This is a genomic window from Arthrobacter sp. PvP103 (assembly GCF_017833075.1).
Taxonomy (GTDB): domain Bacteria; phylum Actinomycetota; class Actinomycetes; order Actinomycetales; family Micrococcaceae; genus Arthrobacter.
This window is the reverse complement of sequence record NZ_JAFIBQ010000001.1, coordinates 1,314,779-1,371,183: the sequence shown is the minus strand read 5'-3', so window position 1 is coordinate 1,371,183 and position 56,405 is coordinate 1,314,779. Positions and strand designations below refer to the sequence as shown.

The following is a 56,405-nucleotide window of genomic DNA, read 5'->3' as shown; positions in this document are numbered from 1 at the left end:
GCCTTCGTGATCGGCGGGGCAACGTACATGGCCCATGTCCTGAAGGATGTCACTGCCTTCGTCAAGACCCATGAAGTCCTCCTGTCGGACAGGCCTGTCTGGCTGTTCAGCAGCGGACCGCTGGGCACGGACCGCGTTGATGCTCAGGGCCACGATGTCCTTGAGTCCACCAGGCCCAAGGAGTTTGAGAAGCTGTCCGGGCTTGTGCACGCCCGCGGGGAGCAAGTGTTTTTCGGAGCCTGGGATCCGGAAGCGCCACCCGTCGGGGTGGCGGAGAAGCTGATGAAGCTCATGCCTGCCGCCAAAGATGCGTTGCCCGCCGGGGATTTCCGGGACTGGGACGCGGTGGACGCCTGGACGGCGGAGATCGCGGCGGCGCTCAAGTCCTGAGGCGGCCCTCACATCCTGACTGGGACGGGAGCCCCCAAGTCCTGAGGCGGCCCTCACATCCTGACTAGGACGGGATGACCGGGGAGTGCTTTGGCGGCCCGCTCGACGCGCGGGGGATAAGCGCCGGCATGGATTTGCGGATCCGTGGTTCTTTGCCTGGATTGACGATGAGGTCGACGGCGGTGCTTGCGATTTGATCCAGGGGCACCCTCACGGATGACAGTGGAGTGGGCAGCCTGGCGGCAAGCGGAGTGTCGTTGTAGCCAACAAGGGCAAGGTCCTCCCCGACAGTGATACGGGCGCGGTGTGCTGCCGCCATGATGCCCATGGCTATGTTGTCGTTTGCGGCGAAGATGGCGGTGGGGCGCTTGGCCTGGTCGACGCCGAGGAGGGATTCTCCCGCTGAGTATCCATTCTCGATGCCGTAGCCTGCGGCAATCAGCCATTCCTTGGGGGTTTGGATGCCGGCCTCCTCCAGCGCCCTGCGAGCGCCGGCAAGGCGGGCGACGGCGCTGGAGGTGAAGGACGGGCCGGTGACGACGGCGATATCCCTGTGGCCCAGATCTATGAGGTGGCGGACGGCCAAATATCCGCCGACTTCGTCGTCGCCGATCGCGGAAGGGCTTTCTCCGTCCGTGCGCAGGACAAGGGCGTGGGCTACACCGCGTTGGCGGAGGAGGCGCGGAAGTTCGTCATCGAGTCGGGCCGTAGCGAGGATGAGGCCGTCAACGTTGCGGTCGAGGAGGGTTTCGGCGGCCCGGCGTTCGTCCTCGGGATCGTCGCCGCTGGTGGCGACCATGGCGAAGTAGCCGCGGCCGGCCGCAGCTCTTTCAAGTTCCTCGAACATGAGTGCCATCACGGTGTCGCTGAGGCGCGGCACCAGAACACCCAGGGTCCGCGTTTCGCCCCGGCGCAGGCTGGAGGCGAAGGAGTTCCTCCGATACCCCAGCTCTTCGGCGATCTTTCGGACGTGCGCTGCCGCGGCTGATTTGGAAGCTGTTCCCCGCTCGTCCAGGGCGCGGCTGGCTGTGGACACGCTGACTCCGCTGGCTGCGGCAACGTCCCTCAGTGTGACGGTAGTGCCTGGGCTGCCCGGTTCCATGCGCGTTCTCCTGTTCAAAATGCTGTTAGAAGACACTCTATTTCCTCCCCGTTCACAATGGGCCCTTGACAGTGAGCTGGCGCACACCGCAGAATGAAAACGTTCCCGCAAACGTTCTCATAATAGCGGGAGAGACCATCGACAAGACAGAGGTAGCTCTAATGACCATCGATCTCCGCGGGCTGGTTCCCGCTCCCGTAACGCCGTTCAACCGGGACGGAAGCGTCGACGTCGACGCCATCCACCGCTTGGGCGGATGGCTGGCTAGCGTTGAGGGCGTCAAAGGGCTGGTCGTCCTCGGCCACGCCGGCGAAGGCACCTTCCTGACCCAGGACGAGCAGGCGCTCGTTATCCGCGCTTTCAAGGAAGCGGTCAACGGCGAAATGCCAATCATCGCCGGCATCACCGGCGAGGGCAACATGGTCGCCGCCCTTGAGGCCAAGCGCGCGGTTGAAGCCGGGGCCGCAGCCGGCCTGGTCTACCCGTCGCACGGCTGGCTTCGCTTCGGGTACCAGAAGGGCGCCCCGCAGACCCGCTACAAGGAAATCTACGAAACCTCCGGTCTGCCGCTGATCCTCTTCCAGTACCCTGACGCCACCAAAGCCACTTACGACCTCGAAACCCAGCTGGAGATCGCGGGCCAGGACGGGGTATTTGCCACCAAGAACGGCGTCCGCAACATGAAGCGCTGGGACACGGAAATCCCGGTCCTGAGGGCCACCTATCCGGACCTGCAAATCCTGACCTGCCACGATGAGTACCTGCTGCACACCATGTTCGATGTCGACGGCGCGCTCGTCGGCTACGGCGGACTCGCCCCCGAGCCGTTGGTGGAGCTCATCGCCGCGGGTAAGGCCAAGGACTACGCTGCGGCCCGCGCCATTCACGACCGACTCCTGCCCGTGACGAAGAACGTCTACCACCGCGGATCTCACATGGAGGGCACTGTGGCCCTCAAGGAAGGCCTGGTGGCCCGCGGCATCCTCGATCACGCAACTGTCCGCCCGCCCCTGCTTCCCCTCGCGGAAGGCGCCGGAGCTGAAATTGCGCTGGCACTAAAGTCCGCGAACCTGGGCAGCGTCACCGTTCCTGCCTGATCTACGGATCCTTACAGGTGGCGGGCGCAGCCCGCCGCCTGTATCCCCATCGAATGCTTTATTCTCCAATTAGGTCAACGACGACCGCAGCAGTGCTGCTGTAGAAGGAGGACTCGCAATGAGCGAGCCGAACAACACCATTACCTCCCCGCACACTCATCGACGACGTACCGTCACCCCCGACGACCACCCGGGTCCGGCCGCACCTGCCAAACGCCGGACGTTCCTGGGCTACCTCGCCCTCATGGGCCCCGCTTTCGTCGTTGGCGCCTGGCAATTCGGGCCCGGGAACCTCACCACCGCCGTGCAGGCCGGCAGCCGGTTCGACTACAGCCTGGTCTGGGTCATTGCCGTCTCCACAGTTCTGATGATCTTCTTCACCGACATGAGCGTCCGCCTCGGTATCACCGCTCCCGGTTCCCTGATCACCGCCATCAAGCAGCACCTCGGAAAGTGGGTCGGCGTGCTGGCCGGTCTCGGCGTCTTTGGAATCACCCTGATGTTCTCGGTCGGAAATGCCGTCGGATCAGGCCTGGGCCTTTCGCTCGTGTTTGGCGGTTCTCCCGTTCTCTGGTCAGTGGTCTGCACGGCAGCGGTCGGCTTCGTCCTGGCTTTCCGCAACGTCTACGGAGTCGTGGAAAAAGCACTGCTCGTCATCGTCGTCCTGATGGGAATTGCGTTCATAGCCAGCACTATCGTCGCGCAGCCCGACTGGTACCGGTCCATGGAGGGCATGGTCCCGAGCCTTCCGGCAGGGAGCGAAATTCTCATCGTGGCCCTGGTCGGCACTAACTTCTCCATTAACGCCGCCTTCTACACCTCATACGGCATCAAGGAAAACGGCCGCACGCGCGCCGATTACCGCGACATCACCCTTGTTGACACGATCCCGGGCATCGTTGCCCCCGGCATCATGACGGCCCTGGTCATCATGGTGGCCGCCGCAGTGCTCGGCAAGACGGGCGCCGAAGCCGGCACCATCAACGCCCTGGCCTCCGTCTTTGCACCACTGGCGGGGCCGGTCGGGTCAATGCTCTTCGCGCTTGGCCTCTCCGGCGCGGCGTTCTCATCCATGATCGCCAATGCCACCGCCGGAGGCACGATGCTCTCGGACGGCCTCGGCCGCGGCGCCCAGGCCGGATCCCCGACGGCGCGCATTTTCACCGGTGTCATCCTGGCTTTCGGCCTGGTCATCACGCTGTCCTTCCAGTCCTCGCCCGTGGGGCTCATCGTGATAGCCCAGTCCCTGACCGTCCTCATCGCACCGCTGCTCGGTGCACTCATCGTCATCATGGCCAACAAGAAGGCCGTCATGGGGAACCTGCGCAACACGTGGTGGCAAAACCTGTTCGGCGCCATCGGCCTGATCGCCATCATCGCTTCGTCGATCCGGCTCATCACCACGCTGGTCGGCTAGAGCGAAAAGCCTCAAATCGTCACGGCGCGAGGATCCCCGGCCCGCAAGGGGTTGGGGATCCTGCCGTGTGCCCCGGCGTCTTATGGGAAAGCATTTTTGGCCGGTCCGGCGGGTGCCGCAGCTGCAGTCGTCAGGGTACGATCAGAGCCGGGGAAACCGACCCACGACAGGGGCCCAATGGATGGAATTTTGGGGCGGGCGGAGACGTACTCCAGTGTGTTGGGTGCGTCCAAATTGCTGGTCGGAACGTTTGTTTTTGATGTTAAAGCCGGGACCATGGAGTGGTCGGATGAGCTCTACGCCATCCACGGCTATCGTCGCGGGGAAGTCGTCCCTACCCAGAAGCTGTTGCTGGCGCACAAACACCCTGAGGACCTTCCGCGGATCCTGCAGATCAGCGCTGAGGTTTATGCGCGCGGCGGCCACGTGGCCATTTATCATCGCGTGATCGATGCCGCGTCGCGCGAGCGCAAGGTGCTGACGGCGGGGGAGGCGGTGCTGGACGGTGCCGGGAACCTGTCGACTGTTTCGGGAGTCATGCTTGATCTGACGTCGACGATCCATCGGGAAACGGAGCTGGCCGCCCGGGAAGCCGTCCGGGGCGCAACGGGTACCCGGAGCACCATCACCAAAGCCGAAGGCATTCTCATGGGGCGGCTGGGCATCGGGTCGGCCGAGGCTTTCCAGATGTTGACCAACTACAGCAACAACAGAAATATCAAGCTCGCCGCCATCGCGTGCGGGCTCGTGGCCCTTGCCGACAACCCTGCGGACACGGGAACGTTGGGGCGCTTCATTCAGGAACTGGGCGAGGCCCGTCACCAGCGCCCGGACCCTCCGTCCCGCTGGGGCCGCCCGCACGGCTGATCGCGGTCCGACGCCCATAAATCATCTGCGAAAAACTTGGACCCATCCTATTCCGCCACCGTTCCGAACCTCTTCCGGGGAAATTTTGAATCTCTGGAACCGGGGAGGTACGGGTATGCAGGAAGACGATCAACAAGCTCTCACTGCCACAGTGATCCGTGAGCTGGCGATCGATCCTTTTACGCTCTGGATGCATTACCTGAGCATTGGCGGGAAACTCGAGTATCAACCGGTCCTGGCTTACGTCCAGGGCCGCGGGCCGCTGCCGACCAAGGAACGGGACATGGTTTCCGTGGCGGTGAACGATTTTGCGCTGGAGCCGCTGTGGCGGCCGCGGGCACCATATTCGGATTCGGAAACCGCCTGACACTCGTAGCCACGCCAGGCCGTCACGTAGCCTGACCCTCGCCGACGGGCTTTCGACGGCGGCGGAGCAGTCCCAGGCAGAGCGCGGCCGCCGCTGCGGCTGCGGCCGCGACGATGCCGAACGGCACGGGATCGCTGGCGCCGCCGATGCCCACCAGGGGAGCGGCCAGGCCCCCGAAAGCGAACCGCGCCAGGCCCAGGAGCGACGAGGCTGTGCCGGCGATGTCCGGGTATCCCTTGAGCGCGAGCGAGGTGGCCGGCGGGCTGGTGACGGCCACGCCGCTGACCATGGTGAACAGGGACAGGATGATAGCGATCAGGGGCAGGTGCAGGAGCGCGGTCGCCAGCAGGCCCAGCGCACCGGCGAGGGTCATGGCCAGGCCGGCGGCAAGGGTTCCCCGCTCGGACCAGTGCTCGGCCAGGCGGCCGGCAATGAACCCGAAGATCACGAAGCCCAGGGAGTTCAGCCCGAACGCGAACGAGTAGCCCTGCGGCGAGAGGCCGTACATGCCTTGCAGGATGTAAGTTGCCCCGCTGAGGTAGGCGAAGATGGCGGAGTAGGTGAAACCGGTGATCAGGACCGCTCCCACGAACATCGGGTCGGCAAGGAGCCGGCGGAAGTCGTTGAACGTGTGGGAGAGGCCTCCCGTGCTGCGCCGGCCTTCCGGCAGCGTCTCGTGGAAGATCATCAGGCACGCCGCAAGGATGGCCACACCCACCGCCGCGAGGAACAGGAAGACTCCGCGCCAGTCCGTGACCGCTGCCAGCTGGCCGCCGATCACGGGGCCGATGATGGCGGCCAGCCCGCCCAGGACGGTGAGGCGGCCGTAGTACCGGATCAGCTTCCCGCCCGAGTACACGTCCCGGCCTGCCGCCTGGGCGATGACGATGCCCACGGCGCCGGCGAGGCCCTGGACGAACCTGGCGGCGATGAGGGTTTCAACGGTGGGACTGAGCGCGCACAGCACCGAGGTGACGGTGTAGGCGATCACACCGATGAGCAGCGGCGGCCGGCGGCCGAACCGGTCAGAGAGCGGGCCGGCAATCAGCTGGCCGATGGCCAAGCCGAGCAGGCAGGCGGAGATGGTCAGCTGCGCCACGGACGTTGTGCTGTTGAGCTCGGAGGTGAGGGCCGGCAGCACGGGAAGATAGAGGTCCATGGAGATCGGGCCGAAAATTGTTAGCAGGCCAAGGACCACCGCCAGCGGCCGGCCGACGGCCTGTTTGGGTGCGGGAGCTGGCCCGGGTGCGGGGGCTGGCCCGGGTGCGGTGGCGTGCGCAGGGGTGCCGGTGGCGGTCATGCTGGCTCCGTTCCAGTGATGATTTCGGGTTGGATTCCAAGTCAACCGGGCTGCGCCGTTCCTAGCGACGGCTCTCCTTATCCGGGTTCTGGCAGTACCTCCCTCGGCCGGCCCGCCCCGGTGTAGCGTGAACGGGTGGATAACAGGATGGCGGTGCGGGAATTCCTCGCCTCAAGACGCGCCAAGATCACCCCGGAAATGGCCGGACTGACGGTTTTTGGCGGACGACGGCGGGTCCCCGGCTTGCGCCGGGAAGAGGTCGCCATGCTGGCGGGGGTCAGTGTGGATTACTACACCAAGCTGGAACGCGGAAACCTGTCCGGCACCTCCGAAAGCGTGCTTGACGCCATCGCCAGGGCACTGAAACTGGACGAGGCCGAACGGGACCACCTGTACAACCTTGCGCGTGCGGCCGGCGCTTCCGGCAGGAGCAGGCAACGCCCAATCCAGAGCGGGAACGTCCGGCCCGCCCTCCAGTTCATGCTGGACGCCATCACCGGGGCGCCGGCCTTCATCGGCAACCAGCACATGGACATTATGGCCGCCAACCAGCTCGGCTACGCCCTGTACTCCGAGATGTACCGCGGGCCCGCCCGGCCGGCCAACCACTCCCGTTTCATCTTCCTCGACCCCAAGGCCCGGGACTTCTACCCCAACTGGGAACTGGCGGCCAACACCAACGTGGCAATCCTGCGCACCAACAGCGGCCAGAACCCCTTCGACAAACGCCTGGCGGACCTCGTCGGTGAACTGTCCACGCGCAGCGAGGAATTCCGGACCCGCTGGGCAGCCCACAACGTGCGCCGCCATTACGCCGGCACCAAGGTGTTCCACCACCCGGTGGTGGGGGAGCTTGAGCTCACGTACGAAGCCATGGATCTCGCCGAGGACCCGGGCTGCCGGCTCACGGTCTATCCGGCCGTGCCCGGATCGCCCTCCGACGAACGCCTGCGGCTGCTCGCCAGCTGGGCCGCCACAGAGCGAACCACCGAACTGGCTCTCGGGGCGGCCCCGCAAGCCTCGTGGAGAAACCCGGCCAACAAGTGAAAGTATGGAGGGACGGAGCACCACCACGTCACTACCTAAGGGCGGACCATGGCCAAGGGGATTTACGTCAGCGCGACCACACCGGGATCCGGTAAGTCGCTCATAGCGCTGGGGCTTGCGGACACGCTGCACCGGCATGCGGACCGTATCGGCTTTTTCAAGCCCGTGGTCCACGGCCCCGATGCCGCGTCGGACCCCATGGTGGCGCTGATGAAGTCCCGCTTCGATCTCGACGACGACCGCTGCCGCGGCGGCCTGACGTATGCCGAGGTCCGCGCCCTGCTGGCCGAGGGAAACCGGGCGGAGATCGACGCCCGCTGCGTGGAGATCTTCGCCGAAATGTCACGGCACTGCGACGTGGTGATCGTGGAGGGCACCGACCTCACCGGCCAGGATGCCGCCGTCGAATTCGACCTCAACGCACGCCTCGCGAACAACCTGGCCGCCTCCATCGTGGCGGTGGTCGGCGCGAAGGGGCGGACGGTCGAGGAGGCGGCTGACGCCGTCGAGGTGGCCCGCAAGGAACTGGCGGCGGAACGCTGCAGCCTGCTGGCCATCATGGTGAACCGCGCGGACCCGGAGGACGTGGACGGGATCGTGGCCGCCGTGAAGCCCGGCGCCTCCGGCCGGCCCGTTTATGTGTTCCCGGAGCTGGAGGACATTGCCCGGCCCACCACCGGAGAGGTGGCCACGGCCCTGGGAGTCGGCCAGGTGGCCGGCCGGCAGGACATGGAACGCGACGTCCACTCCATCAAGGTGGCGGCCATGAGCGTGGCCAACTTCCTGCACGTGCTCGACGACGGCGCGCTGGTGATCGTGCCGGGTGACCGTGCGGACGTGATGGTCGCGTGCCTGGCGTCGTCATTCTCGCCGGAGTTCCCGGTGCCGTCAGCACTGATCCTCACCGGCGGCCTGGCCCCGGAACCGAACATCTACTCGATGCTGGCGCAGGCGCCGTTCCCCGTGTTCGCCAGCCCGGACGACACCTACACCACGGCCAAGCGGGTGTCCGAGGTCCGCAGTGAAATCTGGTCCGGGCACCGACGCAAGGTGGCCTCGGCCCTGGGGCTGTGGGCCAGGCGGGTGGACGAGGCCGAGCTGGTGGAACGCCTGCACCTGCCGCGGCTGGAGCGGATGACGCCGCTGCGGTTCCTGCACGACCTGATTGAGCGGGCCAGGCTGCAGCGCCGGCACATCGTGCTGCCCGAGGGAAACGACGTGCGGATCCTGCGGGCCGCGGAGATCCTGCACCGGCGGGACGTCTGCGACCTCACCATCCTGGGCAACGAGTCGGACGTCCGGGAGCTGGCGTCCACCCAGGGCATTGACCTCTCCGGCATGACCATCGTGGATCCCGCCACGTCCGAACTGCGCCGGCAGTTTGCCGAGAAGTACGCGGAGCTCCGCGCGCACAAGGGCGTGGACCTGGCCCGGGCACTGGAGGTCATGCTGGACGGCAGCTACTTCGGCACCATGATGGTGCAGCTGGGCGTGGTGGACGGCATGGTGTCCGGTGCCGCGCACACCACCGCCCACACCATCCGTCCGGCGCTGGAGTTCGTGAAGACCCGCGACGGCGTGAAGATCGTCTCCTCGGTGTTCCTGATGCTGATGCCGGACCGGGTGCTGGTGTATGGCGACTGCGCGGTCAACCCGGACCCCAACGCGGAGCAGCTGGCAGACATCGCGCTGGCCTCGGCCGAGACGGCCACGCAGTTCGGCGTGGAGCCGCGCGTGGCCATGCTGTCCTACTCCACCGGCGGGTCCGGAACGGGCGAGGCCGTGGACAAAGTCCGGCAGGCCACCGAACTGGTGAAGGGCCGCCGCCCGGACCTCGCCGTCGAAGGCCCCATCCAGTACGACGCCGCCGTGGACGCAGCGATCGCGCAGTCCAAGATGCCCGGATCGTCCGTGGCCGGGCAGGCCACCGTGTTCATCTTCCCGGACCTCAACACCGGCAACAACACCTACAAGGCGGTGCAGCAGTCCTCGGGGGCGGTCGCCGTCGGGCCCGTCCTGCAAGGGCTCCGCAAGCCGGTGAACGACCTCTCCCGCGGCTGCACGGTGGAGGACATCGTGAACACGGTGGCCATCACCGCGGTGCAGGCGCAGTCCGTGGCGCCGGTCGAAGAGCCGGCGGCCGCGGCCGCGCACGCGTAGCCGTGGTGGTGCCGGCCCCGGCGCCGGTCAGCTGGCTCCCACTAGCTGTTTTCCGGCTCGGCGGGACTGTCCGGGTCTTCCTGCTTGGCCGGCTCATCAGCCAGGCCTTCCGGGGTGAGGTCCAGGTCCTCCACGTTCTCGGGCGGCTCGGGGGAGTCGCCCACCTCGGCTGCCTTGACGTTGCCGGTGTCGTCCAGGGCCGGGTTGGCGCCTTCGACGCCGGTGGGATCCGGCTTCTTCGCCCCGGTGTCCGGCGCAGTGTTGTCCGCCGCAGTGGTGTCCGGCTCGCTGGCGTTGTCGGTCATGGAAAGGCCCTCCTTGCGTAGTCCAATTTGTCCGCCGACTCTAAGCGCCCGCAGAACCTTTCGCAATGGCGCTACGATCGAACTTCCACCGACCACCGCAGCAGCCAAGGCTTAGGAGGCCCAGTGCTCGTCCTCGTCATCAACTCCGGTTCGTCCTCGCTCAAGTACCAGGTTCGTGATGTGGCATCGCACAGCGTCCTCACCGAGGGACTGATCGAAAAGATCGGCATGGGCAACGGCGGTGAAGGTGACGGCGAGATCGAGGGCCCGCGGGACCACGCGGAGGCTCTGGAGCAGGTGGACGCAGCCATCCACGAAGTGCTGGGCGACAGGACGCTGGATGCCGTGGGCCACCGCGTGGTGCACGGCGGCGAGCGCTTCGGCGAGCCGGTGCTGATCGACAACGAGATCACCCGCGCCATCGAGCGGCTCAACCCGCTGGCGCCCCTCCACAACCCCGCCAACGTGCTGGGCATCCGCGCCATCGCCAAGAAGTGGCCGGACATGCCGCAGGTTGCCGTGTTCGACACCGCCTTCCACCGCACGCTGCCCGAGCACGCCTGGCGCTACGCGGTGCCGGACTCGCTGTACACCAACCACGGAATCCGCCGTTACGGCTTCCACGGCACCTCGCACGAGTACGTGTCCCACCAGGCGGCGGCGCTGCTGGACCTTCCGGTGGAAGAGTTCGACGGCGTGATCGCCCACCTGGGGAACGGCGCCTCCGTCACGGCCATCCGCGGCGGAAAGTCCGTGGACACCTCCATGGGCTTCACCCCGCTGGAGGGGCTGGTGATGGGCACGCGCTCGGGCGACCTCGACCCCTCCATCCTGGTGTTCCTGGGCCGCGCCGGCTGGTCCACCGAGGACATCGACTCGCTGCTCAACCGCGAATCCGGGCTCAAGGGCCTCGCCGGGAACAACGACATGCGCTCCGTGGTGGAGGCCTCCGAAGCCGGCGACGCCCGCGCGGCCACGGCGCTCGCCGTCGCGTCCTACCGTCTGGCCAAGTACATCGGCGGCTACCACGTGGCCGTGGGCGGAGCCAAGGCCCTGGTGTTCACCGCCGGCATCGGCGAAAACTCGCACCAGTTCCGCGCGCTGGTGGGGGACAAGCTGGGGGCGCTGGGCGTAGAGCTCGACGTCGGGCTGAACAGTCAGCGGTCCAAGGAACCGCGCGTGATTTCCACCGCGGCGTCCCTGATCCCTGTCCTGGTGGTGCCCACCGACGAGGAGCGCGCCATCGCGGAGGCAACCGCCGCCGTCGTGCATTCCGCCTCCTGACCCGGACGCTCTCTCACTTTTGGCCGCTTTTCCCGGGACGCTCTCTCACTTGTGGCAATCGTTCCAGCTCAGGCGCGGCCCTTGAGGATGAGGTTCCAGTAGACCTGCGGGAAGATGTCGCGGTCCACCACCCAGGAAGCCCGGCTTTCTTTCCAGGTGGGGACACGCGGGATGGTGGGCATCGGCCGGTACTGGTCGTCGAACTCCGCGAAGATCACGGTGGACCGGGAGGCGGTGAACGGGCACACCGCGTAGCCGTTGTACTTCTGCTTTAGCGGTTTGCCTTTCCGGGCCGCCACCAGGTTCTTCGCCAGCACTTTGGCCTGCTTGCGCAACGCTCCGCCGCACTTGGAGTTGGTGGTGCCCGCGGCATCGCCCAAGGACCAGACATTCGGGTAGCGGACATGCTGCAGTGTCTCCGGGTCCACCTCCACGAAGCCGCCCGCGTCGCCGGGCGCGGGCAAGTCGCTGCGCTTGAGCCAGTCCGGCGCCGACTGCGGCGGGACCGCATTCAGGACGTCGTATCTCAGTTCCTCGGTGCCGCCGTCGGAGTTGTTCCGGATGTGCGCCGTCCGGGCCGCCGGGTCGACGGAGACCAGTTCGCTGTTGAGTCGCAGCTCGATGCCGTATTCGGCCACTTTCCGGTCCAGCTCCTCGTCTACGCCCGGGACGCCGAACACGGTGGGGTAGGGCTGGACCATCACCACACGGATGTCATCCAGGACCCCTTGTTCCCGCCAGTAGTCGCAGGCCAGGTACATGGGCTTTTGGGCGGCGCCGCCGCATTTGATGGGCCCGGCCGGCATGGTGAACACCGCGGTGCCGGACTTCAAGGTGCTGAGCAGGGTCCAGGCCTTTGGCGCCAGCTCGAACTCGTAATGGGAAGCGCCATGCGGCGAGTGGACTGCCTCGGCCAGGCCGGGAACCTGTTCCCAGTCGAGTTGCAGGCCGGGGCATACCACCAGGTTGCCGTAGGTGATTTTGGCGCCGGAGGCCATCGTGACGGTGTTCGCGGCGGCGTCGACGCCGGCTGCAGCGCCGTGCAGCCACGTCACTCCCCGCGGGGTGACGGAAGCCTGCGGCCGGATGGCCTCGGAGGCGGTGGCCCGGCCGCCGGCAATGTGGGAGAACAGCGGCTGGTAGAGGTGGTGGTCTTTGGGCTCGGCCACGGCCACGTCCTTGACGCCGTACCGGTGCAGGCGCGCCGCCAGGGAGATTCCGGCATTGCCGCCGCCAATGATCAGGACGTCGTGGTGCTCCCGCGCGGGCACGGCCCTAGCCCTTCTCGGTCAGGGCGGATGCCTTGTGGGCTGCGCGTGCACCGGTCTTCGCGGACTCCACCACGTACTGGGGCTTCCTCGCTGGCGCGGTGCTTGTTTCCGTCCAGGTCGAAGTCGCTGGTCTTTTTCTCCACGATCTTGCCGTGGGTGGGTCCCTGGGGCGTGTTCCATTCCACGGATGTTCCCTTGCGTAGCGCCATGACTGCTCCTTCGGTGTGACCCTGACAGCTGAACCGGCCGATTGAACCTCTGTCAATTGAACCGGCTGGAAACGAGGTGCACACAATAGTAAGCATGGTTAGCTTCCTGGCGTCGCCGGCGGCGGTCACGGGCTGGGGCAACCGGGGGATCCCAGGTCTCTGGTCTGAGCAGTTGCGCAGGCGTAAAGTCCGTCCATGGCGAACGATCCTGTTGACACGAATCCGGAGAATTACCGGGTGGCTTTCGAAAACGAGCGGGTCCGCGTGCTCGAGTACACGGACATACCCGGGCATAAGACCACTGAGCACAGCCATCCCGACAGCGTGATGATTACGCTCAGTGATTTCCGCCGTCGTATTACCTCAAACGGGAATTCCGTGGAAGTGGAGCTGCCGGCCGGGGTGGTCCGCTGGCTGCCCGCGCAGGATCATTCCGGAGAAAACATCGGGGAAACCGAAACTCACACGTTCTTTGTTGAGCTCAAGGGTTCTGCCCGGCCCGCGGACAGTCAGGCGCCTCAACCGCTCGGACCCAGCGGCTCATAGGCCTTGCCGGACATCGGACTGGACGTCAGTCCGCCGAAGTGCGCTTCCAGGTGTTCGGCCCCGAAGAGGAGTACCTGCGCCCCTTGGGCGTGCGTGCGGCCGCCTTCATCGTGACCGAGCCGATCCTGAATGCCCGCTACCGGACCATGAAGGCCGCCACCTCGTCCGAGCGGAGACTGTAGAGCCCGACCATGCGGTCGATGCTGTCGGGCCAGTGCAAGTCCGTGGCCGACGTGGAGAGCGGTCAAGGCACTGTTCAGTGCCGAGCCCCTAGGAGCTTCCGGACCGGGACTGCCCGGTTCCCGGGGTTGGGGTAACTGGGTGGCCGCACCCCGCAAGCCAGGCGAATTGCAGGAGGGTACGCTCAATCCATGCCGGACATCAGACTGCCCATCCGCACCGAACGCCTGGTCCTGCGCCGCTTCGAAGCCGCGGACCTCGACGCCTTCCATGCCTACCACTCGTTGCCCGGCACCGCACGGTTCCTGCCTGGGGAGGCCAAGAGCTACACGCAGTGCATGGAACGGGTGGGCAAGTACGCCAATTTTGTGTTCGACCAGGAGGGCGACTGGGTGGCGCTGGCCATCGAGGCCGCGGACTCGCCCGGGCTGATCGGCGAGGTGGTGCTCAAATGGCTGCCGGGCTTCGGGCAGGCCGAGGTGGGCTGGAGCCTGGCCCCAGGAGCGCGCGGCCACGGCTACGCCACCGAAGCGGCCGAGGCGGTGCTTAAGCTCGGCTTTGAGGGCCTGAACTTCCACCGGATCGACGCCAAGCTGGATGCGCTGAACACGGCATCGGCAGCCATCTGCGAGCGGCTGGGCATGCGCCTCGAGGCCAGGCATGTGGACAAGTGGCGGTACAAGGGGGAGTGGGCCACGGAAGTTGTCTACGCCATCCTGCGTGACGAATGGGCTGCACGGACGCGTTGACGGTAACCCGCACGCTCATCGATTTGACGATTTTGGCCGCTATGCACCTCGCATAGCGGCCAAAATCGGCAAATCGCCCGGGGCTTCGGCAGGCTCATCCACCGTCAGGCCCACTCGACGGACAGCCTTACTCGCCGTTCGACGTGGGTCCAGGTGTGGCTGGTGCCGGTTCCGTCGACGTCACGGTCGGCGTGATCGTCGGCTCCGCAGTCGCAGCTGGTGTCTCCGTTGCCGCACCTCCGGTGGCGGGAGCAGCGGGCGCCGGATCCGCCGTCGTCGCTCCTGCGGGGACCGTTGGCGTCGCCGTGGCTCCGGGGGAGGGGGCCTGGCTGGATCCGAGGGTCGCGGTAGCCGTGGAGCTTGGTGTCGCGGACGTCGCGGTGCCCTTGGTGGCGCTGGGGTCGTTCCGGACGATCTCCATGACTTGCTCCTTGAACGCTTCGAGGCGTCCCTGGATCTCGGAGAGCGGAACGTTCTGCAGGTTCCGTCCGAATTCGGCAATCTCAGCCCACAGCGCGTTGAGCCGGGCCATGCCGTCACCGCTGAGCGGTCCGTCCAGCGTGAGCACCAGCTGGTTGGCCAGCGCATACGTGAGGCACCGGACGCAGTTGTAGTTCGCGGCTGCGGAAAGATTCTCCGGAACAATCACATTCGCCTGGCCCACGATCAGCACCACCTGGAAGCCCACTGCCACCGCGGCGCAGTCGGAGCAGCTGGCAAAGGCGTAGGCCTCGTTGGTGGTGTCCACCGGTTCGCCGTCCTCGGCCCAGACGAGCGCGAAGGCGACGTCGTACACCACCGAGCCGTCCTGCGTGTTGACCGCCAGCGCCTGGTTGTCGCCCTCTTCGGGTGCGGCCGGCTGGTTGAACGGGAACACCCACGACGGCGGTGCGGCGGCACCGCTGCCGGCGTCCGGGGTGCCGGCGGCGGCTGGACCCGTGCGGGGCACCATCACCATGCTCAGCTGGGGCTGTTCCCTCGTGGGCTTGGCTGCACCCGCAGGCCACAGTGCCACAGTCTTTCCCGCGCGTCCTTCCCGAAGCGTTGTGGACGACGCCGTGGGGAACACCGCCGTCGTAACGTCAGCCAGGGTGCCGCGTTCGTACGGCTGCACCGGCCGGTACGTGTCCGCTCCGGGCCACCACGCCCAGGCCAGGCCGGCGGTCACAGCAGCGACGGCGGCCATCGCGGCCCCGCGCTGGATTGCCTTGCCGCGGGTCTTCTGCCAGAGCCCCGTGGTCAGCTGACGGACCAGGCGCAGCAGGACGTAGAAGATGCCCACCACGGGCAGCGCGACGGCGGCGATCGCCAGGGCGCGGACGGCGGCGCCGGCGACGTCCCCGGCAGCGAGGCTGTCGGTCAGCTGGGACTGTTGTTTGAGCACGCTGGCCCACACCGTGCCCAGAAGCCGCGGCAGTGAGATCACCATCATTGCCAGGCTGAACAACAGCAGCGGCACGGTGACCAGCACCCAGATGGTCACCACGGCCCGGGCCCAAGGCTTGAGCACCTGGGCCTCCGGGTCCGACCGGCGCCAGGGCAGCAGTCCCAACAGGGTCGGCTTGATGCGCTGGAAGAGGTCCGGGACCCCGGTGGCGTCGGCCAGGATGTGGTAGCCGTCGAATCTGACCAGGGGGAGGAGCTGCCGGACCATCTGCAGGATCTGGGTGACCACCACCAGCAGCAGCGCGTCGAAACCGGTGGCCCACCAGACACCCATGATGGCCACGGCCACGATCGCGTTGAAATACAGTCCGCCCAGGTCCGTGCGGATCCGGCCGCCGCGGCCAAGCCGGTAGGAGTCGGTGACGTCGGTGAAGAAAGCGGGCCAGATCAGGTAGAGGCCGGCGCCCATCGCTCCCGGCGTCGCACCGCCACGTCGTGCGGCGGCGGCATGGCCGAACTCGTGGAAGCCGGCGGACAAAACGGTGACGGCCAGGACCAGCAGCACCAGGACCGGGTTGGCGAAGGCGTCGTGCGTGGCGGAGCCGAGTCCCTTGACCATCAGCACCCACCAGCAGGAAGCGAGGAACGCTGCGCACACCGCCACGATGATGAGCGGATTGAAGAGCACTGCAAACGGGGCGGTCAGTTTCCGCGTGCGGTCCGGATCGGTCACGGTGTAGCGGAAGCGCATCCCCAGCAGCGGGTCGGCTTTCCTGACCTCCGGCTGCGAACCGTCGGCCAGCCGGAGCAGTCCCAGGGGCAGGAGCTGCGAGCTGATCAACGTGCGGACGTTGTCCGGGCTGACCAGCCTGCCGAAGCGTGCGCTGGCATGCTCTGCAACCTCGTCGACGCTGCGGTTGCCGTCGATCGCCTCGAGTACCAAGTACAGCAGGCGGGTGAGCTGGATGGCCTGCCCGTCGGCGCGCCTCACCAGCGAGGGCGGCTCGCGGTAGCCGGATCCCTGTGTTTCGCCGATCAGCTCGATGCCGTCGGCCCGGAAGGGAACGTCGGGCAAATCAACAGCGGGCCCGGAGTCTTCAGGCTGGCGTCCGGCGGTGGTGGGCGCGTAAGAGGCCGGCGGGCCGTCCAACCGGGACGGCCCGCCGTGCACTGTACTCATGAGGACGTGCTCATCATTGACGTCGGATTCCGGGCGTTACTGGCGGAGATCGGACTGCTGGTCGGCGGTAGCGGTGGCTTCGCCGTCGATGTGCTGGCTGATGATGGCGTCCTGCTGGGCCACGGCGAACGCGTCGCTGTCGATGGATCCGATGTTGGCGGCCACGGCCGCGTCGATCGGTGCGGCCACGTTGGCATTGGCCGCAACCGCGCCGTTGATCGGGGCGGCGATGTCCGCATCGGCGGCAAGGTCAACGTTCACGTTCAGGAGGTCACCGTCCAGGGCTGCAGAGGGATCCGCCGGCAAGGCGCCGACGTCGGACGTTGAGCCCTCGGGCAGGGTGCCGTCGGCGGTTCCGTCAGCGGTGGTTCCGTCAGTAGCACCGCCGTCGGTGGAATCGGCGCCCGTGCTGTCGGGCGCCTGGTCAATGGTGCTGTCCTGGGTGGAATCCGCCGTGGCGTCAGCGGTGATCCCCTGATCGATGATCACGCCCTGGTCTGCGAGGGCCTGGGACTCGGAGCCGTAGGAGAGGATGTTTGCGGAGGCTGCCGCGTCGATCGGGGCCGCCACGTTGGCGTTGGCTGCCACGGCAAGGTCGATGGGTGCTGCAGCGTTGATGCCCAGGTCAAGGTCGGCGTTCAGGTCCAGGACGGAGGCCACTTCCTTGTCGGGAAGCGCGGTGCCGCCCTGTGCCATCAGTTCGTCGTCGGAAAGCGGGGTCAAACCCTGTTCAGTGCTCACGAATAACTCCAGTTCCGGCACGGTTTCTGCTGCCCCCAGTGAGCAGTTTCTACACCGATGTGCCTAATGCCAGTCAATAGTAAGCATGATGATCATATTTTGGGTACACACCGGCAGTTCACCGCGCGTTTCAGGGCGCGACGTCTGCCTCTCCTACTGTCTGGGCATAACGGCGGACCGGAACTGCGGCCGCCTCTGTGCAGCATCAGCAACGAGAGGTCTCAATGAACACCAGTATCGACCAGCCCAAACTCAGCAGGAGAGCGGCACTGGCTGCTGCCGGAACGCTTGGAGCCCTGGGAATCACCGTGGCCGCAGCGGCCGGCAGCCAGGCGGCGCCGGGTGCGAAGGCGCCAAAGCCAAGCCTCCTCTTCCGCCCGGACGGCACGTTCAAGATTGTCCAGTTCAACGACACCCAGGACGACGAGCAGACGGACCGTCGCACGATCGAACTGATGAACCGGACCCTGGAAGCCGAGAAGCCGGACTTTGTGGTGATCAACGGAGATGTGATCAACGGTGGGTGCGACTCGGAACTTGAGGTCAAGCAGGCACTCAACCACGTGGTCCAGCCCATGGAAAGCCGGAAGATCCCGTGGGCCGTGACGTTCGGCAACCACGACGAAGATTCAGTGCAGCGAACGGGTATGACCGAAGCCAAAATGCTGCAGTTCCTGCAGAGCTACGAGTTCAATGTGAACGCTGATTCCGCCCCGGAGCTCACCGGCACCTCCAACTCGCAGCTGCTGGTGCAGTCCTCGCGGTCCAAGGCTCCGGCCTTTGGGCTGTGGCTCATCGACACCGGCCGCTACGCTCCGGACACCATCAACGGCCAGGACTTCGAGGGCTACCCGGACTGGGACTGGGTACGCATGGATCAGGTGAGCTGGTATCGGAATCTGTCCATCGCAACCGAGCAGAAATACGGCAAGAAGGTACCGTCTCTCATGTGGGGCCACATCGCGCTTCATGAGCACCGCAACATGTGGTTCTCCAGCCTTGATTCACGAACGGAGGCTGATCACGCCCGGGCACTCACGAAGCACAGCATCGTGGGGGAGCGTAACGAAGATGAATGCCCCGGACCCATCAACTCCGGCCTGTTCAACGCTTTCCTGGAACGCGGGGACGTGCTCGGATACTTTGTGGGGCACGATCACGTCAACACCTACATGGGTAACTACTACGGTGTTCAGCTGGGCTACGCCCCGGGGACGGGATTCGGCGCCTATGGACTGCCCGGCGCCGACCGTAACCGTCTGCGCGGAGCCCGGGTCTTCGAGCTGGACGAGAACCACCCGGGAATCTACAAGGACACCCGGCTCGTTTTCGCGAAGGATTTCGGCATCGACCTCGCGGCCAACGACCAGCCCATCGTTCCGCTCCCGTTGGGGCCGGAGCAGAGGTAACCCGCACACTCATCGATTTGACGATTTTGGCCGCTATGCACCTCGCATAGCGGCCAAAATCGGCCAATCGCCGGGTTTCGGCAGGCCCTCGCACCCGGCCGGGCCGGAACCCCCTACTTAATCCCGGCCCCCGGCAGCAGTTTCGTCGCGCCTACGGAGTCGGCCACGAAGGCGTAGTCCCAGGCCCGTTCGCGCCACTGGACGTACCTGCCGGACGCTCCGCCGTGGCCGCCGTCCATCTCGATCTTCATCACGATCGGCTCCGCCCCGGTGGTTTCGGAGCGCAGGGCCTGCACCCACTTGGCCGGTTCCACGTACAGCACGCGGGTGTCGTTGAACGAGGTCACGGCGGCGATCTTCGGATACGGCAGCGGCCCAACGTTCTCGTAGGGAGTGTAGGACTTCATGTACGCGTAAACCTCGGGGTCCGTGATCGGGTTGCCCCATTCCTCCCATTCCAGGGCGGACAGCGGCAGCTCCGGATCCAGGATGGTGGTAAGCGCGTCCACGAACGGCACGGCCGCCACAATGGCCGCGTACTTTTCCGGCGCCAGGTTGGCCACGGCGCCCATCAGCAGCCCGCCCGCGGAACCGCCCATCGCCGCAATCCGCGCGGGATCAACCCACCCGGACGAGGCCAGCCAGTCCGTGGCCGCGATGAAGTCCGTGAACGTGTTCTTCTTGTGCAGCTTCTTGCCGTCCTCGTACCAGTGCCGGCCCAGCTCGCCGCCGCCGCGGATGTGCGCGATCACGAACACGATCCCGCGGTCCAGCAGGGACAGCCGCGGGATGCCGAAGCCCGGATCCATGCTCAGCTCGTAGGAGCCGTATCCGTACACGAGCCCGGCCGCGGAGGAACCGCGGGAAACCGACGCGTGCCGCAGCACCGAGAGCGGAATGCGGGTGCCGTCGGCCGCCGTCGCCCATTCCCGGGTGGCCACGTAGTCGGACGGGGAGTAGCCGCCCAGCACCGGGCTCTCCTTGCGGAGCAGCAGCTCGCCCGCCGGCTTCTCGGGGGTGGGAAGCACGAAGTCGTACACGCGCGACGGCGTGAAGTAGGAGGTGTAGCCCATCCGGATCACGGGGGCCTCGTAGTCGGAGCCTGCGACGCCGGCCGTGTACAGCTCCTCGTCGAACGCCGGCTCCACCGGATCGCCCTGCGCGGGCGTGCCCAGTCCGGCCAGGGCCAGCACCTGGACGCGCTCGATGGTGTCCTTGCGGACGGACACAATCACGTGCGTGGACGTGACGCCGGCGCCGTTGACGCGCACCTGGTCGGAATGTTCGACGACGGTGGTCCACTGCTGCTCGGCCAGCGGCTTGGCGAGCTCGGCCGCGTCCACAAGCGACACCATGGAGTTGATGGCGTTCCGGTTGTGGGTGACCAGGATCTTCTCTGCGCCATCCAGCAGGAACGGCTCGGCCTCGTAGAGGACGCGTTCGTCGCGGGAGATCACGGTGCTGAGTCCGGCGTCGTAATCGTCAAAGCGGAGCAGCCGCGTCTCGCTGTATTCGGAGCAGCCGATGCTCAGCACGAGGTGCCGCCGGTCGGAGGAGAGGTCGAAGCCCAGCCACATGGCGACGTCGTCCTCCTGGTAAATCACCTCATCGTCGCTGACCGGCGTGCCCAGCACGTGCGACTTCACCTGGTAGGGGCGCCAGGCGTCGTCCACCACGGTGTAGAACAGGCGTGTGCCGTCGGGGGAGAAGGAGACGCCGTAGAAGATGTTCTCGATGACGTCCGGCAGCATCTCGCCGGTGCGCAGGTCCTTGAAGCGCAGCGTGAAGCGTTCGTCGCCGGCGTTGTCCACGGCGTAGGCGTAGAGGTTGCCGTCCACGGTCACGGCGGTGCCGCCGACCGCGAAGAACGGCTTGCCTTCGGCTTCGACGTTGCAGTCCAGCAGGACTTCTTCACCGGAAAGTTCGACGCCGGCCTCCACCGCCGGGGGCGTCCAGTCGGCCACCGGATCCCCGGTATTTTGGGCCTGGACGCGGCACTGGATGCCGTATTCCTTGCCTTCGACGGAACGGGTGTAGTACCACCAGCCGTCCTTGCGGTTCGGAACAGACAAGTCTGTCTCCTGGGTGCGTCCCTTGATTTCCTGGAAGATGGCTTCGCGCAGCGGTTCCTGGTGGGCGGTGACCGCCTCCTGGTAGGCGTTCTCCGCCTTGAGGTGCTCCACCACATCCGCGGAGTCCTTGGCCCGCAGCCATTCGTAGTTGTCCACGAAAGTGTCGCCGTGGTGGGTCCGTTCGAACGGCACCTTCCTGGCTACGGGGGCGGCGGCCGCAGGGGTGTTGTCGGCTGGGTGCTGCACTGGAGTCTGGGTCATTGACTCAATATATAGAGCTATTCCGCCAGAGGCACACGCGTTCGCTACCGGGGGATAGAGTGGTCCGCTTATGCCCTGCGTAGCGCGTTGCACATCGCGTTACTCGAGCAACATAAAGACGAGTAGTGGCCACTCACGCACAGGATGTTGACGGTAAATAGTCTTTAGGAGTCGGTCGGCGGAGGACCTGGTCCCCCTGGGAACTCCCGCCAGTCCGATAACTGGCCCGGACAACGATCCGGATCACGTTGAGCTGGGCCGGCGGTGACAAGCCTTCTGAGACCGAGGCTTCCCCAGGCGCCGCCGGCCCTTAGCTCACGTGAAATGAGCCACCATGCCAGCGGACTCCACCAGGGTCTCTGCGTGACTACCACGCATTACCCCACGGCGCGGCCGGGTTCAACGGTCCGCGCCGTTCATAACGCCGGTCGGTCTGCATATGACGCGCAGTGTTGCGTAGGTCACATTCGCTCCATAGGCTGATGGCGGTCGCAGCGTCGCGGCCATGCAGGAATAGGGGAAACACTTGAACGACAAACTCAAGGTTTTAGTACGGCTCGACCTCGATTGCGGAGAGGCAGAAGTAGCAGCGCAGGGCCATGTGACGGCCAAAAGCATCCAGGCACTGTATGTGGTTGTGAAGAGGGCAAATCATTTGAAGGAAGGACTCCACCTGGTGGTGGATGTGAGCCACGCACGTGTTGAGCCGGCTGCAATGGAGCAGCTGCAGGCATGTTCGGAATCCCATCACCTGCCGGAGTCGATTGATCCGCTGCAGTCGGAATGCAACATCAGCGTTTTGGCTCCGACGGGCTGGGCACCCATGAGCCTCGCCGCCTAAGCGGCAGGCGTTCAACGGCAGAACTAAAACGGCAGAACTAAAACGGCAGAAGTACGACGGCGGCACGTCGCCACCGTTGTCCGGCTCACCAGCATCGTCCCACCCACCAGCCAACTGTGTAGGCACCTAATCGCCTGCAGTTGTACCTGTGCGTGGTGGAGGAGCCCTCAGTTCCCGTTTTGAAAGCCGTTGGCCGCCACGTAGTCGGCCAGGGTACCGCTGGCGAGTGCTGCTGACACGGCACCCACCGCCCCGGGATTCTGGAGAACGATCGACTGCCCGTCGGTGCTGGTGCCGAAACCGCCGTCGGGCAACCGGAAGAAGGCGGCGTCCTCAGGCCCCACATCACGGAGGCTGAAGCCGAGGCGCACCAGCACTTCCGGGGTGAGCCCGGGGTCCACCATCACGTGCGGCAGTACGGCGTTCACCACATTCGCCACCGTGGCCGGATTCGTGAGGGTGCCGGAGCTCATGAACTTGCCGATGAACGCCTTCAGGAACGTCTGCTGGTTGCGGACCCGCTGGAAGTCGCCATCGGCAAAGGCGTAGCGCTCGCGGACGAACTGCAGGGCCTCCGCGCCGGAGATATGGTTGACTCCGGCCGGGAAGTAATGGCGGGAGTCCGTGCTTGAGGTGAACGGAACGGTGACGTTCACGTCCACCCCGCCGAGGGCGTCCGTCGCATCCCAGAGCCCTTTGAAGTCCACCAGCACCGTGTGGTCGATGTGCGTGTTGAACAACGTTTCCACGGTGCGGGTCATCAGGGGGATGCCGCCGAGTTCCAGTCCGGCGTTGATTTTGGCCTGTCCGTAGCCCGGGATATCCGCCCACGTGTCCCGAAGGATCGAAATGCCATATATCTTTTGACGGTCCGCCGGTATATGGACAAGCATCAGGACGTCGGCGCGCTGGTCAGCTGGCGTTCCGGCGGCAGCCTGGGCTTCCTCGGCCCGGAAGTCTCCGCGGCTGTCGCTGCCCATTATCAGGACGTTCATGGCAACCGGCGGCGGTTCAGGGGTGGGCGTCGGCGTCGGAGTCGGTGTGAGGGAGGGAGCTGACGGCGACGGGGTGGCTGTGCCGCCTTCCGCCGTCGTGATTCCGCTGGCGGCGGGACCGGGCTGTCCGCCGCGTCCCAACTGCGAGAAGGCGTAGGCGGTGCTGCCCAGGGCGATCACCAGGACCATCGCCAGGACCGCCTTGAGCCAGGTGGGCTGCCGGCGCAGCCAGGCGGGGAGCCATGCGAAATTTCCCTGCGGCGGCTTGCTTTCAGCCGTTCCTTCCGGATCAGACTGGTTGTCCATAACCGGACGCTACCACCGCTGATGCGGAAAAGGACGACGCCGAAAGTCCTGTTTATGCGGGCGTGTTGAGCCGGGCGTAGCGGAGGATGGTGAGGATGGCGGGGGCCAGCTCGTCTTCCATCTGGCGGTACACCTCGGGGCCACGCTTGTAGGGGTCGATCACTTCGTTGTCCGCGCTGTCCGCTGCCAGGGCGAGGTGCCGGACGGAGGCGAGGCGGGCGGGCAGGCCGCGCCACATCGTGCCGGCGTCGGACGCTTTTTCGGCGGGTGCCGTGCCGGTGGCTTCGCCTGCGGAGTCGCGTTCTTCGAGTGCTTCCAGCATGCGCGCGAATTCACGGATGGTGAAGGTGCGCTTGAGCAGGGAGGCGTCCAGCTGCAGCACCTCGCCGCGGTGCTTGGAGGTCATGGTCAGCACGATGTCCGTGTCCCGGAGGATCTTTTGGGTCAGCTGCCGGGCAGCGAAACCCTTGTCCGTGCCGCCGTACATGTTCACGATGTCGGCGGAGAGCGGCTGGATGGGGTTGCCCACCATGGCGCGGGTGCCGGCGCTGCGGACTTCGAAGCCGCCGGGCAGGACCTGGTCCAGGCCCGCCTGCAGCAGGCGTTCGGCCACGGGGGAGCGGCAGATGTTTCCCGTGCAGACTGTGAGGATCCGTACGGGTTTTGGCGATTCCACGGTGAGGGCTCTTTCCGGAGTTGCTGTCAGATCGGTACGATCCCTGATCTTCAACTTAACATGCAGGGCCCCTCCGCCCCGGGTCGAATCGCCTCCTGTACGTGTTGGCTCTGTCCGCCGTGGCGGTCTGAAGAGGCTTTTCGGCGTGTCCCGGGGCTATATTGCTAATTAGTCCAAATGCGTGATAATGAACTACCGCAATGAGGCGGTCGCGAGGAGGACACCATGGAGCAACACATGAACGGCCGATCGCTTCGAAAAAATGCAGCTGCGTTTGCAGTCACAGCATTGGTTTTAACAGGATGCCAATCCGGTAACCCCAGCACCCAACCAGATCCAACGGGATCGTCCGGCACAGCGTCACCGACAGCACCCGCAACAGAAATCCCCCACCACAAAGACGGTGGTCTGACCATGGCCGATTCCCTGCCCCACGGTAGTGATCATCCGGTGGATATGACTCCGCAGCAGATGTATGCAGTTGGTGAACAGGCAGTCTTCTCGATCCAAGGCCGCCGTCCGGACGACTTCACAGGGTTCGGGACGGGGTTCCTCGTAGATAAAGAGGGAGCCATGGGCGTCACCAATGCGCACGTGGTGGAGGGCCTCGCCGCCATCTCGGGGCGCTTCAACACCGGCGAGAAGGTGGCGCTTCACGTCATAGCCTCAGATCCCTGTACGGACCTCGCCGTAGTCCACTTCTCCACGCCTCTGCCGGAAAATTCCGAGGCGCTCATCGTCGGTAACTCGGCCGACGTCAAGCCTGGCGATACAGTCACCGTTCTCGGCTATCCCGATACACTGACCCAGAGCCCCTCGGAACAGAAACTGCTCATCACCTCGGGTCTCGTCAACGCGACGTCCGTCAAAGCACGTCCTCAAGGTCTGCCGGAGTACAAGGACACCATCCAGCACGGGGCAGCCATCAACTTTGGCAATTCTGGTGGCCCCTTGCTGGACCATCACGGCCGCCTCGTGGGGATCAACACGCTGTCCAACCCCGGATCTGTGGCCGCGCCGGTTCAGGGCCAGCACTACTCCATAGCAATCGACTCAGCCAAACGCGAGATTGTGGACAAGCTGCTGAAAGGTGAGTCCCCGAACAACATGGGCTGGGCTGTTGAGGAGTATTATCCCGGGTACTTCAAGGGGCTGGACCCCGCTAAGGGCCCTGCAATGGATGAACAGCTGGCGAAGGCGGGAGTCCAGGGAGGCTTGTACGTCAAGGCCGTCACACCGGGTTCCGGGGCCAGCAAGGCAGGGATCAAATCGGGGATGCTCCTGACCAAGCTGCAGAACACGTCCACCGCCACCATTTCCCAGATGTGCGATATCTCTGAGTCCATCCTCCCCGGCTCCGCGGCCGAGGTTGAAGGGCTGTTTCTCCTTTCTGACCCATCGAAGTTCAGTACAGCGTTCAAGACGGAGTTCACCGTCCCCGGCAAGCATTGACGAGCAGCGCAGGGGCCACTGAAAGTCCCATAGGAAGACCCGGCCCGAATTCTCTGGGCCGGGCCTTCCTATAGGCGCTTCACGGCGCTGTGGGCTACCACTTCTCTTTCCACCACTGAAGCAGCCTCGGCACGTCCGCGCCCCTGGAACCGGCCCATACTTCCGTCAGTGACGCCTCCTCGTTCCAGACCAGGTAATTTGCTCCGTCTACGGACACACCCAGTATGCGTCCCTTGACGGTTTGGTCTCCCTGGACCCAGTCCTGCCATCCCGGAGGTCTTTCCGGCGGACGTTCGGCTGCACCATATTGGTCGATGATCTTGTCAAAGGCACCCTTCATCGCTCCGACGGACGTGTAGCCGTACACAGAAACTTTGGGCCGTTCAGTTGAGCTAAAGCCGCTGTCGGAGGACGGGTCGCAGATGATGCCGTAACTGGCCATCAAAAGGTCTTTGTTACTTGCGCAGGTGTCCGGCGCCACTAGGTGGTGGGCGGCTGCGGTGGTGAGGAGGTTGCATTCGCCGTCCGAGAAACGGGGGCGTTCCTCGCCCGCGCACTTCCTTCCTTGTTTGGTGGCCGCGGTTCCCGTGGACGTCTGTGTCGGTGACGGGGGTGCCGGAAGGAAAACGGCCGATACGGCAACAGCTGTCCCGAGTAGCACCACAGCCGCACTGACTCCGCCGCCGATCAGCACTCTCTTACTCAGCCGCCGCCTTCTTCTGCCGCCTGAGGTGACAACCTGATCGTCAGCACGCGGCAGCTCCCTGACGGGACCGGGCTTTTCGACCACGGGGGCCGTCAGATCGGCGGCTGCCCTGCTGCTCGGGGCGGGGGCCTGCAAAGCTCCGATGCTGGTGATTTGTTTGGGGTCTCCCATTAGCCCCAGTTTCATCGGCAGGATCTCTCCGAGGGTCGCCTGCAGTACAGGAATGTGGCTGGAGCCGCCCGTGAGGTACACGCGGTGTAGTTGCTGCGCTGAGGGAAGCGCTTCCCGGATGACACGCTGAACCAACTCCACAGCCCGGCGTATCTGATGACTAATAAGCTGCTCGAATTCCCCGCGAGTGACGGTGCAGACCCACTCGTGGTCTCCCGAGCGAACGCCTATGGGCGCAGACCCGTGAAAACTCAAGGCGTGTTTGGCTTCGCGTATCTGATCCCGCAGGACGGCCCTGTCCGCACTGGCGCGCTCGGACTTTAGGCTTTGTAGCAGCGCCGTTTTCCCCTCAGCTGCCAACTGGGCGTAAACCCAGTTTTCCAGCTGAGCGTCGAAGTCATGGCCGCCAAGGGGATCTATTCCCCCGGATGCCACCACGCGAAACGATGGCCCGGCAGGAGTCTGCACGAGCTCAAGGACGGCGGCGTCGCACGTGCCGCCGCCGAAATCCAGCACGGCCACGTGTGCCCCCGGGGCCACGTCGGAACCCGCTGCGTAGTGCCATCCGGCCGCCACGGGTTCAGGAAACAGCAGGATGTTCTGCTCCGGTATGCCCGCTTTGAGCGCAGCCGCCGTCAGCCGCCCCTTCATGTATTCGTCCCACGCCTCCGGGTGGGTCAGGATCACCTGGGCCGGAGCGTCACCGCCCACGAACCGCACCGCCTGACCCACAACAAATCCGATGACCGCAGCGACGAGGTCCACCGGGTCGAACACGCTGCCGCCAAGGACTACGGCGTCCTCGCCCAGCCGTCGCTTCGGTGTCGGTTCGAACGCGGAGGGGTAAATTCCCGCGATTTGAAGCGCCGCATCGCCGGTGAGGATTTCGCCGTTGTACGCGGCTACGCAGGATGGGATCGCATCAGAGCGGGATCCGAGACGGAGGACGCGCACGTCCCCGCTTCCACGGACCACTGCGGCCGCTGTATTTGACGTTCCGAAGTCGATTGCCAAACGCCAGGGGTTTCCCTCCATGATGGCTCCTTCCTTCTTTCGCGTTGAGAATGTTGGCACAAACTGGCTACCTGTTCCCTTTGCCCCACCAGCTAAAGAGCGTTTTGACGTCCGTGATGTTGGATTCAGCCGAAATCCACGTGAGCTCAGTCCAATCAGTCCAGATGAACAGTGCTTCCCCGTCGCGCACCTGGCTCAGCAGTTGGCCCCTGTGCATGTCTGGTGGGTCAGCCGGAAATCCCCAGAAACCGGCCGCAGGCGGATACTGAACGTCGCCTTCCCTGATCCCGCCGCTCCTTGTGTAGGAGGTGAAGCCGTCCTTGAGTGACTGCAGGTTCGCGAAACCGAAGACATACACTTTTGGCTCCTGGCCCTCGGGGAAGATACCCATTCCGCGTCCCCGGCATTCCACTGCTGCGGTAGCGCCACCCTGTGGTGGGTACGTGCCGCAGGTTCCCACATTGAGGAGTCCCAGATTGGCTGAATTGACCAGATCGCATTCCCCTGCCGAGAGCTCTGGCCTCTGGTACCCGCCGCAGATACGCGGAGCCGTCTTCGTGGAGCCGGGCGAGGCCGGCTCCGCCGTCGTCTGGGTCGGTGACGGGGAATCCGTTGTCGGCGGTGCGGGCGCGCCGGGGGCCCGCCCGACGGCCGGCGCGCAACCTGCTAGGGAAACGGCGGCGGCCAGGGCCGCCCAGCGGATCGATGGTCCGGGCATGTTCTACTCCTTGTAAACTTCGACGTCGGCGAGGCGGAGGACCCCGTCGTCGGTACGCCATCCCGGCCTGAGGACCCGGACGATTCGGAGCGCCAGGCTCGGCGAGGGGGCCGTGACTCCGGTGACGCCGTTGTGCAGCCGGATGTCGAAGCTGTCTCCGGGCTGCGGAGTGATGGGAGTGACTCCAACGGCCCGGAGGGATTTCTGAATATGGGCCCGCACCACTTCACTGGCGGAGAGATCGTATGTCCCGATGAATGCCTGCAGCAGGGCCTCGTACGGCGCGGTGGGGCCTCTGGGTTCCAGCCTGAGTCCCGGCACGGCCGTGGCGGTGTGCCCCTCCCGGGCTGCCCTTCGAAGCAGCCCGGCCAGGACCAAGCCCAGTAGTACAACCGTCAGCAGGAGAACGGCGATTGCGACCACCAGCCAAAGCGGCAGATTGGCGAGCTGAAAATCCGTTGCTGGCGCGCCGGGACTTGGGCCGGGAGCACTCGTCGGCGTCGTCGGTGGTTGCTGCTCCACTGGCAGGGTAGGTACCACCGGCTGCCGCTGTTCAACCGGCCCGGAAGGGATGGCCGGTTGGCTGGGCAGGCACAGTTCCCCTCCGTTTGTTGGCAGGTTTCCAGGGCAGGGGCGGGGTGCAACGCCGGTGGCGGTCACGGCCTACCTCACTATGCCGTTCAAAGGGCCTTGAGGGTGGCGGCAGCCAGCGTAATCGGGAGCAGCACCCACGGGTTCTGGATAGCCAGCGACGTGGTGGCTTCCAAGGGCTCCGCGCTGGCGGCCTCGCTCAATCCCGGCGAGCCGGCGAGGAACGCGTCAGGGGTTTCCAACGATCCTGCATCCAGCGGTTCGTCGTTCCGTTCGGAGGCCTGTGGTTCGGCCGTTTGCCCTTCCGCTGAGAGGTCCTGGACGGACTCGCTGCCTGCGGCGTCCGCCGGCGGTTCGTCGCACACAATCATGGCGTTCTGGGAGTCGGCCCATGAGTTGAGGAACAGGCCAATGGGCACTTCCGCGAGGTTGCCGCCCGGACTGCCCGGATCCGACAGAATCACGGTGCCCCGCTCGGTGTTGATGCCTGTGATAACGACGGCGTGGTCCGCAGTGTTATCTTCGGAGGCCTCCCCGGTCCACAGCTCGCCGCTGTCCACCGCCAGGATTATGCTGTTGCCCGCTTCAAGCTCTGCAGCGAGGGTGTCGAGGTCGCCGAAACGCATTTCGGCAGGGACGCCAGCAGCGTTAAGGATCTCCACCCCTTTTTCGAAGGACATGCTCGGAACGCCGTCATGGCCAACACTGAAGGCCCCGATCTCGTTTGCCAAGTCCACAAACTCCATCTCATCGGTGAAGACCACGCCGGTGTATTCGGAGACGATTTGGGCAATGCTCGCGGGAAGGCAGAATCCGTTCTCTGCCTGTTGGAACCAGTACTCGGAATCGCCCACCGGATCGCCAATGAGGACTCCGTCCTCAACGCTCCAGTCTGTGCTGCCCGGATCCGGCTCGATCGGCTGATCGGTGGTTTCATCGCCGCGGGGGTTGGCGGACAGCTGCTGGTCCAGGGCCGTCACGAGTTCGGGAGAGGCTGCCGTGAGGTCCTCCCTCGAGACCCATTGGGGCTCGCTGTTCCCGGAAGCATCGGCAAGGAGATACCCGCCGTCCGACTCGGTGACAAGGACGTCCACCTGTCCATCGCCGTCGAGGTCCAGATAGGCGGTGTCGAGCGCAGTATCTTCGTCCGAATCGAGGGCTACGAAGGAAAACGATTGGTCGATTCTTACGTAGAGCGCATCAATGGAGCCGTCCTCGTTGAGGTCCACTGATTCGTACTCGGTGCCAGCCGTTTCCTCGGCGGCCTCGGGTTCGGGCAATTCTTCGGTCACGGTGTCTGGGGTTGTGTCCATGGTTTCCTCCTGCTGGGAATAGTGACTGTTAGAGGTGCCGCGCAGGCAAAAAGTTCCTCTTAGAGGAGTCGGAGTTTCGTCAGGCTCCCGTCGATGTCCTCCAGTTGCTTGTCGATCGCGGTGATGTCGCGCTTGAGGGCGTCGATCCGCTGCTGTGATGCCTGGGCTGAGAGTTGTTCCTGGGCCTGGCTCTCCCGGATGAGCTGCTGCAAGGTGGCCAGGGAATCCTGTAGCTGGGCCCGGTAGGTGACCACAATCTCCGGTTTCACACGGCGAAGCCGGGCGTCCAAATAGTCCGCAATGACTGCTCGCTCGGCCTGGGCCAGCCGGGGGACTTCCCCCAAGAGCCGGGTCTTCTCGAGCATGTTCTGGCGGTAGTAGCGGTTGATCGCAAACCAGCCCCCGGCGCCGACAACCGTGAAGGGAATGCCGATCGTCGTAGCCACCCCCGTGACGGCGGTGCCGAGGATTGCGCCGGTGGCAACGCCGACGCCGGTGACAATCCCCGCGGCCGAGCCGCCAATACTGGACCCCATGACAAGGGACATCACTTGGGAAGGGTCAAAGCCCCCGGGACGGCGGTCGCTGCTGAGCTGCGGGGTGTCGGCCGGGAGCTCAGCCGCCCGCAATAATTCGTCCAGCACCGCGGGGAGGGGCACATCGCGAAACACTCCGCGGATCAGGGTGCTGAGCTGGTGCTCGGCATCACTGATGATGTCGGCGCGGAGTGCCATAAGCTCGGCAAAGATGTCGCTGGTGAGCTGGCGGGTGGTTTTCTCTTCCCGCAGGGCCTTGGTTGACTGGATGCGGTTCTTCCAGTTCGCGGCCCAGCCGTCAAACGTGCGGCTTGCCTGGCGGAGTATGCCGGCGCGGAGCTCACCCAGGTCACGTTCCAGGTCGAGGGTCCACCGCTGCTGTTCGTCCTTCAGCTCGGATAAGCGCTGACGCTCGGTGACCATTCCGGCCCTGGCTTCGGCCGGATCGTCGGCAATCACCAGCTGAGTGAGCCGAGTTTGGCGGTGCGTGTCCAGCGCGGTGCGAGCCAGTCGGAGGGCATTGGCCGTGGGGGCGGTGCCGGCCCGGGCAAGGTCGCGCTTCAGGGATTGAACAAACTGCGGGAACCCGGACGCGTTGAGAAGCCCGTCGCGGAGGGAGGGATCCGTGATGGAGTTCGCCGCGTTCGCCGCGACGGCCGAAACGCCAATGACGAAGGCGTCGGCCAGCCTGGGGATCCGCGCCCTCATCAAGGCCGCGTTTCCCGCCACCGTGTCATGCCAGGAACCGGGGAAGAGGTCGGTCTTGGTGACCACCACGCTCACCGATTCCACTTGGGCAGAACACTGCTCCAGATACGCAATTTCGGCGCTGGAGAGCAGCGAGCCGGCGTCGGTGACAAAGACGGCTACTGAAGCCGCTTCCAGGATCTTGAGGTTCAGCTGCGACTGGGGTCCTGCCAGGCCCCCGGCGCTGGGTGCGTCCAGCAGGATCACGTTTCCCAGCAATCCCGCGCCGGTCTGCACCTCCTTCCCAACGGCGTCGCCCGGCCCGTCCTCAGAGCGAGTGCCATCTGCGTAGACCCATACGGTGCGGCCGGTGACTGTTTCGTCGCTATCCACCTTGGCCGGAGCCACCAGCCTGTACAGCGCATGTCCAGCCTCCTCGAAGTCACTGGCGCGCAGGTCCGGGGCCATCAGGTTGACCAGGGAGCTCTTTCCCCGGCCGCTTTCCCCGATGAAGACCACCACGGGTGTGCCGGCGGCACCGGTGGCCTGCCGGATGATGCGGTCGGCAGCGCCCGCCTGCCCTACGGCCCGGAGTAGACGCGTGGACGTGCTGAGCACCGCCCTCGCGGAGTTCAAGGTGGACAGCCGCTGCAGGTCAGAACCCTGAGGCATGGCCCTCGCCCAGCGGATCGTCGCCGTCGTCCCAGCCGGCCGCTGCGGACAGGTCTTCCTGCGCGGGGGCGGAGGCGGGACTGCCGTCTGGCGGCAGCATGTCGCCAGCGGAATCGCTGTCGTCGTCGCCGTCGTCGTCAATGCCCGTGTCAGCGTTTGTGTCTGCGGATGCGGTATCTGGGACGGAATCGACTGAATCGTCCTGTTCGGAGTCCGGCTCCGCGGCCGTGAAAGCGGCGTCCAGGGCACGATCCCAGACGGCTTCGGGTGGCCCCTCGGGCACCAGGAGGAACTCTTTGAAGGAGCCCTCAGGAAATTCGTCGCTCATTTCTATAATCCTTGGTTTAAAGGGTGGTCGATCAGATCCGGCGGGTCTATAGTGGCCCTACTACCGGCTAGTGCGGGGGGCACGGCGACCTGAACCCACATGGGGGAACTATGGACGCGACCGTGGCCCAATCGCTGCTTCTGGATGCGGCTATAGGGGGAGATGCTCGTTCCTTCGAGTCCCTTGCCACGCAACACAGGACCATGATTTGGTCCGTCTGCTTGCGCATCACGGGGAACACATATGACGCTGAGGACGCCCTTCAGGACACGCTGCTCGCCGCTTGGCGCGGCATCGGGCGCTTTCGTCGAGACGCCAGTTTTGGTACGTGGATCTATCGGATTGCGGCCAACGCCGCACTGGCGGTCATCCGTTCGAGGCACTCCACCGAGACCGAGATCGCCGATGATTTCGCGCCGGAACGGGATTTTGCGGAGCAGCTCGCCTCTGCCGACCTCGTACAGCAGACGTTGAAGACTTTGCATGAAGATCTGCGCGTAGCACTGGTGCTGAGGGAATTGTGCGACTTCACCTATGCACAAATTGCGGAGTACCAAGGCGTGGGCGTTGCCACTGTCAAGAGCAGAATCAGCCGGGCGCGGCATGCCTTCGAGGCTGCCATTGGGGCTGGCTTCAACTAACTTCCGAGTCTCCTCCGGCAGATACACGTTTCCAGCATTCTGGCCGTTCACGGTGCACTCCTGGCAGTCCCGGCGCGAATGAGCAGGGACCGGGCAATGACCCGTGCGGCGCGGGCCTCCGCTCCGGTTGATGCCGTGCCCACCATCGACTGGTAGTACGAGGCCAGCTGCAGGTACTGCTTTCCGCCGTCCAGTGTTGGGCCCAGGTCCGGCAGCACCGGATCGGGCTTGGTCAGGCCCTCAAGCACTGCTACCAGTTCGTGATTCGGGTCGGCGGCCCGAAGCAAGGCTAGCGCAGCTTCTTCCTGCAGCCGATGGAAGGCGGGCGCGTGCCTTGCTGATTCGATGCGGACCCTTACCGCGCTGGGCCAGGAATGGTCGCGGGCTGCTGCCAGCAACCCGGTCAGCACCGCGTCAACCCGGGCGTTCTCGAGAGGCGCGGTCACCTCTGTGCGCAGAACACGCTCCAGCTGAGCCAGCCCGGATCGCTCGTGAAGCCACGCCATCAATTGCCCTGCCGAACCGCAGTGTTCCCTGCCGAACTTGATCCCGTAGGAGCCGATCAGTCCGGTGAGCCTCTGAAAGTCCTCCTTGCGGACGCCTGGAGGTGGTCCAAGTTGTTCCGCAAATTGCAGATGGATGTCGTCCGCATCCTTTAGTTGGCGCAGGACGCGGACGTCCTGCTCACGCAGGGCGCCTGTCCGAACGGATTCGGCGAGTAAACCTGACACGGGAAGGACCGCTGTCAGCTGAGGCATCCGGGCTGCGAGCCCGGCTGCGGCGGTGCGTGCGGCTTCAATTGGATCGCTCCCTTGCCAGGGACCTGCGCCGAAGTTGTCGGCGTGGGCCACCAGGGCGATCACCGGCGCGCGTCCTTCTGCGCTACCCGTTGCTGCCGCTCCGCCTCCCGATGGACCGTTTCCACGGTGTTCTCTGTAGCTGGAAATGAAGTCCTCATCGTCGGGCCGTAATTCGTCACGGATGAGGAACAGCAGTACGTCCGGATCCACCGCGGTATCTCGGCTTCCAAGCATCCCGGACTCGGTTCTGGCGGAGTGGTCGGTGGCCGCGGAGCCCAGCCCAGGCGTGTCAATGATGGTGTAGCGCTCCAGAGCTCCGGCCTGCAGATAGATGCGGAGGTGGTCAATGGTCGCTGGCGGGATGCCGTCGGTGAGAGGGCCGTTGGCGGCCAGTGGAAGCGGAGCGATTTGCCCCGACGTCAGGACAGCCTCCGCCCGTGCCGGCGCGCCATGCGTGTAGTGGCACAGCAACGCGGTTGTTTCCTGGGCGGCGGTGGGGGCCATCTTGGCGCCGAGGAGGCCGTTAACCAGCGTGGACTTGCCCGTGTTCACGCGGCCTGTCACGGCAACGACGGCCTCTTTTCCGAGCGTGTTCCTGAGTTCATCCACCACGTGTGGTCCGGCGAGGCCAACCAGGGCTTCCACATCGTCCAGCAACTGTTTGGCAGCGGACCGAAGGTCCGGAAAGCCCTCGGATGGTGCACTCACGGCCGACGCTCCTTCCTGCCCAGTAGTTCCTCGATGCCTAGTTTGATGCGGGATTCGTCCCAAAAGTTCCCCGGAAAGAGAACGCATTTTGGGGAACATTCTGTTTCTCGAGCGTCTCTAATCATCACCAAAACAAAAAAGGAAGCAAGCCTTCCGTTTCAGAAGGAGAGCATCATGTCACTCGAAAACTACTCGTTCACCGACAGTAACGGCGACGGTCTGGGCGACGTCGGCGCGGCAGACTTCAACGGCGACGGCGCCGTGGACAGCTACGCACTCGACACCAACTTTGACGGCTACGTGGACAGCTACCAGCTTGATGCCAACGGCGACCAGTACTTCGAGTCGGTCGGCTATGACAACAACCAGGACGGTGTTGCGGAGACCTTGGCGACCGACACGAATGTGGACGGGAGGATAGACGTGACGGTCACCGATAGCGACCAAAACGGTGCGGTGGAAACAATGCTCGTAGACCGGGACGGCGATGGCGTACAGGAAATGGGCCTTTACGACTCCAATCAGGACGGCCGGTTCGACAGCTTCACGACGCCGGAGACGGGAAACGTCGCTATTCAGGATCCCTCCGTCGACCCCGCGCTACAAAGCACCACGATTGGGGGAAACGCGTACAGCGGGACCCCCGGAGGACTGTCCAACAGCCCGGTGCTGGACAGCACCATTGTTGGGGGAGGTGCACACAACGGAACGCTCGATGCCATGGCCACCAGCCCCGTCCTCTTGAACAGCCCTTACGCCACCAGCATGATCAATCAGATGGCGCAGAGCCAGCAGATCGCCGGCCAGACCTGGTTGTTGCCGGACAATTTCGAGATCGTGAAGCGCACCTACTGAAATTGAGAACAAAGTTGGGCCGCGGGCGGCGAAAACGGCGCCTGCGGCCCACCATCATGGATGTCAATTCCCCCCGAATAGTTCGGAGTGGGCCATGGATTTGCCACAGATGCCGGCTGACCTAACGAACACTCTTTACGACGGCGGCGCGTCCGGCGGCGGGGGGACCTTTAGTTTGCCTTGAGGACGCTGTGCCGTTTGGTGGCAGCCAGTGCCTTCCCGGCCGTATGTTTTCCACGCCGCAGCCATCCAGGGAGCATCAGCCAGGGCCCAACCCGCCCGGCCAGCTTCTTCCGCGCCCGCCGGTGACGGCGGAACCCGAACTCCCGTTGCAGGACCTAATGCAGCTGGGTTCATACGATCTGACGGACTGGCTCATACCCTTGTTGCTGGTGTTGACGACGTTGGTGGGTGGCTACGTGATGATCCGCTACCGTTGCATCCGGTTTCTCGCAACCTCTCGGTACAAGCCCCCACTTCCGTGACGCAGGAACGGTTGACGTCCCACGGCGGAAACCTTGACCCAATCTTGCAAAACGATTGCGGGAACCTAGAGTTCCAACCGGCACAGTGGGGTCAACCGGTGAAGAACACGGCCAAAGCAGCTGGGCGGCCCGGCGGGGGAGGCCCAACCGAATGCTACGGGGGGACGAAGATGTCAGAGATCGCCTATCGCACAAAGGAACATGCCGGAGTCAGCCGCCGAACCCGGGCGTGGGGAGGCGCACGGCCCTTACAGGCCCCGGTCCTCCCTGTTCCCGCCGGGCTGATCCCGGCTACGGCCGTTCCGGTCACGCCGGCTTCCGCCGAGCGGATCACGGCCCCGCCGGCTTCCTCGGGGCGGATCCCGGCCACGGAGGCGTCGGCTGTGTTCCATTTGGGTATTCGGCCCCTCCCTTCGACGTCGCATCCTCATGGGACCGCCCATCTCCGCCCTGCCGTCAAAGTGCCCGTCCGGCTCAGCCTGGCTGGACTCGGAGCCGTCTCCGGTTCCCTAAGCGTGCGCACGACCATCAGCCCGGTCACGCGGGCCACCGGTGACGTCTCGGTGGCGTTTTCATATGTGGATGTGGGAACGGTATCCCTTCCGCCGGCGCTGAAGCGCGCGGGTAATACGTTCACCGCTGACTTCACCTGCGTTGTGGCACCCGGTTCAACGCAGCTGGACTTCGACTTCGGCGGCCACAGCTACCGGGGAAGGAACAGCGACCGCGGCGACTTCCTGCTGGCCACCGAGGTGACTTTCCAAGAGCACGGCAAGCAGGAGCCGACGGTTCTGGCTACCAGTGTCCTGTTCCACCTGTAGCCGGGACCTACCGTAAACACCCCACGACGAAGGTCCGGGGTTAGGCGGTAGCCACTCAGGCTTCCTTGAAGGAGCCTGTGCTGAGTCAGCTATTCAGCGCCTGAAGTATCAGCATCTGAAGTAGTTGTTTCGTCTGGGTTGTTGGTGTGGGTCGATGTGGGGTGGCGGGATGAACCAGGGGATCCGGTTTTGACCTGGATGTGCCATTGCTCTTTGTGGATCAGGTGGTGGTGATGGCTGCAGAGCAGTGTGCCGTTGTCTGTGCTGGTGGTTCCGCCGTGTGACCAGTAGGTGGTGTGGTGGGCTTCGCACCAGGGGGCGGGGATGGTGCAGCCCGGGAAGGCGCAGCCTTGGTCGCGGGCGGTGATGGCTTTGCGGATGTGGGGCGGGAAGATCCTCGTGGTGCGGCCGATGTCCAGGATGCGGCCCTGGCTTCCGAGGAGGACGGGGATGATGTCCGCGTCGCAGGCGATCTTCCGGACCGTGGCGGCCGTGACGGGCCCGGTGAACGTGAACGAGCCGGTGCCAGGGATGGTCCCGGTGCCGGGGATGCCTCCGGTGCCGGTTGGCCTGTCGCTGTTGTCGTCGAGGCGGTTCAAGCGGTTCAGGAGGTCGCGGTAGTCGATGGTGACCATGACCTGGGGACGCAGGCCGCCCGCGGCGGGGAGGTTTCCGGTGGCGAGGGCGGTTTTGGCGGCGCTGACGAGGCCGTCCAGGAGTTGCTGGGGCCGGGTCCGCCGGTCCAGGTCGCCCTCGCCACCATGGGTTCCGTCGTTGCCTTCAGCCGCTTCTGGTTGGGTGCGGGGTTGGTGGCGGTGTTCATGACGGTCAGGAGGGGTTCGTACTGGTCCGGGGTGGCGAAGAATTCCACGTGCTGTAGTCCGCGGCGGGGTTTCCGGATGAACACGCCCTGCCGGTGGCGGAGTTCCTCCTCGGAGGGTTCGCTGCCGTCCTGGTCGATCGCCTCTGTCCACTGCCGGGCGATGCGGGTCACGAAATCGGTGTCGTGCTCTGCCGCGGTGCGGGTCAGGGCGTGTTCCATCCGGGCCGTGGTGTCTTCGGTGGCGTGGTGGCGGACCCGGTCCAGGGCGAGGGTGATGATGGTCGCGGACCGGGAGCCCACGGACCCGGATGCGACGGCGGCGGCCAGTTCGGGTCGTTCCGGTTCTTGGGGGTGGCCGGTGATTCCGGTCCGGGGTAGCACGGCTTCGGCGAGGGCGAGTCGGCGGCGGGCTTCGCCGGCACCGATCCGCAGCCTCATACGGAGGAACTCGGTAGTGTTCCGGCACCCGTCATCGGCCGGATCCGGATCGTTGGACCTCGGCGGTTCTGGGTTTGGCACGGAACCCGCGGCGGCCTCTGGGCCTCCATCGCTGTCCCCCGGGCTGCAAGCGGGAGTTCCGGTCGCCCAGCCGATCGGCCCGTGGACAGCCGTCTCGTTGCCCCACCCGGTGGTCCAGCTAACCCCGGCACCCGAGCGCGCAACAGCACTGGCCTCGCGCCGCGTCCGGTCCACCGCCCCGGCAGCAACCACCTGAAGGTATTCCAGCATCCGGGAGGCTTCCTCGACGCTGGCGGCGAAGTCAGCCGCCTCCTGGAAACCCAACACCGCAGCGTCCGCGACCGCCGTCGAACTAATGGCCTCCAGCAGCTCAAGGCACCGGGCCAGACCACCGGAACCACCGCCGTCGAACACTAACGGCTCCGGCCGGCCGACGAGAAGCTCAGCCGGCGGCACCGCCCGTAGGGTCCGTTTCGGCGTCGCCAATTCTAAAGGCGCGTCGGAAATCCGCCCAGGGCGCAGGGCCTGGTTCGGGGCGAATTCTCCAACGGCTTCCATGGGATAACTCTGCCAAAGGGGTCCGACATTTAAGCCCGCTTCGTCGCGGTGCAAACCCCGAAAGCCGTGGACCCTCTTGGCAGCGGCGAAATCTCAACTCCGCCCTAACGCTCAATTCGCCATGTGCAGAAAACCTTGACCGAATCTTTCAAAACGGTTGCGTGAACCTTTGGCGTCGTTGGGGAAAGTGGGTGCAACCGGCGGAAACGCGGTGAAAGCATCTGGCCGGTCCATGAGGGCTGGTCCCAGTCGAAATCTATGTGGGGGCGCAATTGTCTGAGGTTCTGAACGCAGAGGTCACGAGCGGCGAAGAGGGCGGTTTCAGTCGTCGCAGGGTAGTAAAGGGTGTGGCCTGGTCAGTGCCCGTTATTGTCACGGCCATCGCGGCTCCGGCGGCAGCCGCGTCGGGCGGAGCGACAGCAACATTCATTGGAGGGACCGCGAATATTCCCTCGACCACCCAACCGAACGGAAATGGTCACCTCCGCTCTAACGTTGCAGTCCCCGTTACGCTCAGCCTTGCCAGTCTCGCCGGCGTCACAGGCTTGATAAACGTCGTCATGACTATCAGCCCCGCGACGCCAGCTACCGGTGATCCGTCGGTGTCCTTCTCCACGGTTCAGGTTGGGACCGTGTCAGTTTCGCCGGTATTGGTGCTCACGGGGAACGTGTTTACGGCTACATTTGCATACGCTCTCCCCGCAGGGTCAACTCAGGTGAACTTCGCCATCGGAGGGTACACGTACCGGGGCAAAGCGGGAGATCGTCGAGACTTCCAAGTGGCTGCAGCGGTAACGCTTGTACAGAACACCAAGACTGTTTCTCTGTCACCGACCTCGACCATCTCGTTGTAAACCATGATCTACCACCACTCCACCCTCGTCGCCGAAGTCCGCACCGAGTCAACAAACAGGGTTGCCCTGCTCCACTTGGACGCAACCCAGCCGGTGGTCCTCGAAGGTACGGCGGCAACAATTTGGGAACTGATCGACGGCCGTCGCGACCAGGCGGACGTCATCGCCGAATTGGAGGCCGCCTTCGAGGACGCGGCTGGCGAGCTGGCGCCTCAGGTCGAAGCCTTCCTGGCCAGCCTTGAGGCCCAGCGGCTCATCGAGACCGCAGCCACCGCAAACTAACACCGGCAGGACTGATGGGGGAGTCATGAAAGGCGAGGACAAGGAGCGCGGAGCCAATCCGCAGCTCGACTGGGACTTCCCCGGCGAGTGGATCTTTGAGGACCTCAAGGGAGGCGGCGAACTGCTCAGCGTCGACGTCTTCGGCACGCAGTTCGCAGTCCGCTGGGGTCGCTCGGTCACCCTCGAGCAGCAGCACAGCATGCGCTCCGCCTGGTCGCGCTGTGCCAGCACCCGGGACGCCTTGATCCCGCCGCTCGCCAAGGAGCCCACGGAATCCCTTCCGTTCTCCGCCTCCGTTTCGTACTTGTCATTAATGCACGACGGCGGGACGTTCGCGCTGCAGGCAGCCTCCTTTGAGGAGCTGGCTGAGAACCTGACCTCCCGGCTGACGGTCGCGGCCATCCTGGAGAACGCGGGCGAGTTCATGATGCTCCACGCCTGCGGCGTCGCGGACCCGGCCACCGGCGCAGTGGTGGCGCTCGTCGCCAAGTCCGGAACGGGCAAGACCACCGCGGCCTCGGTGCTGGCCGGGACGTACGGGTATGTCACGGACGAAACGGTCGCCATCGGGCCCGACGGTTCGGTGCTGCCCTACCCCAAGCCGCTGTCCGTGAAGCAGGGGCCCGGTTCGCCCAAGCACCAGGTGGGTCCGGATGAGCTTGCGCTCCAGCCGGCACCGCCCAAGCCGTTCATCCAGTCCATCGTCCTGCTCGATCGGATCGAAATCGATCGGATCGACCTCAACCGGGTTGAACCGGACCGGATTGAACCGCACCAAGAAGCACACCAAGAACCAACACTCCGCCAACTCCCACTGGCGGACGCCTTGCTCGCCCTCATCCCGGATTCGTCCTCGCAGGCCGAGATTGACGAGCCGCTGCAGTCCCTGTGCCGGCTGATCGACCGTGTGGGCGGCGTGTGGCAGGTGACATATACCGAGGCCGCGGACCTGCCCCAGGCCCTGGCACCGCTCTTCAAAAAGCAGCGCCGCTCGAAGCCCGCGTGGGAAGCCCGCGCTGCAGCAGCAGCCGAAGCCGAAGTGGGAGAGATCCCGGACGGCTGGATCCGCCGGGTGGAACCACTGGATGCCGTGGCTGTCGACGGCGACCTGCTGGTGATGCTGGAATCCGAGATCGTGCGCCTGAGCGGGATCGGACCGGCCATCTGGGAGGCCACGGCCAGCGCAGTTCCGCTGGACCAATTGGCAGAACAAGTAGGCGAAGTGCACGGCCGCCCGGAGGACTACCGGGCCGCCGTCGCCGCAGCCGCGGGGCAGCTCATCGCCAAATCAGTCTTGGAACAGGGCGGCGACTAGCCGCCACCCGTGTGGGAGACCACTCCGTGGGGGACCACCCGACGCAGTAACCCGGCAACGAAGACCGGGCAAAGAAACATACAAACTTGGAAGGATCCACCATGAGCGTCAACATTGCAGCCGGCGCAGAAGCACCTGCCGGCCTGGACCTGGCCGACTACCTTCGGGTGGTGCGGGTGTACTGGAAGGCAATCGTCGCCTTCACCCTGCTGGCCACATTGACGGCGTTCGGCTGGACCGTCCTTCAGCCCAAGATCTACTCGTCCGATTCCAGCGGCATTGTGGTCACACCGGGCTCGGACAACGTGAGCCTTTCACTGGCCGGGGACAGCCTGGCCAAGGCAAAGGTCAAGAACTACGAGTCCGTGGCCAAGTCCCGCCTCGTGGCTGACCGGGTCATCGCCTCCCTGGAACTTAAAACAACCGCAGACGCGCTACTCGGCACCATCAGCGTCAAGGTTCCGCTGGATACCGCCGAGATCCGGGTGACGGCCCAGTCGCCCGATCCGGCAACCGCCCAGCGCGTCGCGGACGCCTGGGTCAACGGCCTCGCCGCCCAGGTGGAAGCGATCGAAACAGCCACACCCGGAACAGCAACGCCCGACGCCGGGACCTCGCCGGACGCTGCCACCGCACCAGCGGCGACGGCCTCCGCCGTCAGGATCCTCCCGCTGGGCAAAGCAGTCCTTCCCACCAGCCCGGTTTCCCCGAACGTCAAGCTCACCCTGGCGCTCGGTGCACTCATCGGCCTGGCCCTCGGAGTGGCCTATGCACTGGTCCGCCGGCACCTGGACCGTCGCATCCGGAACGCCACAGAAATCGAACGGCTCTTCGACGTCCCGGTGATCGGCACCCTCCCCGTGGACCATCGCCTGGACGAGAAAAGCACGATTCTGGACGCCGGCGCCGCAGCCCAGCTGCACGATGCCGGCGGGGCGATGGCCGAGGCCCTCCGGGAACTGCGCACCAACCTCAGTTTCCTGGACGTGGACCAGCCGCCGCGGATCATCGTGGTCACCAGCTCCATGCAGGCCGAAGGAAAGTCCACCGTCACCGCCAATCTGGCGGTCACGATGGCGGCCGCCGGCGAGAACGTCGTAGTGGTCGACGGCGACCTCCGCCGCCCCACGCTGGTGGACGTTTTCAACCTGGTTCCGGGAGCCGGGGTCACCGATGTGCTCACCGGCACCGCTGAACTGGAGGATGTCCTCCAGCCCTGGGGCGCGCTGCCGAACCTCTCGGTCCTGGGCTCCGGCCGCATTCCGCCGAACCCCAGCGAACTGCTGGGCTCCAAGGCCATGAAGAACATGCTCAACGCCCTGGCAGAGAACGCAATCGTGCTGATCGACGCCCCGCCGCTGCTGCCGGTCACGGATGCTGCGGTACTATCCCGCGTGGCGGACGGCGCCATCGTGGTGATCCGGACGGGCCGGACCACCCAGGAGCAGCTGGGCCAGTCCCTGGGCAACCTGGAAAAGGTGAAGGGCCGCATCTTGGGCGCCGTCCTGAACTACGTGCCCACCAAGGGCACGGACGCCTACTCCTACTACGGGACGTACACCTCGGCTCCTGAAACGCAGGACCTCCCGGAGCTTGCGCAGCCCGATGCCATGGCGCACGAACCGCAGTGGGACACCGAACACGACGACGTCCTGGAACCCGCCGCGGCCGGCCGCCGCGCCCGGGCCTAGGCCCCGCCATGCAGACCCCCGCCATGCAGAACCGGACCATGGGGAACCCGGCCGACGAAACGCGGAACCCCGCCGACGAAACGCAGCTGAGCATTCCCGAAGCCGTGCTCCTGGGCCATGCCCTGGTGCAGCGGGTGGCGGACAGCCTGGGAATCAGGGCCTTCTTCATCAAGGGCCCGGCCAGCGTGGTCCAGGGCCTGCGCCTGCCCAAGATCTCCGTGGACGTGGATGTCTTTGTGCCCCCGGCGGACCTGGAGCGGTTACTGACCGGCATGCGCCAGCGGGGTTGGCGGGACCGCCCGGTGGACCCGGACAGCAGGACCTTTCCGAAGCACTCCGTCACCATCGACCATCCCGAATGGCCCTGCTGCATCGACGTCCACTTCCGGTTCCCCGGCATGGAAGCTTCCCCCGGGGACTGCTTCGAGGCGATGTGGGCGAACACGGAGGCCCTTGAACTTGCAGGGCAGGAGGTGCGGGTTCCGTCAAAGGCGCTGGGCATCCTCATCCTTGCCCTGCATGCCCTTCGCTCGCCCCACCTGCCGGCGTGCCGGCAGGAACTCGATTACCTGGCGGAGCTCACGGAGCGGGAATCACTCGCTGCCGCCATCCTGGAGATCTCCGAGGCTACCGGCTCCCTTGCAGCCATGCGCCCCTTCCTCGAGGAACACCTGCCACAGAAGGAAGCAGCAACGGACTGGCCCCAACCGTCCACGGAATGGCGGAACCGCCTGCTGTCCAAGGAGCCGGGCAGCGCCCGGATCATTGCGATTGCCCAGGCCCCGCTGCGCGAAAAACCAAAGATGCTGTTCCGTGCGGTCTTCCCGGCTCGGGAAGCGTTCGTGGGTAGGAATATCTACGCAGACATGTCGCTCCGGGGCCGCCTCGGGCAGCATCGGGCCCGGTGGGCCAGGTTCCTACGGTCGGCACCAAAGATGGTCAAAGACCTCAGTCAGCTCCGCCGGGTTCGTAGCCGATAAGCCAGTGAAGTCCGTGCCGGTCGATCACCTGGCCATCGGATGCGCCCCACGGCTTGGGGGCAAGGGGATCCACCACCTGGCCGCCGACGGCGAGCTTGTCGAACCACTCGTGGAGGGTCTCGGGTTCGGCGGTCCCCAGCAACGAGAGCATGAGGCCTTCGAACCGGACCGTCTTCCCACCGGCTGGCGCATCCGATCCGGCCAGGGCCACAGTGCCGCTGAGGACTCCGTGGGCGATGTGGTCCGGCGGGCCGTCGCTGCTACCGAAGTCCTCCTTGGTGAACAGCGATAGCTCTCCACCGAAGACGTCACGGTAAAAAGTGAGTGCTTCGCGGGCCGTGCCGGGGAAACTGACATAGATCTGCGGTGCCGTCATGCCCACAGCCTACACACGCGGATTTCGTGGCCGGTGACACGCGCGCGCTCAGTCGACGGTTCCGTTCACGCCCCGAAACTACCCCACCAAACGCCGCATGTGCTTGACGCATCTCACGGCTTCCGCATATCCTGAACGAACGGTCGGTAATTATTTATCGGATATGCATAGGAGCAACCATGGCATCGCAGACCCTGCAGTCAGTGCCCGCTGATCTGACACCTGAACAGCTTGAGGCAGCAGCCCGGCACGAGGCAGAAGGTCAGGCGTACTTTGACCGCGTTATGGCGGAGGATTCGCGCATCGAACCCCGCGACTGGATGCCCGCTGCCTACCGCAAGACCCTCATCCGCCAGATCTCGCAGCACGCGCACTCGGAGATCATCGGCATGCAGCCGGAAGCCAATTGGATTTCCCGTGCACCCAGCCTGAAGCGCAAGGCCATCCTGATGGCCAAGGTGCAGGACGAGGCAGGCCACGGCCTCTACCTGTACTCCGCCGCGGAGACCCTGGGCCAGCCGCGTGACCAGATGATGCAGGACCTGATGGACGGCAAGGCCAAGTACTCCTCCATCTTCAACTACCCGGCACGCACCTGGGCGGACATGGGTGCCATCGGCTGGATGGTGGACGGCGCCGCCATCGCCAACCAGGTCCCGCTGTGCCGCGCGTCCTTCGGCCCCTACGGCCGGGCCATGGTCCGCGTCTGCAAGGAAGAGTCCTTCCACCAGCGCCAGGGCTTCGAGATCCTGCTGGAACTCTCGCACGGCACCCCGGAGCAGAAGCAGATGGCCCAGGAAGCTGTGAACCGCTGGTACGCCCCGGCCCTGATGATGTTCGGCCCGCCGGATGACGATTCACCCAACTCCAAGCAGTCCATGGCCTGGAACATCAAGCGCTTCAGCAACGATGAGCTCCGCAACCGCTTCGTCGGCATGATGATGGAGCAGGTCAAGGTCCTGGAGCTCACCCTCCCGGACAAGGACATCCGTTTCAACGAAGAAACCAAGAAATGGGAGCACGGCCCGCTGGACTGGGACGAGTTCCACGAAGTCCTGAAGGGCCGCGGCCCCTGCAACGCCCAGCGCCTGGAACGGCGCCGCGAAGCACACGAGAACGGTACCTGGGTGCGCGAAGCGGCCGCAGCGTACGCCCGCAAGCAAGCAGAGAAGGAATCCGCAGCATGAGCCCCGAAACCCCCGCCGGCAACGTCTGGCCCATCTGGGAAGTCTTTGTCCGCTCCAGCCGCGGCCTGTCCCACGTGCACGCGGGATCCCTTCACGCGCCGGACGCAGCGATGGCGCTGCGCAACGCCCGCGACCTGTACACCCGCCGCAACGAGGGCGTGTCCATCTGGGTTGTCCCCGCGGAGGCCATCGCGTCCAGCGATCCGGACGCCAAGGGCGCCTTCTTCGAATCGCCCCAGGGCAAGGACTACCGGCACGCGACGTACTACACCAAGAGCGAGGGCGTGAAGCACCTGTGAGCACCTCACCGGAAACCACCACCGAAGAAACAACGCACGACGGCGGCCACGGGGACATCTCCGTGGGCGTCGCCACTGCCGGCACCAGCGGTGACGCCACCGCCAGCGCCACCCGCATCACGCCGGGCAACGCCCTCCGCCCGGAGGACATCGCGCTCGCCGTCAGCCGCGGCACCGCCAAGCCCTCCGAGGACGTGGCCGAGTTCGCACTGCGCCTGGGCGACGACGCCCTGATCCTGGCCCAGCGCCTGGGCCACTGGATCTCCCGCGCACCGGAGCTGGAGGAGGACATCGCCCTGGGCAACATCGCCCTGGACCAGCTGGGCCACGCCCGCTCCTTCCTCAGCTACGCCGGCGGCCTAAACGGCAAGAACGAGGACGATCTTGCCTACTTCCGCTCCGAGGAAGAGTTCCGGTCCATCGAACTCTTCGAGCAGCCCAACGGGGACTTCGCCGTCACCATTGCCCGGCAGTTCGTGGTGAGCTACTACCAGTTCGAGCTCTACAGCCGGCTGACGAAGTCCACGGACCCCACCCTGGCCGGCATCGCCGCCAAGGCCGTCAAGGAAGTGGATTACCACCGTGACCACAGCGCCCAGTGGGTGCTGCGACTGGCCCTCGGCACGGACGAATCGCGCCGCAGGATGATCCACGGCTTCAAGGTCATCTGGCCCTATGTGGACGAACTGTTCCGCGACGACGACCTCACCGCCCGCCTCGCGGCGGCGGGTGCCGCCGTCGAACCTTCCAGCCTGCGGGCGGACTTTGACCGGCTCACCGGCGAGGTCCTGGCCGAGGCGGAACTCGAGTTTCCGCAGGTTCCGGCCGCCCTCGGCGGCGGACGCCAGGGCAAGCACTCCGAGCACCTGGGCTACATGCTGGCAGAGATGCAGGTACTGGCCCGCCAGCACCCCGGAGCGAGCTGGTAGCCATGCCGGACATGTATGTCAGCCACCCCACCGCGGACAACGACACCGCGGGCACTGCGGACACCAGGTCCGCGGAGCAGAAGGCCTGGGACCTCGCCGCCACGGTGTGCGATCCCGAGATTCCTGTTCTCACTATCGCGGACCTGGGCATACTGAGGGACGTCAGGCTGTTCGACGACGGCGGCATGGTGCCCGCCGTGCAGGTCACCATCACCCCCACGTACTCGGGCTGCCCGGCCATGGACGCCATCCGCGATGACCTCAGCGCGGCGTTCGCGAAGGAGGGCTACCCCAACGTGCATGTGGAGCTGGTGCTCTCCCCGGCGTGGACCACGGACTGGATGACCGAGTCCGGCAAGGCCAAGCTCAAGGAATACGGCATCGCGCCGCCCACCGGCCGCTCGAATGCGGCCCGCCACGCAGGCCCGATCCGCCTGCAAATGGCTGTGAAGTGTCCCCAATGCTCCAGCCTGAACACCAAGGAACTCACCCGCTTCGGTTCCACCTCCTGCAAGGCGCTGTACGTCTGCCAGGACTGCAAGGAACCGTTCGACTACTTCAAAGTTTTGTAAGGAACAGGTGCTCCCATGACTGTTGTCCGCCAGACTGCCGCCGAACAGGCAACGGCCACCGGCCGCCGTCGTGCGTCCTTCCACACGCTGACGGTGGCGGAAGTCCGCCGGCTCACGGACGATGCCATCGAGGTGACGTTCGGGGTCCCGGCGGAGCTTGCCGGCCAGTACGACTACCTGCCCGGGCAGTACGTGGCCCTGCGCACCACCATGCCGGATGAGAACGGCCAGCCGCACGAGGTGCGCCGCAGCTACTCCATCTGCGCTGAGCCGCGCAGCTTCGCGGACGGCAGCAGCGAGATCCGCGTGGCCATCAAGAAGGACCTGGGCGGGCTGTTCTCCACGTGGGCCAATGCCGAGCTGAAGCCCGGCGACCAGCTGGACGTGATGAGCCCCATGGGTGCGTTCGTCTCCAAGCACGGCCGCGACGGCAAGGCTGTGGAGCAGAACGTCATGAACTCCATGAACCACCCGGAGGACCTGGTGGGGGAGCCGGGCAGCTTCGTGGCCATCGCCGCCGGTTCCGGCATCACCCCGGTGATCGCGATTGCCCGCACGCTGCTGGCGGCCAACCCGGAGACCCGCTTCGACCTGATCTACGCCAACAAGGCCGCCATGGACGTGATGTTCCTGGAGGAGCTGGCGGACCTGAAGGACAAGTACCCGTCCCGCCTGGCCCTGCACCATGTGCTGTCCCGCGAGCAGCGCATCGCGCCGCTGCTAAGCGGAAGGATCGACGCCGAGAAGCTCCAGGCGCTGCTGGGCACCGCCATCCACGCGGACGATGTGGACGAGTGGTTCCTGTGCGGGCCGTTCGAGCTGGTGCAGCTGTGCCGGGACACCCTGGCAGCCCGCGGCGTGCAGCCCGAGCATGTGCGCTTTGAGCTGTTCACCTCCGGGAAGCCGGACCGCCCTGAAGGCAACATCGGGCGTCCGGTGATCGCGGACGAGTCCAAGGACACGTACAAGATCACGTTCAAGCTGGACGGCCTCGAGGGCAAGGTGGAGAGCCCCACCCATGCCCGCGAATCCTTGCTCAACGCCGCGCTGCGCGTGCGCCCGGACGTGCCGTTCGCGTGCGCCGGGGGAGTGTGCGGCACCTGCCGCGCCAAGGTGGTCACGGGTGCCGTCACGATGGACGAGAACTACGCCCTGGAGCAGGATGAGCTGGACAAGGGCTACGTGCTCACCTGCCAGTCCCACCCCACCACCCCGGAAGTCACCGTCGACTTCGACGTCTAAGCTTTTTCTACCCCGGCTGTCACGGCCACGAACAGGAGCCCCATGATCTCCCTCTCCATCGCCGACGGCATCGCCGAGGTTGTGCTGAACGCGCCGCACAAGCTGAACTCACTGGACGAGCAGGCGCTGAAGGATTTAACCCAGGCGTACGACGACGCCGCTGACGCCGCCTCGCGCGGTGAGGTGCGGGCGCTGCTGCTCAGGGGAGAGGGACGCGCCTTCTGCGCGGGCCGGGACATTGCCGGCGTGACGCCGGAGACCGACGACGTGCAGGGGTACCTGGGCGGGCTGCTGCAGCCTCTGCTGAAGAAGATGACCGCGTTCCCGGCGCCCACATTCGCGGCGGCGCAGGGCGCGTGCCTGGGCGTGGGGCTGGGCCTGCTGCTGGCCACGGACGTGGTGTACGTGGCGGAAGACGCCAAGTTCGGCTCGCCGTTCGCCAAGCTGGGCGCCACGCTGGATTCCGGCGGCCACTGGTACTTCACGGAGCGGCTGGGCATGCACCGGACGCTGGACCTGATCTACACGGCTGAGCTGATGTCCGGCGCCGAGGCCGTGGCGCAGGGGATGTTCAGCCGCGCCATGCCCAAGGGCGAGCTGCTGGAAAACACCCGTGGCATCGTGGCGAAGGTTGCCACGGGCGCCACGGGTGCTTTCAACGCCAGCAAGGACCTGGTGGCCCACATCCGCGACCAGCGCCTAGGCCTCTGGGATGCCATGGAAGAGGAGAATGCGGAGCAGGCCCGGCTGTGCAAGTCGGAGGACTATTCAGAGGGCTTCAAGGCGTTCCAGGAGAAGCGGACCCCGGAGTTCAAGGGCCGCTAGAGGTGGGGGCCCGCCTAAATCAGGCCGCCGGATCGTCAACCATGGTGACGCTGTCCGTCAGCTCAGTCCAGAGCTCTGATTCCGTGGGGAGGTCTGCCGGGCAGGCAAGGATCAGTTCCATCAGGCCGTCGCCGGCCGGCATGGACCGCACAGCGATGCGGTACACCACGTCCACGTCGCTCTTGTTCCTGAACCGAAGCTCGGCTTCCTGCAGTTCAATGACGCGGCCATGGTCATTCCGCAGCTTGGTGTAAAGCGAGTCCGCGTCGGTCACAACCGTGACCGGCTTTCCCACCGTTGACTTGATGCCGTCGATTTCGAGCTGCATCGAGGCTTTGGTGGCTGCTTCGTCGGTGGTTTCATCACGGGGCGGCAGGATGGCCTGGTGCGTGGTGAAGTTGCAGGGGCTCTCTTTGCTGCGGTACTGGATGGTCCCGCCTTTGACCTCTGACATGGTCCAGCCTTCCGGCATGTTGGTGGACCAGACAGGTGCCGAGGTGAAGTCGGCATCCTGGAAGATGTAGAGATCCTCTTCGCCCGAGGCTGCGGCCGAGGACTCGCCAGTTGCACCGTCGGTTGCCCCGGCCGATTCCGAACTGCCGGAGGTCTCTGTGGGGCCAGGAGCCGCTTCTTGTTGTTTGTTTGAACCGAGGCCGCCGAGCACCATCACGCCGGCCACTGCCAGGACTGCCACGGCACCCACGCCGCTGGCCACCCAGCCCCAGACGGGGAAGCCGCCCTTGGGCGGGGCCTGGCCGAACTGTCCCGGTCCCGGCTGACCGTACGGAGGCTGGCCGTACTGGCCTTGCCCGGGCTCGCCATAGGGCGGCTGGTTGACGTTGTACTGGTCCGCGTGCGGGGGATAGGGCGGCTGACCGAACTGCGGCTGCTCGGGCTGTCCTTGGAAGCCGGGCTGACCCTGCTGGTTGGGGTAGCCGGGCTGGCTCTGCTGGCCGGGCGGCTGCCATGCGTTGCGTTCTGGGTGCTGCGGTTCGCCGGGCTGCTGGTCGTTATTCAAGATGTCCCCCAATATTTGTGAAAGTTGCACCAGAAGTATGTCCCAAAAACGAAACCCCTGCGATGGGCAGGGGTCCCCATCAGCCGCGTAATCTTGGCCGTGAATTGCAAGTTTCCGCAAACGATTTGTATGGTTCAGCTATGACTTTGGGGAAATCAGTAAGAAAAGCCGTCATTCCTGCTGCCGGTTTGGGAACTCGCTTCCTGCCCGCCACCAAGGCAATGCCGAAGGAAATGTTGCCGGTCGTGGACCAGCCCGCAATCCAGTACGTGGTGGAAGAAGCCGTCAAGGCGGGGCTGACGGACCTCCTGATGATCACCGGGCGCCAGAAGCGGGCCCTGGAGGACCACTTTGACCGGGCACCTGCCCTGGAGCGCACCTTGGAGCTCAAGGGAGACCTGGACCGACTGGAGGCTGTCCAGCACGCCTCCAGCCTCGCTCCGCTGCATTACCTGCGTCAGGGCGATCCCAAGGGTCTGGGCCACGCCGTGCTGTGCTCACGCCAGCACGTGGGGGACGAGCCGTTCGCTGTCCTGCTCGGTGACGACCTCATCGACGAACGGGATGAGCTGCTGAGCACCATGATCGACGTGCAGGCCAAGACCGGCGGCTCCGTCATCGCCCTGATCGAAGTGGACCCGTCCCAGATCAGCGCCTACGGCTGCGCGGACATCACGCCCGTGGACGGCGAGAACTATTTCCAGGTGAACCGCCTGGTGGAAAAGCCCTCTGTAGACGACGCCCCCTCCAACCTGGCAGTCATCGGCCGTTACGTGCTGCACCCTGCCGTATTTGATGTTCTGGAAAAAACTGAGCCGGGCCGCGGCGGCGAAATCCAGCTGACAGACGCCCTACAGACCCTTGCAACGTCTGATGGCGAAGGCGGGGGTGTTTATGGCGTAGTGTTCCGCGGGCGCCGCTACGACACCGGAGACAAGCTGAGCTATATCAAGGCCGTTATCTCCATTGCCTCGGAGCGCGTCGACTTTGGGGAAGACCTGAAGGCCTGGATGAAGGAATTCGTGAACGACTAAGCCAGTTCACAGGCTGTTCTTTGGCAGGCTCATCGTCAGTTGGCGGTGAGCCTGTCGGCGTTTAAGCTCCCGGACACTAACCCGGGCTGCCAGGGCCCCTATGACACAGCCGGCGGCGTTTGTGACAAGGTCCAGCGGGCTCGCAAAACGATCGTGAAGAAGAAGCTGTTGCCCCAGTTCCATACAACTGGAGACCACCAGGCCAAAGGCGCCGAGCCGCCAAATGCGTTTGCTAGGGAAGGCCTGGGAAACAACGAGGCCTACAGGCACGAAGAGCACGATGTTTGCCGAAGCCTCTATGAGGGAGTAATTGACCCAGCGTGGAATTCCCAAGGCCTGGATAAGGATGAGGAAGCCCGCGAGTTCCCCCTGCACGGGTTGGTCTACAGGGGTGGGCCAGAAAGCCACCATCGCCAGCGGTACCAGCATGGCAGCGAGCACTGTCCGCCAAAACCGCGGCTGCTCCAGGCGCTTCAAACGGGCCTCAGGACGTCCGGAGGAGTGCAAGGGTTGCCACTCCCAGCGCAGCGACGGCTAGGAGCGCCAGGAGGAGGTAGGGGAGTGCCTGTGGCGGGGGAAACGGCACCGTGAAGTCGAACTGCCAGCGTGGTCTGCGCCAATGTCTCCCCATAACTCTTATGAATACCACATTGCGGTGGTTGAGCTTGTCGAATCCTTAAAAGCCGAGGGTGGGTGGTTCTCCGGTTGCCCGGAGAACCACCCACCCTCTTTGGTGCTTGTTGGCTTAGCCTTACGCTGCGGCCTCAGCCTTGGCGCGGCGGCGAACCACAACTACCGAGGTTGCGCCGGCAGCCAGTGCGCCAGCGCCCACCAAGGACCAGAGGACCAGGCTTGCGTCTGCACCGGTGTTGGCCAGGCCAGCGCCGGTGTTCGCCAGCGGGGCACCGCCGGTGTTGGCGAGGCCGGCCGGAGCAACAACTACAACCGTGACGGGACCAACGGTGCGGCCGGAAGTTCCGGTAGCGGTCAGGGTGTACGTGCCGGACTCGCTGATGCTCAGCGGGAAGGCGAAAGCGCCGTTGGCGTCAGCCTTGGCGGAGAAGTTCTGCGGTGCCAGCGGCAGGGTGATCTTGGTCGGAACCGTGCGGCTACCGTTGGAGACGCTGGAGCCGTTTGCTGCGGGCGGGTTGCCCGGAGTCACGGAGATGGTGAGGCCTTCGCCGGCGAGGAACCCCTGGCCGCGGAAGACGAACTGCTCGCCCGGGCCAACGGTACCGTCGGAAACGGCTGCCTGTGGCGGGAGCGGCGGGTAGTTGGCAGCCATGGAAGGAGCTGCGCCGATAAGTGTGATGGAACCTGCAAGTGCGATTGCTGCAAGTGTTTTCTTCATGAGTCCCCCTGAGACCGTTAATACGATGTGTGCCACGTGGTTGGTGGAGATTTCCGATCCCCCGAGTGACCGTAGGTTGAAATCTCATTTGATGTGCCCGAGTAAACGGTAACACCTGGTGACGGGTGTTACCAAAGTGAATCAAGTCGCTTTACATACTGTTAACGCGATGTCTACTTACCCGGAACGCATTCCGCGGTTGTGGTGCTGAGGACTACATCCTTGACGGGTTGGACCGTTGGTGTGACAACCAGCTTAGGTTCCGTGTGTTGAACAATTTTTCCGAATGTCAGGTCCACCGTGCTGGTCTGGCCGGGTGCCAAAGCCACGGTCACGGATCCCACGGGCCGGTTGCTGTGCATATACGAAGCGAAATCGGCCTTCTTGCCGTCAACAACTGCATTCTCTACGTTCGCTTGGATCGGACCGTAAGCTATCACATTAGTTTGCACTGATCCTGCAGGAACGCCATATGCCCCTCCGGCAGTGACGTACTCGGGCAACGACGTGGCGGCATCCGCTGGCGCGGTATTAGTGCTGGTGATGCGCACCTTTACCTGCCCGTATTCGTCGCCGGTGCATTCCTGGACCAATTGGACGGTTCGTTTGACGTAGTAGTCCATTTTTGCGCCCGTACCATCGTTGAAGTACACACCGAACTGAGCCGGAGCTACGCTGGGACCCGCAATTGCGCCACTGACTGGGTACGTTGAGATGACATCTTGTTCAGCCTTATGAACGGACCAAACGAGGAACCGACCCTCCGCCGTACCCCGAGTAATTCCTTCGATCAGGCCCTTAGGATCACCCTGGCCGGCGGAAAGCGAACTGAATATTTCTTGGGCAACGCCGGCAAAGTACACATCCTGCATTTTGGGTTCAGGGATTTTTGCGTACACGTCGGACAAGAGGGTGCGAGTGACGTTTGCCCCATCTAACTTCGTGGGAAGCGATGAGCCAGCAAGGGCGCGAAGCTGTGGATCCGAGAGTTCCACAGGGCCTATTGCGTCCAAGATGTATCCGAGCGAGACCGGATCAATGGAGAGAACTCCGTCCACGTCATCGCCGTACTTAGATTTCCACATCGCCCGAGCGGTGGATGCTGTCGTGGGAAAGTCCGGAGTGAGGTTTGCATCCTGCATGAACTTGCCGAGACGAGTGGAGTAGATACCCACCTGTTCAGGATCCACGGGCAGGGACGGCGTGAACGCACCAAGCGCAGTTGCACTCGTCTGAGAACCCAACGAAAGCTTTCCCTGGTCAACCGTGAGGACCGCCAAAGCGCCCGGAATTCCGCCGGTAGCACGTGCCTCTGCGTTGTTTTGTATCAGTAGGAGATAGCGTCGGGACCCCTGGTCGCCCATCATCTCTGGGGCGATACCCGCAACACTGGCGGCGGTGTCAAGGCCGCCGCGCATGGATTGCAGCTGCTCCCTAGCGAGAATCAGCGGAGAAGCAACCTGCGGCAGCAAGGAACTCGTATCAATGTTATTCAGCCTGTCAGAAGACTGTCTCACCGCGTGCGCTGCAGAACTGAGCTTCGGCGCTGCTCCTGCCAGCGGTTTCAAATCGACCCCGGTGTTGCTAGGAAGAAGGGTCTTCCAATCCAGAGTGTTGAGGACCTGCACCAGAGGGGCGGCCCCAAGCTGGGCCACGTCGTCGGCTGAAGTTGCTACCTCACTTACCGCCCGAAAGTTTCCTCCCAACCACGGCAGCATCCCGGCCATTGTCCACAGCGGATCATTTGCCGCGTTCCGCGCACTCGCAGTGTGTTCCTTCAGGTTTTCCAAAGTTGCCGTGGCCGCTTCAATGTCGTCCCTTAAAACATCGTCTTTCAGCTGGGGGACTGATTGAGCGGCAGACTCTAGGTCGTCCTTTATTGAGCCAGCCTTGGCACCCAGCCAGAGGGCCGAGGCAAGCATGACGACAAGGAGGCAAGCTGAAACGGCCGCGGCGCCTACAAGGCGGCGACGTCGTTGCCCTCTATGGGCGTCGCGTCCCCACGTTGTTCCGTCATTGTCCGAGCGTGGAGCTTCGTATTCTGAGTCAGTCACCGTTACGGTCTCCCAAGTCCGCGGTACTGCCAGCCTGCAGTGCGCCATTTTTCGGGGTCCAAGACGTTGCGACCATCGAGCAACCGAGGTGAGGCTACTCGGCCGATCAGCTCGTACGGGTCAAGGTCTCGGTACTGCTGCCACTCCGTTAGGAGAAGCAACGCGTCCGCTGAAGCGACAGCTTCCTCCAGGTTGCCCTCGTAGTGCAGTTCCGGGAACCGTTTGGCGGCGTTAGACAGGGCTTTCGGATCGGTAACTGTGACGACCGCACCTTGGAGCTGGAGTTGCGCGGCGATGCTGAGGGCAGGTGAGTCTCGCACATCGTCACTTTCCGGCTTGAACGCTGCTCCGAGTACTGTGATTCGTTTACCCAAGAGCATGCCGCCGCAGAGTTCTCTGGTTAGTTCGACCACGCGGGACCGACGGCGCATGTTGATCGCATCCACTTCCCTTAGGAAGGTCAGGGCCTGGTCTGCTCCGAGCTCGCCGGCCCTTGCCATGAAAGCGCGAATATCCTTCGGCAGGCAACCACCGCCGAACCCGATGCCCGCGTTGAGGAACTTACGCCCAATGCGATCATCCATTCCGATAGCGTCGGCCAGCCGGGTCACATCCGCACCAGCGGCTTCGCAGAGCTCTGCCATGGCGTTTATGAACGAGATCTTCGTGGCCAGAAACGAGTTCGCCGCCGTTTTGACTAGTTCCGCAGTTGGATGGTCGGCAACCAAACGGGGCATACCCGCAGAAAGAGGGACGGCGTAGACCTCGTCGAGGACGGCAACAGCGGGATGATCCTCGGAACCGTCCGCCACGCCGTATACGAAGCGATCAGGACTAAGGGTATCGGCCACTGCGTGTCCTTCGCGGAGGAATTCGGGGTTCCAAACCAAATGTGCGTCCGGTACCCGTTCCTGCACAAGGGATGACAGCCTAGACGCTGTGCCCACCGGCACCGTCGACTTCCCCACGACCAGGTCGCCTGGAGCCAAATGTTCCAGCAGCGCAGTCGCCGCGGCGTCAACATACGTCATATCGGCGCCGTTTTCACCTTTTTTCTGCGGAGTACCCACACAGATAAAGTGCACGACGCTACCTGCCGCGGCGGACATGTCTGTCGTGAAGGTTAGCCGTCCCGTTGCCTGGACTTCCTCAAGGAGCCGTTCGAGCCCCGGCTCGTAAAAGGGAGCCTTAGCCGCTGAGAGCGCGTTGACTTTATGTTCGTCCACGTCAATTCCGACCACGTCGTGTCCGAGCTTCGCCATACAAGCCGCGTGCACCGCTCCAAGGTAACCGCAGCCGATAACTGAAATGCGCATTTTGATAGGTCCTTCCCCAAGAGGGCAGTCGTCCGAGGTATGAGTTGCTAGTATGCGCCAGTGCTGTGAAAAACGGCACGGACGGTTCGAAGAATGATCACGAGGTCGCCGGCCAATGACCAGTTTTCGACGTAATAGAGGTCGAGTCGAACAGAATCCTGCCACGACAGGTTCGAGCGCCCGCTAACTTGCCACAGGCCTGTGAGCCCAGGCTTGACTAGCAGTCGTCGTCGGACGTCGTGCTCGTAAGCTTCGACTTCCCGTGGTAAGGGAGGGCGCGGACCAACAAGGCTCATGGACCCGGTGAAAATATTGAAGAGCTGCGGGAGCTCGTCCAAGCTGTACTTGCGCAGGAATCCGCCTACGCGGGTGACTCGCGGGTCATTCTTGATCTTGAAGAGGACGCCGTTCCCTTCGTTGCGATGTGCGAGTTCAGCGAGTCGCTGCTCAGCATCTACAACCATGGAGCGGAATTTCAGCATGCCAAAATGGGCGCCCTCCATGCCGACGCGTTCCTGCCTGAAGAGCACAGGCCCGCGGCTGTCGGCCTTGACCATAATGGCAAGAATGGCCATCAGGGGTGC

52 protein-coding genes and 2 pseudogenes (2 of these 54 running past the window's edge) are annotated in these 56,405 nt (G+C 64.8%); 29 read left to right on the top strand and 25 right to left on the bottom strand.

From position 1 onward, the window contains the following. A protein-coding gene (locus JOE41_RS06315; protein WP_307800668.1) for a flavodoxin domain-containing protein crosses the window boundary here: on the top strand, positions 1-390 show its 3' portion. It extends 165 nt beyond the left edge of the window; 390 of the gene's 555 nt are visible here — the last part of the coding sequence; the start codon falls outside the window, past its left edge; it ends in the stop codon at positions 388-390. A 64-nt stretch (positions 391-454) separates the two neighbouring features. On the opposite strand, the gene JOE41_RS06310 is transcribed toward JOE41_RS06315, so the two are convergent. Continuing rightward, complete coding sequence (locus JOE41_RS06310) at positions 455-1,492, bottom strand: LacI family DNA-binding transcriptional regulator (RefSeq protein ID WP_209751545.1); 1,038 nt, start codon at positions 1,490-1,492, stop codon at positions 455-457. A 161-nt stretch (positions 1,493-1,653) separates the two neighbouring features. On the opposite strand from JOE41_RS06310, the gene JOE41_RS06305 reads away from it, so the two are divergent. From JOE41_RS06305 to JOE41_RS06290, 4 genes are all read left to right on the top strand, one after another. After that, on the top strand, positions 1,654-2,589 hold the full coding sequence (locus tag JOE41_RS06305) for a dihydrodipicolinate synthase family protein (protein WP_209751543.1): 936 nt from the start codon (positions 1,654-1,656) through the stop codon (positions 2,587-2,589). A 118-nt stretch (positions 2,590-2,707) separates the two neighbouring features. Next, on the top strand, positions 2,708-4,006 hold the full coding sequence (locus JOE41_RS06300) for an Nramp family divalent metal transporter (RefSeq protein ID WP_209751541.1): 1,299 nt from the start codon (positions 2,708-2,710) through the stop codon (positions 4,004-4,006). Positions 4,007-4,282: 276 nt separating this feature from the next. Next, positions 4,283-4,873 (top strand): PAS and ANTAR domain-containing protein, encoded by a 591-nt coding sequence (locus JOE41_RS06295; protein ID WP_245200649.1) that lies wholly within the window; start codon positions 4,283-4,285, stop codon positions 4,871-4,873. A 115-nt stretch (positions 4,874-4,988) separates the two neighbouring features. Beyond that, positions 4,989-5,240 (top strand): hypothetical protein, encoded by a 252-nt coding sequence (locus JOE41_RS06290; protein ID WP_209751539.1) that lies wholly within the window; start codon positions 4,989-4,991, stop codon positions 5,238-5,240. Positions 5,241-5,262: 22 nt separating this feature from the next. Here the strand turns inward: JOE41_RS06290 and JOE41_RS06285 are convergent, their stop codons facing one another. After that, entirely contained in the window at positions 5,263-6,540 is a 1,278-nt protein-coding gene (locus tag JOE41_RS06285; protein WP_209751538.1) for a multidrug effflux MFS transporter, read from the bottom strand. Positions 6,541-6,675: 135 nt separating this feature from the next. Between JOE41_RS06285 and JOE41_RS06280 the strand changes: the two genes are divergently transcribed. Then, a complete protein-coding gene (locus JOE41_RS06280; RefSeq protein WP_209751537.1) occupies positions 6,676-7,587 on the top strand; it encodes a helix-turn-helix transcriptional regulator in 912 nt (303 codons plus the stop codon). 48 nt (positions 7,588-7,635) lie between these two features. Further along, the gene (pta, locus tag JOE41_RS06275; RefSeq protein ID WP_209751534.1) at positions 7,636-9,747 is read left to right on the top strand and encodes a phosphate acetyltransferase; all 2,112 of its coding nucleotides are present in this window, start codon (positions 7,636-7,638) and stop codon (positions 9,745-9,747) included. Between the two features lie 41 nt (positions 9,748-9,788). On the opposite strand, the gene JOE41_RS06270 is transcribed toward pta, so the two are convergent. Continuing rightward, on the bottom strand, positions 9,789-10,052 hold the full coding sequence (locus JOE41_RS06270; RefSeq protein ID WP_011693066.1) for a hypothetical protein: 264 nt from the start codon (positions 10,050-10,052) through the stop codon (positions 9,789-9,791). 123 nt (positions 10,053-10,175) lie between these two features. On the opposite strand from JOE41_RS06270, the gene JOE41_RS06265 reads away from it, so the two are divergent. Next, positions 10,176-11,336, top strand: a complete 1,161-nt coding sequence (locus tag JOE41_RS06265) for an acetate kinase (RefSeq protein WP_209751533.1) — start codon at positions 10,176-10,178, stop codon at positions 11,334-11,336. Positions 11,337-11,404: 68 nt separating this feature from the next. On the opposite strand, the gene JOE41_RS06260 is transcribed toward JOE41_RS06265, so the two are convergent. Continuing rightward, a complete protein-coding gene (locus tag JOE41_RS06260; RefSeq protein WP_209751531.1) occupies positions 11,405-12,607 on the bottom strand; it encodes an NAD(P)/FAD-dependent oxidoreductase in 1,203 nt (400 codons plus the stop codon). 4 nt (positions 12,608-12,611) lie between these two features. Further along, positions 12,612-12,816 (bottom strand): annotated as a pseudogene (locus JOE41_RS06255) (DUF2945 domain-containing protein). 195 nt (positions 12,817-13,011) lie between these two features. Here JOE41_RS06255 and JOE41_RS06250 point away from each other — a divergent pair. From JOE41_RS06250 to JOE41_RS06240, 3 genes are all read left to right on the top strand, one after another. After that, the gene (locus JOE41_RS06250; RefSeq protein ID WP_209751529.1) at positions 13,012-13,362 is read left to right on the top strand and encodes a cytoplasmic protein; all 351 of its coding nucleotides are present in this window, start codon (positions 13,012-13,014) and stop codon (positions 13,360-13,362) included. A 38-nt stretch (positions 13,363-13,400) separates the two neighbouring features. Next, positions 13,401-13,544 (top strand): hypothetical protein, encoded by a 144-nt coding sequence (locus JOE41_RS06245; protein ID WP_209753712.1) that lies wholly within the window; start codon positions 13,401-13,403, stop codon positions 13,542-13,544. 189 nt (positions 13,545-13,733) lie between these two features. After that, on the top strand, positions 13,734-14,291 hold the full coding sequence (locus tag JOE41_RS06240; protein ID WP_209751527.1) for a GNAT family N-acetyltransferase: 558 nt from the start codon (positions 13,734-13,736) through the stop codon (positions 14,289-14,291). Positions 14,292-14,418: 127 nt separating this feature from the next. Here the strand turns inward: JOE41_RS06240 and JOE41_RS06235 are convergent, their stop codons facing one another. Further along, positions 14,419-16,857 carry a hypothetical protein gene (locus tag JOE41_RS06235; RefSeq protein WP_209751525.1) on the bottom strand — a complete coding sequence of 813 codons (2,439 nt, stop codon included), beginning with the start codon at positions 16,855-16,857 and terminating at the stop codon, positions 14,419-14,421. Between the two features lie 36 nt (positions 16,858-16,893). Continuing rightward, positions 16,894-17,598: a peptidoglycan-binding protein gene (locus JOE41_RS06230; RefSeq protein WP_374068683.1), complete on the bottom strand. Its 705-nt coding sequence runs from the start codon at positions 17,596-17,598 to the stop codon at positions 16,894-16,896. A 224-nt stretch (positions 17,599-17,822) separates the two neighbouring features. Here JOE41_RS06230 and JOE41_RS06225 point away from each other — a divergent pair, with 224 nt between their 5' ends. Next, positions 17,823-19,007: a metallophosphoesterase family protein gene (locus JOE41_RS06225; protein WP_209751523.1), complete on the top strand. Its 1,185-nt coding sequence runs from the start codon at positions 17,823-17,825 to the stop codon at positions 19,005-19,007. A 113-nt stretch (positions 19,008-19,120) separates the two neighbouring features. Here JOE41_RS06225 and JOE41_RS06220 read toward each other — a convergent pair whose 3' ends face one another. Beyond that, complete coding sequence (locus JOE41_RS06220; protein ID WP_209751521.1) at positions 19,121-21,340, bottom strand: S9 family peptidase; 2,220 nt, start codon at positions 21,338-21,340, stop codon at positions 19,121-19,123. Between the two features lie 526 nt (positions 21,341-21,866). On the opposite strand from JOE41_RS06220, the gene JOE41_RS06215 reads away from it, so the two are divergent. Beyond that, complete coding sequence (locus JOE41_RS06215) at positions 21,867-22,181, top strand: hypothetical protein (protein WP_011693056.1); 315 nt, start codon at positions 21,867-21,869, stop codon at positions 22,179-22,181. A 167-nt stretch (positions 22,182-22,348) separates the two neighbouring features. Here JOE41_RS06215 and JOE41_RS06210 read toward each other — a convergent pair whose 3' ends face one another. Together JOE41_RS06210 and JOE41_RS06205 are read right to left on the bottom strand one after the other, a co-directional pair. After that, positions 22,349-23,482, bottom strand: a complete 1,134-nt coding sequence (locus JOE41_RS06210; protein ID WP_209751519.1) for an LCP family protein — start codon at positions 23,480-23,482, stop codon at positions 22,349-22,351. Positions 23,483-23,534: 52 nt separating this feature from the next. Then, positions 23,535-24,158, bottom strand: a complete 624-nt coding sequence (locus JOE41_RS06205; RefSeq protein ID WP_209751516.1) for a low molecular weight phosphatase family protein — start codon at positions 24,156-24,158, stop codon at positions 23,535-23,537. Between the two features lie 456 nt (positions 24,159-24,614). On the opposite strand from JOE41_RS06205, the gene JOE41_RS06200 reads away from it, so the two are divergent. Beyond that, on the top strand, positions 24,615-25,610 hold the full coding sequence (locus tag JOE41_RS06200) for a S1C family serine protease (protein ID WP_209751514.1): 996 nt from the start codon (positions 24,615-24,617) through the stop codon (positions 25,608-25,610). Positions 25,611-25,704: 94 nt separating this feature from the next. Here the strand turns inward: JOE41_RS06200 and JOE41_RS06195 are convergent, their stop codons facing one another. Together JOE41_RS06195 and JOE41_RS06190 are read right to left on the bottom strand one after the other, a co-directional pair. Next, positions 25,705-27,522: an Hsp70 family protein gene (locus JOE41_RS06195; protein WP_209751512.1), complete on the bottom strand. Its 1,818-nt coding sequence runs from the start codon at positions 27,520-27,522 to the stop codon at positions 25,705-25,707. A gap of 46 nt (positions 27,523-27,568) precedes the next feature. After that, the gene (locus tag JOE41_RS06190) at positions 27,569-27,892 is read right to left on the bottom strand and encodes a hypothetical protein (RefSeq protein ID WP_209751510.1); all 324 of its coding nucleotides are present in this window, start codon (positions 27,890-27,892) and stop codon (positions 27,569-27,571) included. A gap of 94 nt (positions 27,893-27,986) precedes the next feature. Between JOE41_RS06190 and JOE41_RS06185 the strand changes: the two genes are divergently transcribed. Next, the gene (locus JOE41_RS06185; protein ID WP_209751508.1) at positions 27,987-28,235 is read left to right on the top strand and encodes a hypothetical protein; all 249 of its coding nucleotides are present in this window, start codon (positions 27,987-27,989) and stop codon (positions 28,233-28,235) included. Here the strand turns inward: JOE41_RS06185 and grpE are convergent. From grpE to JOE41_RS06165, 4 genes are all read right to left on the bottom strand, one after another. Further along, positions 28,223-28,642, bottom strand: a complete 420-nt coding sequence (gene grpE, locus JOE41_RS06180) for a nucleotide exchange factor GrpE (protein WP_209751506.1) — start codon at positions 28,640-28,642, stop codon at positions 28,223-28,225. The genes JOE41_RS06185 and grpE overlap by 13 nt on opposite strands. 257 nt (positions 28,643-28,899) lie before the next feature. Continuing rightward, positions 28,900-30,123: a C39 family peptidase gene (locus tag JOE41_RS06175; protein ID WP_209751504.1), complete on the bottom strand. Its 1,224-nt coding sequence runs from the start codon at positions 30,121-30,123 to the stop codon at positions 28,900-28,902. A 59-nt stretch (positions 30,124-30,182) separates the two neighbouring features. Further along, positions 30,183-32,018 carry a hypothetical protein gene (locus JOE41_RS06170; RefSeq protein WP_209751502.1) on the bottom strand — a complete coding sequence of 612 codons (1,836 nt, stop codon included), beginning with the start codon at positions 32,016-32,018 and terminating at the stop codon, positions 30,183-30,185. Continuing rightward, entirely contained in the window at positions 32,002-32,346 is a 345-nt protein-coding gene (locus JOE41_RS06165; RefSeq protein WP_209751500.1) for a hypothetical protein, read from the bottom strand. Before JOE41_RS06165 ends, JOE41_RS06170 begins: the two co-directional genes overlap by 17 nt. A gap of 110 nt (positions 32,347-32,456) precedes the next feature. On the opposite strand from JOE41_RS06165, the gene JOE41_RS06160 reads away from it, so the two are divergent. Further along, a complete protein-coding gene (locus JOE41_RS06160; RefSeq protein WP_209751498.1) occupies positions 32,457-32,987 on the top strand; it encodes an RNA polymerase sigma factor in 531 nt (176 codons plus the stop codon). A 47-nt stretch (positions 32,988-33,034) separates the two neighbouring features. Here the strand turns inward: JOE41_RS06160 and JOE41_RS06155 are convergent, their stop codons facing one another. After that, a complete protein-coding gene (locus JOE41_RS06155) occupies positions 33,035-34,495 on the bottom strand; it encodes a GTPase (RefSeq protein ID WP_209751496.1) in 1,461 nt (486 codons plus the stop codon). Positions 34,496-34,669: 174 nt separating this feature from the next. Here JOE41_RS06155 and JOE41_RS06150 point away from each other — a divergent pair, with 174 nt between their 5' ends. Further along, positions 34,670-35,350 carry a hypothetical protein gene (locus JOE41_RS06150; protein ID WP_209751494.1) on the top strand — a complete coding sequence of 227 codons (681 nt, stop codon included), beginning with the start codon at positions 34,670-34,672 and terminating at the stop codon, positions 35,348-35,350. 1,000 nt (positions 35,351-36,350) lie between these two features. Then, the gene (locus tag JOE41_RS06145) at positions 36,351-36,656 is read left to right on the top strand and encodes a hypothetical protein (protein ID WP_209751492.1); all 306 of its coding nucleotides are present in this window, start codon (positions 36,351-36,353) and stop codon (positions 36,654-36,656) included. A gap of 108 nt (positions 36,657-36,764) precedes the next feature. On the opposite strand, the pseudogene JOE41_RS06140 reads toward JOE41_RS06145, so the two are convergent. Then, positions 36,765-38,496: pseudogene (locus tag JOE41_RS06140) on the bottom strand (DUF222 domain-containing protein). 857 nt (positions 38,497-39,353) lie between these two features. Here JOE41_RS06140 and JOE41_RS06135 point away from each other — a divergent pair. The 4 genes from JOE41_RS06135 to JOE41_RS06120 all read left to right on the top strand — a co-directional run bounded on the left by JOE41_RS06135 (position 39,354) and on the right by JOE41_RS06120 (position 43,618). Continuing rightward, positions 39,354-39,632: a PqqD family protein gene (locus JOE41_RS06135; RefSeq protein WP_209751490.1), complete on the top strand. Its 279-nt coding sequence runs from the start codon at positions 39,354-39,356 to the stop codon at positions 39,630-39,632. A 25-nt stretch (positions 39,633-39,657) separates the two neighbouring features. Next, complete coding sequence (locus JOE41_RS06130; RefSeq protein ID WP_209751488.1) at positions 39,658-40,947, top strand: ATP-binding protein; 1,290 nt, start codon at positions 39,658-39,660, stop codon at positions 40,945-40,947. Positions 40,948-41,048: 101 nt separating this feature from the next. After that, entirely contained in the window at positions 41,049-42,638 is a 1,590-nt protein-coding gene (locus JOE41_RS06125) for a polysaccharide biosynthesis tyrosine autokinase (RefSeq protein ID WP_209751486.1), read from the top strand. Between the two features lie 8 nt (positions 42,639-42,646). Continuing rightward, complete coding sequence (locus JOE41_RS06120; RefSeq protein WP_245200647.1) at positions 42,647-43,618, top strand: nucleotidyltransferase family protein; 972 nt, start codon at positions 42,647-42,649, stop codon at positions 43,616-43,618. On the opposite strand, the gene JOE41_RS06115 is transcribed toward JOE41_RS06120, so the two are convergent. Beyond that, positions 43,587-43,994, bottom strand: a complete 408-nt coding sequence (locus JOE41_RS06115; RefSeq protein ID WP_209751485.1) for a VOC family protein — start codon at positions 43,992-43,994, stop codon at positions 43,587-43,589. The two genes, JOE41_RS06120 and JOE41_RS06115, sit on opposite strands and share 32 nt — an antisense overlap. A 179-nt stretch (positions 43,995-44,173) precedes the next feature. On the opposite strand from JOE41_RS06115, the gene paaA reads away from it, so the two are divergent. The 6 genes from paaA to JOE41_RS06085 are packed head-to-tail and all read left to right on the top strand — an operon-like array spanning position 44,174 to position 49,048. Continuing rightward, on the top strand, positions 44,174-45,181 hold the full coding sequence (paaA, locus tag JOE41_RS06110; RefSeq protein ID WP_011693045.1) for a 1,2-phenylacetyl-CoA epoxidase subunit PaaA: 1,008 nt from the start codon (positions 44,174-44,176) through the stop codon (positions 45,179-45,181). Then, positions 45,178-45,480 (top strand): 1,2-phenylacetyl-CoA epoxidase subunit PaaB, encoded by a 303-nt coding sequence (gene paaB, locus JOE41_RS06105; protein ID WP_011693044.1) that lies wholly within the window; start codon positions 45,178-45,180, stop codon positions 45,478-45,480. The genes paaA and paaB overlap by 4 nt, the downstream gene beginning before the upstream one ends. After that, positions 45,477-46,409 (top strand): 1,2-phenylacetyl-CoA epoxidase subunit PaaC, encoded by a 933-nt coding sequence (gene paaC / locus JOE41_RS06100; protein WP_209751482.1) that lies wholly within the window; start codon positions 45,477-45,479, stop codon positions 46,407-46,409. Before paaB ends, paaC begins: the two co-directional genes overlap by 4 nt. Positions 46,410-46,420: 11 nt before the next feature. Continuing rightward, positions 46,421-46,981 (top strand): 1,2-phenylacetyl-CoA epoxidase subunit PaaD, encoded by a 561-nt coding sequence (gene paaD / locus JOE41_RS06095; protein WP_209753563.1) that lies wholly within the window; start codon positions 46,421-46,423, stop codon positions 46,979-46,981. Positions 46,982-46,996: 15 nt separating this feature from the next. Continuing rightward, positions 46,997-48,223 carry a 1,2-phenylacetyl-CoA epoxidase subunit PaaE gene (gene paaE / locus JOE41_RS06090; protein WP_011693041.1) on the top strand — a complete coding sequence of 409 codons (1,227 nt, stop codon included), beginning with the start codon at positions 46,997-46,999 and terminating at the stop codon, positions 48,221-48,223. Between the two features lie 42 nt (positions 48,224-48,265). After that, entirely contained in the window at positions 48,266-49,048 is a 783-nt protein-coding gene (locus tag JOE41_RS06085; protein WP_209751480.1) for an enoyl-CoA hydratase/isomerase family protein, read from the top strand. A 19-nt stretch (positions 49,049-49,067) separates the two neighbouring features. Here JOE41_RS06085 and JOE41_RS06080 read toward each other — a convergent pair whose 3' ends face one another. Continuing rightward, complete coding sequence (locus JOE41_RS06080) at positions 49,068-50,066, bottom strand: hypothetical protein (RefSeq protein WP_209751478.1); 999 nt, start codon at positions 50,064-50,066, stop codon at positions 49,068-49,070. Positions 50,067-50,206: 140 nt separating this feature from the next. Here JOE41_RS06080 and galU point away from each other — a divergent pair, with 140 nt between their 5' ends. Continuing rightward, positions 50,207-51,100 (top strand): UTP--glucose-1-phosphate uridylyltransferase GalU, encoded by an 894-nt coding sequence (gene galU / locus JOE41_RS06075; RefSeq protein ID WP_209751475.1) that lies wholly within the window; start codon positions 50,207-50,209, stop codon positions 51,098-51,100. Positions 51,101-51,106: 6 nt separating this feature from the next. On the opposite strand, the gene JOE41_RS06070 is transcribed toward galU, so the two are convergent. The 5 genes from JOE41_RS06070 to JOE41_RS06050 form a co-directional block, all read right to left on the bottom strand. Beyond that, the gene (locus JOE41_RS06070; RefSeq protein WP_209751473.1) at positions 51,107-51,529 is read right to left on the bottom strand and encodes a VanZ family protein; all 423 of its coding nucleotides are present in this window, start codon (positions 51,527-51,529) and stop codon (positions 51,107-51,109) included. A gap of 322 nt (positions 51,530-51,851) precedes the next feature. Continuing rightward, positions 51,852-52,451 carry an LPXTG cell wall anchor domain-containing protein gene (locus JOE41_RS06065; protein WP_209751471.1) on the bottom strand — a complete coding sequence of 200 codons (600 nt, stop codon included), beginning with the start codon at positions 52,449-52,451 and terminating at the stop codon, positions 51,852-51,854. Positions 52,452-52,624: 173 nt separating this feature from the next. Further along, entirely contained in the window at positions 52,625-54,373 is a 1,749-nt protein-coding gene (locus tag JOE41_RS06060; protein WP_209751468.1) for a DUF4012 domain-containing protein, read from the bottom strand. Between the two features lie 134 nt (positions 54,374-54,507). Next, complete coding sequence (locus tag JOE41_RS06055; protein WP_209751466.1) at positions 54,508-55,821, bottom strand: UDP-glucose/GDP-mannose dehydrogenase family protein; 1,314 nt, start codon at positions 55,819-55,821, stop codon at positions 54,508-54,510. Positions 55,822-55,868: 47 nt separating this feature from the next. Beyond that, positions 55,869-56,405: the end of a sugar transferase gene (locus tag JOE41_RS06050; RefSeq protein ID WP_374068738.1), read on the bottom strand. Its footprint extends 891 nt past the window's final position; only the last 537 of its 1,428 coding nucleotides appear in the window; the start codon falls outside the window, past its right edge; its stop codon occupies positions 55,869-55,871.

Coding starts and splice junctions, on each gene's coding strand:
- JOE41_RS06190 (WP_209751510.1), bottom strand. CDS start 27,892: ATGGGTATCTTCCCCGAGGGCCAGGAGCCAAAAGTGTATGTCTTCGGT.
- paaD (WP_209753563.1), top strand. CDS start 46,421: ATGTATGTCAGCCACCCCACCGCGGACAACGACACCGCGGGCACTGCG.
- JOE41_RS06240 (WP_209751527.1), top strand. CDS start 13,734: ATGCCGGACATCAGACTGCCCATCCGCACCGAACGCCTGGTCCTGCGC.
- JOE41_RS06295 (WP_245200649.1), top strand. CDS start 4,283: ATGGAGTGGTCGGATGAGCTCTACGCCATCCACGGCTATCGTCGCGGG.
- JOE41_RS06055 (WP_209751466.1), bottom strand. CDS start 55,821: ATGCGCATTTCAGTTATCGGCTGCGGTTACCTTGGAGCGGTGCACGCG.
- JOE41_RS06285 (WP_209751538.1), bottom strand. CDS start 6,540: ATGACCGCCACCGGCACCCCTGCGCACGCCACCGCACCCGGGCCAGCC.
- JOE41_RS06170 (WP_209751502.1), bottom strand. CDS start 32,018: ATGCCTCAGGGTTCTGACCTGCAGCGGCTGTCCACCTTGAACTCCGCG.
- JOE41_RS06225 (WP_209751523.1), top strand. CDS start 17,823: ATGAACACCAGTATCGACCAGCCCAAACTCAGCAGGAGAGCGGCACTG.
- JOE41_RS06290 (WP_209751539.1), top strand. CDS start 4,989: ATGCAGGAAGACGATCAACAAGCTCTCACTGCCACAGTGATCCGTGAG.
- paaB (WP_011693044.1), top strand. CDS start 45,178: ATGAGCCCCGAAACCCCCGCCGGCAACGTCTGGCCCATCTGGGAAGTC.
- JOE41_RS06300 (WP_209751541.1), top strand. CDS start 2,708: ATGAGCGAGCCGAACAACACCATTACCTCCCCGCACACTCATCGACGA.
- pta (WP_209751534.1), top strand. CDS start 7,636: ATGGCCAAGGGGATTTACGTCAGCGCGACCACACCGGGATCCGGTAAG.
- paaE (WP_011693041.1), top strand. CDS start 46,997: ATGACTGTTGTCCGCCAGACTGCCGCCGAACAGGCAACGGCCACCGGC.
- JOE41_RS06165 (WP_209751500.1), bottom strand. CDS start 32,346: ATGAGCGACGAATTTCCTGAGGGCTCCTTCAAAGAGTTCCTCCTGGTG.
- JOE41_RS06160 (WP_209751498.1), top strand. CDS start 32,457: ATGGACGCGACCGTGGCCCAATCGCTGCTTCTGGATGCGGCTATAGGG.
- JOE41_RS06270 (WP_011693066.1), bottom strand. CDS start 10,052: ATGACCGACAACGCCAGCGAGCCGGACACCACTGCGGCGGACAACACT.
- JOE41_RS06085 (WP_209751480.1), top strand. CDS start 48,266: ATGATCTCCCTCTCCATCGCCGACGGCATCGCCGAGGTTGTGCTGAAC.
- JOE41_RS06070 (WP_209751473.1), bottom strand. CDS start 51,529: ATGCTGGTACCGCTGGCGATGGTGGCTTTCTGGCCCACCCCTGTAGAC.
- JOE41_RS06125 (WP_209751486.1), top strand. CDS start 41,049: ATGAGCGTCAACATTGCAGCCGGCGCAGAAGCACCTGCCGGCCTGGAC.
- JOE41_RS06235 (WP_209751525.1), bottom strand. CDS start 16,857: ATGAGTACAGTGCACGGCGGGCCGTCCCGGTTGGACGGCCCGCCGGCC.
- JOE41_RS06175 (WP_209751504.1), bottom strand. CDS start 30,123: ATGGACACAACCCCAGACACCGTGACCGAAGAATTGCCCGAACCCGAG.
- paaA (WP_011693045.1), top strand. CDS start 44,174: ATGGCATCGCAGACCCTGCAGTCAGTGCCCGCTGATCTGACACCTGAA.
- JOE41_RS06310 (WP_209751545.1), bottom strand. CDS start 1,492: ATGGAACCGGGCAGCCCAGGCACTACCGTCACACTGAGGGACGTTGCC.
- JOE41_RS06065 (WP_209751471.1), bottom strand. CDS start 52,451: ATGAAGAAAACACTTGCAGCAATCGCACTTGCAGGTTCCATCACACTT.
- JOE41_RS06060 (WP_209751468.1), bottom strand. CDS start 54,373: ATGCTTGCCTCGGCCCTCTGGCTGGGTGCCAAGGCTGGCTCAATAAAG.
- JOE41_RS06135 (WP_209751490.1), top strand. CDS start 39,354: ATGATCTACCACCACTCCACCCTCGTCGCCGAAGTCCGCACCGAGTCA.
- JOE41_RS06120 (WP_245200647.1), top strand. CDS start 42,647: ATGCAGACCCCCGCCATGCAGAACCGGACCATGGGGAACCCGGCCGAC.
- JOE41_RS06115 (WP_209751485.1), bottom strand. CDS start 43,994: ATGACGGCACCGCAGATCTATGTCAGTTTCCCCGGCACGGCCCGCGAA.
- JOE41_RS06250 (WP_209751529.1), top strand. CDS start 13,012: ATGGCGAACGATCCTGTTGACACGAATCCGGAGAATTACCGGGTGGCT.
- JOE41_RS06220 (WP_209751521.1), bottom strand. CDS start 21,340: ATGACCCAGACTCCAGTGCAGCACCCAGCCGACAACACCCCTGCGGCC.
- galU (WP_209751475.1), top strand. CDS start 50,207: ATGACTTTGGGGAAATCAGTAAGAAAAGCCGTCATTCCTGCTGCCGGT.
- JOE41_RS06210 (WP_209751519.1), bottom strand. CDS start 23,482: ATGGACAACCAGTCTGATCCGGAAGGAACGGCTGAAAGCAAGCCGCCG.
- JOE41_RS06305 (WP_209751543.1), top strand. CDS start 1,654: ATGACCATCGATCTCCGCGGGCTGGTTCCCGCTCCCGTAACGCCGTTC.
- JOE41_RS06195 (WP_209751512.1), bottom strand. CDS start 27,522: ATGGAGGGAAACCCCTGGCGTTTGGCAATCGACTTCGGAACGTCAAAT.
- JOE41_RS06150 (WP_209751494.1), top strand. CDS start 34,670: ATGTCACTCGAAAACTACTCGTTCACCGACAGTAACGGCGACGGTCTG.
- JOE41_RS06200 (WP_209751514.1), top strand. CDS start 24,615: ATGACTCCGCAGCAGATGTATGCAGTTGGTGAACAGGCAGTCTTCTCG.
- JOE41_RS06130 (WP_209751488.1), top strand. CDS start 39,658: ATGAAAGGCGAGGACAAGGAGCGCGGAGCCAATCCGCAGCTCGACTGG.